At 72.0% G+C, this 48,800-nt stretch carries 30 protein-coding genes and 2 pseudogenes; 11 read left to right on the forward strand and 21 right to left on the reverse strand.

Features of this window, described 5'->3' with window-relative positions; genetic code table 11:
- The 5 genes and pseudogenes from IH09_RS30000 to IH09_RS30020 all read right to left on the reverse strand — a co-directional run.
- Window positions 1–1,619 (reverse strand): annotated as a pseudogene (locus IH09_RS30000) (hypothetical protein); the annotation flags it as partial.
- Window positions 1,620–1,794: 175 nt separating this feature from the next.
- Complete coding sequence (locus IH09_RS39385) at window positions 1,795–8,265, reverse strand: toxin glutamine deamidase domain-containing protein (protein ID WP_052860666.1); 6,471 nt, start codon at window positions 8,263–8,265, stop codon at window positions 1,795–1,797.
- A gap of 190 nt (window positions 8,266–8,455) precedes the next feature.
- The gene (locus IH09_RS30010) at window positions 8,456–8,842 is read right to left on the reverse strand and encodes a hypothetical protein (protein WP_052860667.1); all 387 of its coding nucleotides are present in this window, start codon (window positions 8,840–8,842) and stop codon (window positions 8,456–8,458) included.
- Between the two features lie 142 nt (window positions 8,843–8,984).
- Entirely contained in the window at window positions 8,985–9,383 is a 399-nt protein-coding gene (locus IH09_RS30015; protein ID WP_052860668.1) for a hypothetical protein, read from the reverse strand.
- Between the two features lie 300 nt (window positions 9,384–9,683).
- A complete protein-coding gene (locus tag IH09_RS30020; protein ID WP_052860669.1) occupies window positions 9,684–11,492 on the reverse strand; it encodes a PucR family transcriptional regulator in 1,809 nt (602 codons plus the stop codon).
- 243 nt (window positions 11,493–11,735) lie between these two features.
- On the opposite strand from IH09_RS30020, the gene IH09_RS30025 reads away from it, so the two are divergent.
- A complete protein-coding gene (locus IH09_RS30025) occupies window positions 11,736–13,274 on the forward strand; it encodes a sodium:solute symporter (protein ID WP_052860670.1) in 1,539 nt (512 codons plus the stop codon).
- 136 nt (window positions 13,275–13,410) lie between these two features.
- The gene (locus IH09_RS30030; RefSeq protein ID WP_052860671.1) at window positions 13,411–15,153 is read left to right on the forward strand and encodes a thiamine pyrophosphate-binding protein; all 1,743 of its coding nucleotides are present in this window, start codon (window positions 13,411–13,413) and stop codon (window positions 15,151–15,153) included.
- Window positions 15,154–15,168: 15 nt separating this feature from the next.
- On the opposite strand, the gene IH09_RS30035 is transcribed toward IH09_RS30030, so the two are convergent.
- From IH09_RS30035 to IH09_RS30045, 3 genes are read right to left on the reverse strand one after another with little or no spacing between them, the layout of a single operon-like run.
- Window positions 15,169–15,837, reverse strand: a complete 669-nt coding sequence (locus IH09_RS30035) for a TetR/AcrR family transcriptional regulator (RefSeq protein ID WP_052860672.1) — start codon at window positions 15,835–15,837, stop codon at window positions 15,169–15,171.
- The gene (locus tag IH09_RS30040) at window positions 15,834–18,161 is read right to left on the reverse strand and encodes a YhgE/Pip domain-containing protein (protein WP_052860673.1); all 2,328 of its coding nucleotides are present in this window, start codon (window positions 18,159–18,161) and stop codon (window positions 15,834–15,836) included. The genes IH09_RS30035 and IH09_RS30040 overlap by 4 nt, the downstream gene beginning before the upstream one ends.
- Window positions 18,133–19,050 (reverse strand): ATP-binding cassette domain-containing protein, encoded by a 918-nt coding sequence (locus IH09_RS30045; RefSeq protein WP_052860674.1) that lies wholly within the window; start codon window positions 19,048–19,050, stop codon window positions 18,133–18,135. The genes IH09_RS30040 and IH09_RS30045 overlap by 29 nt, the downstream gene beginning before the upstream one ends.
- 689 nt (window positions 19,051–19,739) lie before the next feature.
- Between IH09_RS30045 and IH09_RS30050 the strand changes: the two genes are divergently transcribed.
- Window positions 19,740–23,855: an ABC transporter transmembrane domain-containing protein gene (locus IH09_RS30050; RefSeq protein WP_052860675.1), complete on the forward strand. Its 4,116-nt coding sequence runs from the start codon at window positions 19,740–19,742 to the stop codon at window positions 23,853–23,855.
- Window positions 23,856–23,936: 81 nt separating this feature from the next.
- Here the strand turns inward: IH09_RS30050 and IH09_RS30055 are convergent, their stop codons facing one another.
- The 8 genes from IH09_RS30055 to IH09_RS30090 form a co-directional block, all read right to left on the reverse strand.
- A complete protein-coding gene (locus IH09_RS30055; protein ID WP_052860676.1) occupies window positions 23,937–25,106 on the reverse strand; it encodes a GNAT family N-acetyltransferase in 1,170 nt (389 codons plus the stop codon).
- 9 nt (window positions 25,107–25,115) lie between these two features.
- Entirely contained in the window at window positions 25,116–25,646 is a 531-nt protein-coding gene (locus tag IH09_RS30060; protein ID WP_052860677.1) for a MaoC family dehydratase, read from the reverse strand.
- Window positions 25,643–26,488 carry an HpcH/HpaI aldolase/citrate lyase family protein gene (locus IH09_RS30065; protein ID WP_052860678.1) on the reverse strand — a complete coding sequence of 282 codons (846 nt, stop codon included), beginning with the start codon at window positions 26,486–26,488 and terminating at the stop codon, window positions 25,643–25,645. The genes IH09_RS30060 and IH09_RS30065 overlap by 4 nt, the downstream gene beginning before the upstream one ends.
- An 8-nt stretch (window positions 26,489–26,496) precedes the next feature.
- Window positions 26,497–26,727 (reverse strand): acyl carrier protein, encoded by a 231-nt coding sequence (locus IH09_RS30070; protein ID WP_052860679.1) that lies wholly within the window; start codon window positions 26,725–26,727, stop codon window positions 26,497–26,499.
- Entirely contained in the window at window positions 26,717–27,724 is a 1,008-nt protein-coding gene (locus IH09_RS30075) for a beta-ketoacyl-ACP synthase 3 (protein ID WP_052860680.1), read from the reverse strand. Before IH09_RS30075 ends, IH09_RS30070 begins: the two co-directional genes overlap by 11 nt.
- Window positions 27,721–28,746, reverse strand: coding sequence for a 4-hydroxy-2-oxovalerate aldolase (gene dmpG, locus IH09_RS30080; protein WP_052860681.1), 1,026 nt, complete (start codon window positions 28,744–28,746; stop codon window positions 27,721–27,723). The genes IH09_RS30075 and dmpG overlap by 4 nt, the downstream gene beginning before the upstream one ends.
- A 14-nt stretch (window positions 28,747–28,760) precedes the next feature.
- Complete coding sequence (locus IH09_RS30085) at window positions 28,761–29,630, reverse strand: acetaldehyde dehydrogenase (protein WP_052860682.1); 870 nt, start codon at window positions 29,628–29,630, stop codon at window positions 28,761–28,763.
- A 73-nt stretch (window positions 29,631–29,703) separates the two neighbouring features.
- Complete coding sequence (locus IH09_RS30090) at window positions 29,704–30,495, reverse strand: 2-keto-4-pentenoate hydratase (RefSeq protein ID WP_052860683.1); 792 nt, start codon at window positions 30,493–30,495, stop codon at window positions 29,704–29,706.
- 189 nt (window positions 30,496–30,684) lie between these two features.
- Here IH09_RS30090 and IH09_RS30095 point away from each other — a divergent pair, with 189 nt between their 5' ends.
- Window positions 30,685–32,058, forward strand: a complete 1,374-nt coding sequence (locus tag IH09_RS30095; RefSeq protein WP_052860684.1) for a hypothetical protein — start codon at window positions 30,685–30,687, stop codon at window positions 32,056–32,058.
- Window positions 32,059–32,060: 2 nt separating this feature from the next.
- Here IH09_RS30095 and IH09_RS30100 read toward each other — a convergent pair whose 3' ends face one another.
- Entirely contained in the window at window positions 32,061–32,801 is a 741-nt protein-coding gene (locus IH09_RS30100) for an NUDIX hydrolase (RefSeq protein WP_318279592.1), read from the reverse strand.
- A 319-nt stretch (window positions 32,802–33,120) separates the two neighbouring features.
- Between IH09_RS30100 and IH09_RS30105 the strand changes: the two genes are divergently transcribed.
- Both IH09_RS30105 and IH09_RS30110 read left to right on the forward strand, forming a co-directional pair.
- Entirely contained in the window at window positions 33,121–34,086 is a 966-nt protein-coding gene (locus IH09_RS30105; protein ID WP_052860685.1) for a hypothetical protein, read from the forward strand.
- A gap of 108 nt (window positions 34,087–34,194) precedes the next feature.
- Entirely contained in the window at window positions 34,195–35,637 is a 1,443-nt protein-coding gene (locus tag IH09_RS30110) for a S28 family serine protease (RefSeq protein ID WP_052860686.1), read from the forward strand.
- 126 nt (window positions 35,638–35,763) lie between these two features.
- Here the strand turns inward: IH09_RS30110 and IH09_RS30115 are convergent, their stop codons facing one another.
- The 3 genes from IH09_RS30115 to IH09_RS30125 all read right to left on the reverse strand — a co-directional run bounded on the left by IH09_RS30115 (window position 35,764) and on the right by IH09_RS30125 (window position 40,415).
- Entirely contained in the window at window positions 35,764–37,611 is a 1,848-nt protein-coding gene (locus IH09_RS30115) for a glycoside hydrolase family 3 protein (RefSeq protein WP_052860687.1), read from the reverse strand.
- Between the two features lie 412 nt (window positions 37,612–38,023).
- Entirely contained in the window at window positions 38,024–38,875 is an 852-nt protein-coding gene (locus tag IH09_RS30120; protein WP_052860695.1) for a TIM barrel protein, read from the reverse strand.
- A 370-nt stretch (window positions 38,876–39,245) separates the two neighbouring features.
- Window positions 39,246–40,415 (reverse strand): LacI family DNA-binding transcriptional regulator, encoded by a 1,170-nt coding sequence (locus IH09_RS30125; RefSeq protein WP_052860688.1) that lies wholly within the window; start codon window positions 40,413–40,415, stop codon window positions 39,246–39,248.
- A gap of 363 nt (window positions 40,416–40,778) precedes the next feature.
- On the opposite strand from IH09_RS30125, the gene IH09_RS30130 reads away from it, so the two are divergent.
- From IH09_RS30130 to IH09_RS30150, 5 genes are all read left to right on the forward strand, one after another.
- Entirely contained in the window at window positions 40,779–41,930 is a 1,152-nt protein-coding gene (locus IH09_RS30130) for a Gfo/Idh/MocA family protein (protein ID WP_052860689.1), read from the forward strand.
- Window positions 41,927–43,066 (forward strand): DUF993 family protein, encoded by a 1,140-nt coding sequence (locus tag IH09_RS30135; RefSeq protein ID WP_052860690.1) that lies wholly within the window; start codon window positions 41,927–41,929, stop codon window positions 43,064–43,066. The genes IH09_RS30130 and IH09_RS30135 overlap by 4 nt, the downstream gene beginning before the upstream one ends.
- A complete protein-coding gene (locus IH09_RS30140; RefSeq protein ID WP_052860691.1) occupies window positions 43,063–44,025 on the forward strand; it encodes a sugar phosphate isomerase/epimerase family protein in 963 nt (320 codons plus the stop codon). The genes IH09_RS30135 and IH09_RS30140 overlap by 4 nt, the downstream gene beginning before the upstream one ends.
- Window positions 44,026–44,300: 275 nt before the next feature.
- The gene (recD2, locus tag IH09_RS30145) at window positions 44,301–46,511 is read left to right on the forward strand and encodes an SF1B family DNA helicase RecD2 (RefSeq protein WP_052860692.1); all 2,211 of its coding nucleotides are present in this window, start codon (window positions 44,301–44,303) and stop codon (window positions 46,509–46,511) included.
- A 174-nt stretch (window positions 46,512–46,685) separates the two neighbouring features.
- A complete protein-coding gene (locus IH09_RS30150; protein ID WP_052860693.1) occupies window positions 46,686–47,975 on the forward strand; it encodes a citrate synthase in 1,290 nt (429 codons plus the stop codon).
- A gap of 569 nt (window positions 47,976–48,544) precedes the next feature.
- On the opposite strand, the pseudogene IH09_RS30155 reads toward IH09_RS30150, so the two are convergent.
- Window positions 48,545–48,800 (reverse strand): annotated as a pseudogene (locus IH09_RS30155) (heavy metal translocating P-type ATPase); the annotation flags it as partial.

A 48,800-nucleotide genomic window follows, 5' to 3' on the forward strand; every position in this document is an offset into this window, starting at 1 on the left:
GTGATGCGTTGGGGCTGGGGCTGGGGCTGGGGCTGGGGCTGGGGCTGGGGCTGGGGCTGGGGCTGGGGCTGCTGGGACGGGGGCTGGTTCGGGTCGTGGTGGTCCGCCGGTTCGGCCGGTTGCGGCCAGGACAGACCGGTGCGGAGCTCCTCGGACAGGTCTTCCCGTTCCTGCCGGGTACCGGCCAGCGGCTCACCGGTCCGCGCGTCCCAGACGCCCACGGTCAGTTCCGGGGTACCGATGCCGGCCACGGCGGGGCGCCCCTGCCACCGGACCTCGACCAGCTCCCCGATCGCGCCGGGTTCGAGAAAGGCCGGGTGGTAGCCGCCCGGCGGCCGCCACCGCGTCCACCGCGCCCGCCACGGCATACGGATACCCGATGCCGGCAGACCGGACGCGAATACGGTGTCACCGCGCGCGGTGGCCATTAGATGGAGCCAGGCGGCCCATTCGCCCTGGGCGGGCGGTACGACCCCGTAATCCCAGAGATACATGGCGTCGGCCGCGGCATTGTTCTCCCCGACGACTCCGTTGTGCGCGCAGTGCGCGGCATCCATCAACGAGGTCTGCGGGATATGGGCGACCAGGGTGGCATCGGAAACCAGCTCGTCGAAGGTGGTCGCGGTCCATTTCTGATCGTGCTCGGCCCGGGTGGCGTGCATGGCCAACCCCATGGCGGCGTACGTCCCGAGAGGGCCGCCGGCGGCCCATCCCTCCGGGTGCCGGATTTCGTCGGACAGGGAGCGCAGCCACGTCGTCATATGGCGGTTCACCCGCGTCACGGTTTCCGCGGACGCCTCCTGGCGCAGGGTCTCGGCCAGCCCCTCATCCGCGAAAGCGACACCCCCGCTCGCCCTGTTCAGCCACTGGGGATGGTCGTCGACCAGCCGGTTGAGGGCGGCCTCCGTGACGGAATCCAGCCCCCATCCTTCGGCGAGCGCCGCCCAGACCCGCAAGGGCACCTGGCGGGGTTCCGCGAGGGCCAGGGCACGCAGTTCGTCGGGCCAGGGGACTTCGGACGGAGAGATTTCCGACGGAGAGATTTCGGGCCGCGAGATTTCGGAGTGGGAGGCCCGGTTCCGGGAATCGGTGGGCTCCGCGGGGCCATCGAGCCGGATTCCGGCATCCCGGGAGTCCAGGAGACCGGCCGCCGTATCGACGTGGGCTACGACGTGCAATCCCTTTCGGTTGCACAGTGCCTTGAGCGTGCCGCCCCACATGCGCCGCGCTTCGCACGAGCGCCGGGTCCGGCCCATGCGGTGCAGATGGCCGATCAGCACCAGACGCCTGGCGGGTTGTTTGCGCAGTTCGGAAATCCAGCGTGTACCGCCGTACCGCGAAGAGTCCACCGCCAGCGCGGCCAGGACATTCCGCAGAAGTTCCTCCGCGGTCAGCCCCGTCGCGTCCAGCAGGATGCTCGATTCGACGCGCTGATGCACCGCACGCAGGACCTGTCCGCCGTCAGTTGATACCCGTCCGCCGTCGGCCGATCGCTCGTCGACAAGGGACAGCCAGCCTTTCGGCGCCAGTGGATCCGTCCCGTCCTGCCACCACTGGACGACCCGGTCCGCCGCTTCTCCCGACGGCACCCGCTCCAACGCCGGTGTGTTACTGGCCATACCCGTACCCGTTCTCCCTCGCTGACCTCTGCGACAGCCTCATGACGACATCACGTGCAGAGTGGTTACAGCATGAGTCGTGTCGTTACGTCACGCGTCGCATGGCGGCAGCACCGCCGTGCGGCGACAGCACGCGCCGTACGACGACAGCACGCGCCGTATGACGACCACCCCATCACGACAGCATCTGCAGACGTGTCTTCGCCCAGATCTCGCCCATCGCGCTGAGGTGATCGTGCATCTCCTGGTCCATGATCTGCTCATTGGGCACCCGGTTCGCCTTGACCCTCTTGTCGATCAGCCCGTCGGTGAGCCCCGCTTTTCGAAGGCGCTCCTTCTGGGCCTTCTCGGGCAGATCCTTGACGGTGGCCAGCAGCTCTTCCTGTTCCTTACGGAGTTCGGCACGTACGGCGTCCCGACTGGGCTGGCCCTCGGGATCGGTGCGGTAGGTCGTGCTGTAGAAGACGGGGAAATGCGAGGTGCGCTTGCTGATTTCGGTGGAGCAGCGGGCATGGCCGGCACCCTCGCCGCACGGCTCGCGCTCCGTATACAGACCGGCGATGGAGTACGGCTGCTGACCGGCGGCCTCCTTGCTCTTGTTCAGCCTCTCCACCCATTCGAGCAGATGCTTCTCCGAGTGGCGCGGGGTATATCCTTCGCCGCCGGCCGGGATGGAGGAATCCACGACGTAGGTGCTCTCTCCGTGGCTGTTGACCACTTCGAGCACGGCGTAGTTCTTTCCGGAGAAATCGGGCTTGTTGACGCCGGCGGATTTGAGAAGTTTATTGACATCGGCCGGGGACACATCGCGGTCACTGTGCTTTCCCGTCGACTTCTCGCGAAGCTCCTTGAGGGCGTCATGCGTGTCACTTCCGGGCTCGCGGTGATCCGCGGGCCAGCCCGCCTTCGCCGCCTCGCGGGAGTCCGCGCCCGCGGAGATATCGAGTTCTCCGATCGGGTCCGGCAGATCGTCCTTCTTACGGGGCGGTGCGCCCTTGTACGGACTGTCCCCGTCAGGCGCCGGTTCGGGACTCCGCCCCACACCGTTGTCCTCGTGGAACGCCAGGCTCATACGTGCGAGCGTGGCGACGACCACGCCGCGCTCACCATCGTTCATGCGCGCGAAATCGTCACCGAGTACCTGCCGCAACTCCCTTTCGGTGAATGCCGTGGGCGGCATTTCCGCATGGTGGCCGGGATCGTCTTCCGCTGCCTTCCGCGCCTCGTCCGAGGCGAGCTTCCGCTCGGCCGCCGACTCCAGCAGCCGGCCCAGGCTCCCGTCCTCCGCCCAGCCCCGCATCCGGTCGTGGACGGGGTCGAGTTCGATCCGGTGCACCGGATGGTTGGGGTCCTGCCGCACGGCCTGCTGCACATCGTCCGGCGGCAGCGAGGCATGCTCCTGGGCGGCGGCTTCCGGGTGCGGAAGCGACTTGTTCCGCTCTTCGCGGGTGGCCTCGGCCGAGTCGGGGTCGTGGGGCGCCGGCTTATCGGGATCGGGGTGCGCGTGGTCGGCCCCGGAGGGGTTCTCGGGGGGAAGGTGACCGGTGCCGGACGGGTTCTCCGGCGGGCGGTGCTCGGCGGGGGTTGGAGAGGTGGTTGGGGAAGGGGATGGAGAGGTGGCTGGGGTGTGCTGGCCGGGGTGGGTGTCGGGAGCCGGGCCGCTGGGGCGTTGTTGTGGGTGCTGAGGGTGCTGCTGCGGGTGTTGGGGGTGCTGGGGGTACTGAGGGGCTTGCTGCTGGGGGTACTGCGGGTGTTGGGGGTTTTGCGAGTACTGCGGGTGAGGCTGGTTTTGGTGGGGCTGGAACTGAGGCCGGGGCGGCTGAGGGTGGTGTGGCTGTGAATGCTGTGGCTGAGGGTGCTGCTGCGGGATTGGCTGCTGCTGGTACGGGTTCTGCTGGTAGGGGTTCTGGTGGTACGGGCTTTGCTGGTATGGGTTCTGGTGGTTTTGAGGGTTCTGCTGTGGGTGGGGGGTTTGTGCGTACTGGGGTTGCTGCTGAACGTGGTGCTGGGGTTGTTGCTGGTTGTAGGGCTGATTGTGGGGTTGGTTCTGCTGTTGCTGTTGCTGTTGCTGTTGCTGTTGTTGCTGGGGGTGTTGTTGCTGCGGCTGCGGCTGCTGTTGGTTGTGCTGCGGGTTTGGCTGCTGGTTCTGGGGGTGGTTTTGGGTGGGCTGCTGGTTCTGGGCAGCCGTGGGGTCGTAGGGGGTGCGGTTTCCGTCGAGGGTGAGGTGCCAGACGCCGTCCGCGTTGGTGTGGATGGGCTGCTGGCTGATCTGGCCGGTTTGGCTGTCCACCCAGATGACGCGGCCGTTGTGGTTGACGGCGTTGAAGACGTGCGCGCCGCCGCCGGAGCCGTCGGGGTTCCTGGGCCAGGTGACGAGGACGGCGGAGGCGGACCCGTGCCCGGACCGGCGGAGTTCGTCGGCGATGCGGGAGTAGCTGTCCTGAGCGTTCTGACCGGACTGCCGGAAGTGCGTACCGGCCCAGTTCTGGATGTTGGCGGTGCCGTCGCGCTCGCCGCTGACGCGGTCGAGGCCGCCGTGGCCGTCGTTGTCGTAGGTGCGTACGGCGGACACCTGCGGGTTGCCGTACCAGGACTCGATGAACGAGCGGGTGCAGTCGGCACAGTTGTTGGAGCGGCCCGGAACGGTGGGGCCGCCGTCATTCTGGAAGCGGGCCCAGGGCTGGAACGGGTCCGCGTGGCGTTGCGGTGAGCCGTCCGGGTTGCGCGGGAAGTTGTTCACCAGCGCTTGCTGATCGTGCGGGAAGGGCGAATACAGGCCGCCCGGCTGGTGGTTGAGGCTGCCTCGTACGTCGTTGAGGCTCGCCCGGGGCGGGTGCTGCGGGGCCGGTGGCTGTTGCTGGGGTTGTTGGGGCTGTTGTTGGTGGTGGGGCTGGCCCTGCTGTTGGTTCTGGTTGTGGTGTTGGTTCGGGGGCTGGTGCTGGGACGGGGTGGGCTGCTGGTGCTGCGGCTGCTGGTTGGGGTGTTGCTGCTGTTGCTGGTGCTGGGGGTGCTGTTGGTTCGTCGGCTGGTGGCTCTGGAGGGTGGGCTGTTGTTGGCGGGGGTCCGGGCGGTGGGGCTGGGGCTGTTGCTGACGGGGGTCGGGGCGGTGAGGCTGCTGTGGCTGAGGCTGGGCGTGTTGTTGCTGCTGCTGGGGCTGGGGCTGTTGCCGGCGTGGGTCCGGACGGTTGGTCTGCGGTTGCTGTGACTGCTGGGGGTGCTGTTGCTGCGGATGGGGCTGCGGCGGCTGCTGCTGGGTGGGGGCGTGCGGATGCTGCTGCTGCGGGTGCTGGGCATCCGGGCGGGGAGTGTCCGGGCGGCGGGTGGCGTCGGGACGCGGCTGCGCCTGATCCGGACGCGTCCGCGCCTGGTCGGGACGCGTCCGTGCCTGGTCGGGACGCGTCCGTGCCTGATCGGGGTGGTGCTGACGGGTGTCGGGATCCCCGTTCCGGGGGTTCCTCGGGGAGTCCGGGTGGGAGGCATCCGGGCGCGGCCGTGGGTGGTCCGAGCGGTTCGCGTCGGGGTGTGTCCGGTTCGGATGGTTCGACGTGTCGGGACGGTTCGCGTCGGGGTGTGTCCGGTCCGGACGGTTCGGCGCGTCGGGACGGTTCGCGTCGGGGTGTGTCCGGTCCGGATGGTTCGACGTGTCGGGACGGTTCGCGTCGAGGTGTGTCCGGTCCGGATGGTTCGACGCGTCGGGACGGTTCGCATCTGGGTGTGTTCGCTCCGGACGGTTCGCCTCGGGGTGGCGGGCGTCCGGGCGTGTGGCATCCGGGCGAGGGGTGGTGTCGGGGTGCGGGTGCCGAGGCTGGTCCGGGTGCGGGTGGGTGTTCTCCGGGTGCCGGGCCTGTGGGCTCTGCCGGTCTTGCGGGGTGTGCTGGTCCGGTCGCGGGTGCTGCTGGTCCGGGCGTACGGGGTGTGACTGGTCCGGGCGGGTGGCGTCCTGCCGTACGGCGTCGGGTCGTACGGACGGGGCCTGGTCCGGTCGCTGGTGGTGTGGGGGCTGCTGGCCGAGCGGGGTGGGCTGGCTCTGGTGGTGCTGCGGGGCCTGGTGGTTCTGCGGGACTTGTGGGGTCTGCGGATGCTGCGGGACCTGTGCGGTCTGCGGATGCTGCGGGGTCTGCGGGTCCTGGTGGTTCTGCGGGGTCCGCGGAGTCTGGTGGTTCTGCGCGACCTCGGGGCTCTGCGCGTGCTGTGAGGTCGCCTGGTGTGGCTGGTGTGACTGGTGCGGCTGGGCCTGTTGGGGCTGGTGCGGGCCGTCGAGGCGGGGGTTGTGTGGGGGCGGCTCGGGGCGGCGCTGCTGCGTGGCGTCGTGGACAGGCTGGGTGCCGTCGGGGCGGCGGTTCGGGCCCGGGACGGTGGGGGTGTTGGGGCGCGGGGTGTCGAGGCGGGGGTTGTACGGGGGACGGGCCTGGCCGCGCTGCTGTGCGGTGTCGCGGATCGGCTGGGCACCGTCGGTCCGACGGCCGGGCGGGGAGGACGCGCTTCCGTTCGAGGGGGTGCCGCCGCGTGGCGGGGCGGCATTCGATGTCGCGGGGCCGCCCTGCGTCGGCATGGCGGTCGGCGCGCCCATCATCGGGCCCGCGGTCGGCGCGGAGTTCTGCGGGGACTGCTGGGCGGCGGTCGGGCCCTGCGGGGAACCGCCCTGGTCCGCGGTGTGCCGGGTGGGCGGAGGCGCGGTGAGGGTGTCCGCGGACTGGGTCCTGACCGTGGTGTCGTCGGCGGTCGGCATCGGATCGCCGGGTGCCGGGTCGCGATGCTGGACCGGTGTGCCGGTGGCGGACGAGTGCTGCACCGGGGCGCCCTGCGACGGCACGCTCATCTGCGGTGTGGCACCCCGGACACCGCCACCGCCACCGGTACCGGAACCGTCCCCGTTGCCGCCACCGCCGTAGCCGCCGCTGTTGCTGCCGTTGTTGTCGGTGCCGGAGCTGAAGTCGTGGCTGGGCGGGGTGCTGCTGACCGGGTCGGGGGTGGTGGACTGCCGCGGGGGCGGCGCCGCGTCCGGGTGTGAAGTCGCCTCGGCGGGCGGGGAGTTGTGCTGGCTGGGGGAGTGCGCTTCCGGGGCCGGGCCCGCGTCGGGCGCCGGGGCCGCGTACGGGGACGGGCCGGGGGCCGGCTGGGTCCGGACGGTCTCCGGGTCCGGGGAGTTGTGGTGCTCCGGGCGCACGGATTCCGGGGTGCTGTCGTGGGTGGGGCGGGTGCTGACGGTGTCCGGATTGGGGCGGGTGGAGTCGGCGGAGCCGTCGTGGGCGGGCTGGGTACTCACCTGGTCGTGGTGGGGGCGCGCCGCGTCGGGGGTGTTGTCGTGCGTGGGCTGGGTGCTCACATGGTCCGGGTTCGGGCGGGATGCGTCCGGGGCGGAGTCCGAGTGCGGGGTGGCGCCGGAATCCGGGTGCGGGGCGGCGTCGCGGGTCGCGTCCGCGTAGGGGCGGTGATCGCTGCCACCCTGGTAGCCGGAGTCGAACGGGGAGCGCTGGTCCGGGGGCGGCAGGGGCTGGGCCGGCGGCACGTTGCGCCGGGAGTCCGGGCCCGGAGCGGCGCTGTCGGAGGAGTGGGGGCCGGTGCCCGTGCCCGTACCGGAGCCTGCACCGGTTCCCGTTCCCGTATTCGGTCCCGAATCACCCGTGGAGCGCGGGGAGTTGGTGCCTTCGCCGCTACCTCCGTTACCTCCGCCGTCCGCGCCACGATGACCGCTGCCACCGCCCGCACCACTGCCGTCACCCGATCCACTCCCGGACCGGCCGCCGTCACCGCCACCGGAACCGCTCCCGCCACCGTCGCCGTGCCCGCTCCCCGAGCCGGTCCCGCCGCCGCTCCCGCTGCCGCCCCCGCCGTCCCCGGACCCGCTGCGCCCGCCGCTGTCCTCGCCGCCGCCGTGACCGCCGCCGTGGCTGCCGTGTCCGGCGGCGGAGTCCAGGCCGCCGCGGACGTGGTGGCCCGCCTTCGCGCCCACGCCGTCACGCAGCGACTCGGTGAAGGTCTGGCCGGAGTTCTTGGCGGTCTCGACGGCCTCCGAGGCGCCGGTCTTGATGCTGCGGTTGACGTCGAAGCCCTGCTGGGCCCCGAAGTTCATGTTCACGCCCTGCGCGATGGCGTCGGAGATCATGGCCTCCAGGGCGGAGACGGCGGGCTCCTTGAGCGTCTGCATGATCGCGTCGACCAGAGCCTTGCGCGCCTCCTTCAGGAGTCTGCGCACGATGATTCTGGTGGCCTGGGTGGCGCCCGCGGCGCCGATCTCGGACAGCCCCAGGGTGAACGGAGCCGCCGCCTGGGCCGCGATGATCTCGGCCGCGAGAATCGCCAACTGGGCGATCACCGCGATTTTCATCCCGATGATGATGGCGGCGCCCGCCTCCAGCGCGCAGGCGATCAGCTCGGCGGCGGTGCGGGCGTCGTCGAGGTGGCCCGAGCCGTTGCCGGAGAACTTCTCCCACGTCTTGGCGAAGCCGTCGATGCTGTCGCCGGCGTTCTGCGACAGGACGTCGCCCGCGGCGGTGACGCCCGCCAACTGCAACTGCTCGACCGCCGCCGCGAAGTCCCGCCACTGTGCGGCGGACTCCATCATCTTGTCCTCGTCACCCGTCGGCCAGTCGAAGCCGAGCATTTCGAGGACCCATTCCGCCCAGCCCGGCAGCATGAGTGACATGACAGCAATCCCCCGTAGGACAGCGAGATGACGAAAGAGATGACGAACGAGACGACAGGCGGAATGGCGAGTGGGACGGCGAGCGAGAGGGCGAGGTGCGGGCGGAGCGGGGCGGAAGGGAGCGGCCGGAGCCGGGCGGGAGGAAGGAGGGTGGGGCCGCCGGGGTCGGTGGGGCCGGCGGCCGGGGGCGTCAGGCGGTGTGGGGGGCCTTGACGTTGGAGATCAGTTGGCTCTCCGCCTCGGCGTTCGCGACGTGCTGCTGCATCAGCGAGTGGGTGAAGTCCTCGCCGGCCTCGTGGTTCTCGGCCATGGTGGTCAGGGCGCCGCCGACCTCCTGGAGTTTGGCGGCTAGGTGGCCCATCGACTCGTACATGCCGTCGCGCAGCCCCTCGTAGACGACGCCGAACTTCTCGCCGATGTCGTCATCGCCCCACGGCGGGGTGTCCTTGCCTTCCAGCCCGGTCAGCGCGGCCTTCAGCTTGTCCACCGCGGACTGGTAGCGCTCACCGATGCCCGTGAAGTCCTTGCCGCCGGACTTGAGTGACGGGATATCTGCTTTCAGGCCATCTCCGGCCATGGCTTCCCCCGCTTCGACATCTCTTTACGTACTGCACAGTATTGAGCCAAATTCTAGACGTGGGTGCCGGTGCGGCCTCAAGTCCACATTCGTCACAGAGCTGTCATGGCTGGGGATTCCGTGCCCGGCGAAGCGTCACCAATCAGGACGTACTCGGGCGATACCACTGGCGGTAGACCTCGACGGCCGACTCCGGCGGGAAGTTGGGGAGGGTTGTGACATCGCCGTTGAGCTTGGAGATGGCGATGTTGCTGCCACCGGGGTGCGAGGGGGGCGCGGTCGGGTCCTCGGGGGCCGGGTAGCCGGCGTGGATGAGGTAGCCGATGTCGAATTCGTGGACGAAGAGGGAGACCGGGCCGCCGGGTGAGCCGACCGGCGGGAAGTACGCGCGGCCGATCTCCAGCGCCTCTTCGGGCCCGGCCGGTACCACCTGAGCTGCGGAGCCGCCGCCGGGGACGGTGCTCGGCGGGTAGGGCGGGGGGAGTGGCGGGGTCGGCGGCAGGCCGTCCGCGGTGCCGCCGGTGCTGCCGGATTCCGTCATGGGAGGTCCCTTCCCTGTCGTGGCTGTCGTTGTCGCTGTCTCTGTCGCGTCGGCCGTCGGTGACCACCCGTCGGCCCGCCGATGTCGGACCGGCGGTACGCCGACGAGCCGTCAGCGGTCCGTCAGCGGTCCGTCACCGGCCGGTCGGCGGACCGGCGGCGGGCGTCTGGCGGCCCATGGCCGATCCTCGGCCGGCCGGAAGAAGCGCCGGCCAAACTTCGGTCAACAGGTGGTCAACCTAACCGACGCCACGGAGGCGTGTCCGGTTCGGGCGGTGGCGCAAAACCGAGGTGCGGAAGCTCACGCCGGAGGCGTCCCGCGGTCGAGGGTGCGCAGCGCGAACCACAGCTCCATACGGACATCCGGATCGTCCAGGTCCGTATCGAGGAGTGCGGAGATACGGGTGATGCGCTGGCGAACGGTGTTGCGGTGGATGCCCAGGGCGGTCGCGGTGCGGTCCCAACTCCCGTGCAGAGAGAGCCAGTTGTGGAGCGTGGTGAGGAGGGGTGGGGATGCGCTCAGGGGCGTGAGGAGGGCCTGGGCGTGCCGGCGGGCTTCACCGGGGGCGACGAGGGAGGTGATGCCGTGCGGGCCGGGGGCGCGGTGGCGTACGAGGGGGACGCGGCGGGCGAGCGCGCGGCGGAGGGCGGACGCGGCGTGCCGGTCGGCGGCGGGCAACTCCGCGACCGGAACGGGTTCGCTGACACCGAGCGTCCAGCCGGGCCGTGCGGTGACGTCGCGATCGGCGGGGAGCAGCGCGCGTAGCGTGCCCTGCCCGCTATCGGGGCCGGTACGGACATCGGGGGTGAGATCAGGGGCGATGTCAGGGGCGGTGTCGGGAACGGACGGCACCGGGTCCGGGTACGGGGCGACGAGGTGGGTGCCCAGGGCGGCGGCCAGCGCGGTGGCGGCCGGGGTGGCGGGGGATTCGGTGGAGTCGCGGCGGCGCCGGGCGTGGACGACGGTCCAGCGGGGGTGGCCGAGGAGCGGGGCGGTGTCGGCCGGGCGGGCGCCGAGGAGGAGCTGGACCAGGGCGGCGGAGTGGCCGGGGTCGGCCGGGGCGCTGCCGGTGGCGGGACCGGTGATCAGGGAGAGGAGTACGGCGGCGGCGCCCGCGATGGTGCGCGCGGGCGGATTGCCGGGGTCCGCGGCGACCACCAGGGCGAGCGCCTCGTGACCGGGGCCGCGGCCGGTGAGGGCGTATGCGGTCAGGTGCGTACCGGCGAGCGTATCGGTGGCTGACGAAGGGCCGCCGGCGCCGACGACACGGGCGAGACGGGCGGCCGCGGACCGGCAGGAGGGTGCGGGACGGGGGCCGGCGGAGCCGTGTTCGGTGCCGTCCGGCGCGAGGAGGGCGGCCCAGCCGTGTGCGTGGCGGGCCAGTGCGCGCAGCACGGAAGGGCCGGGGTCGGGGCGGGCGGCGGCCGCGGCCAGCGCCCGCTGGGCCTCGCTGAGCCGGGTCAGCTCGCGGTGCCTGGCCGCGGTCACGGCCTGCCAGACGGCGGTCTCCACGGCGGCGAACGGAGTGGCCGCCGGCACCTCGACGAGCGGCAGACCGTGCCGGTCGCAGGCCGCCACCAGGGCGGGCGGGACGGCGTCGTGCACCGGCGCGATCCCGAAGCCGAGGGCGGCGGCCCCGGCCGCGACGGTACGGGCGACGTAGCCGTCGAGGTACGCGTCGAGGGCGGGGGTGGAGACGGCGGCCGCGACACCAGGAGCGGAGGCATCGGGTGCGGAGACATCGGAGGCGGGGCCGGATCCGGAGCCGGGGCCGGCGGGGCTGCCGGTGTCCGCACCCTCCGCTTCCCCCGGACCCTCCGCTTCCTCCGCACCCGCCGGTCTCTCCGCACCCTTCAACCCCTCCAGCCCCTCCACCCCCGAACCCGCCGCCAGATGCACCCCCGCGGTCAGCAGCATCTCGCCGCCCAGGAGGTACGGCACCGGGTCGGCCATCTCGGAGGTGTGCACCCAGTGGATCGCGATGCCCTCGCGCGGCCCCGCGAGCTGCCGCAGGCCCAGGTCCGTACGGGCCAGCAGGCCGGCCAGCGGTACGGGCGGGGTGGGCGGGGGTGCGGCGGGTGCCGAGGGGCGCGGCGCGGGGTGCGACATGTGCGAACCCTCCACTTCGGGGGCGGCGAGTGGAGGAAACGTACACTTCAGCGCCGCCCGGCCGCCTCCTAGGGTCAACCCCCGAGACGGGATGACGCCGACGGCGCTTCCGACGCGTCCGTCACCCCCACGCCACCTGCCTCTCATCCCCCGTCTCGCCCTCCTCCCCCTCGTCCCTTTTGCTCTCTTCTCTTCGCTTCTCTCTCGTTCCCCTCCCCCCGGTGCAGCAGGAAGGGATGGCCCATGGCTGTCGACTATGCGGTGATCGTGCTCTATCTGGCCGGAATGCTCGCCATGGGCTGGTGGGGGATGCGCCGCGCCAAGTCCAAGAGCGACTTCCTGGTCGCCGGCCGCCGCCTCGGCCCCGCGATGTACTCGGGCACGATGGCCGCGATCGTGCTCGGCGGCGCGTCCACCATCGGCGGCGTCGGGCTCGGCTACCAGTACGGGCTGTCCGGTGCGTGGATGGTCTTCACCATCGGCCTGGGGCTGCTGGCGCTCAGCATCTTCTTCTCGGCCCGGATCGCCCGGCTGCGGGTCTACACCGTCTCCGAGATGCTCGATCTGCGGTACGGCGGCTCCGCGGGGATCATCTCCGGCATCGTCATGTGGGCGTACACCCTGATGCTCGCGGTGACCTCGACGATCGCCTACGCCACCATCTTCGACGTCCTCTTCGGCCTGGACCGCACGCTCTCGATCGTGCTCGGCGGGGTGATCGTCGTCGCGTACTCGACGCTCGGCGGCATGTGGTCGATCACGCTCACCGACATGGTGCAGTTCGTCGTCAAGACGATCGGCGTGCTGCTGCTCCTGCTGCCGATCGCGGTGATCAGGGCGGGCGGATTCGCCGAGATGCGGGCCCAGTTGCCGGACGACTACTTCGCACCGCTGGGCATCGGCGGCCAGACCGTCTTCACCTACGTCCTCATCTACTCCTTCGGCATGCTGATCGGGCAGGACATCTGGCAGCGGGTGTTCACCGCGCGCGGCGACAAGGTGGCACGGCTGGGCGGCACCGCGGCCGGTACGTACTGTCTGGTCTACGCGCTGGCCGGCGCGGTCATCGGCACCGCGGCGAAGGTGCTCTACCCGCATCTGGGCAGCCCGGACGACGCGTTCGCGACGATCGTCAGGGACGCCCTGCCGGTGGGCCTGCGCGGGCTGGTGCTGGCGGCGGCGCTGTCGGCGGTGATGTCCACGTCCTCCGGTGCGCTGATCGCCTGCGCGACGGTCGCCAACAACGACATCTGGGCGCGAGTGAAGCGCATCGCGGAGCTGCGGGGCCGCGGTCGTGACCAGGACCGGAACGAGGCTCAGGACCAAGACCAGGGCCAGGAGCACGACGAGGTGCGGGGCAACCGGGCCTTCATCCTGCTGATGGGCGTCGGGGTCATCGCCATCGCCATCGCGCTCAACGACGTGGTCGAGGCGCTCACCCTCGCCTACAACGTGCTCGTCGGCGGGCTGCTGGTGCCCATCCTCGGCGGGCTGCTGTGGAAGCGCGGGACCGGTGCGGGCGCGCTCGCCGCCATCGCGGTCGGCGGACTGACGGTCGTCGGTCTGATGACGGCGCTCGGAGTCCTGGCCAACGAGCCGATCTACTACGGGCTGCTGGCCTCGCTCCTGACGTATGTGCTGGTCAGCCTGGCCACCAAGCCCACGGACGCGGCGGTGCTCGCCGCCTGGCGCGAGCGGCTGGCGGGAACGCCGGAGCAGGAGGCGCCGACGCCCCCGCCCGTCGGTGCCGCCGCGGGCACCTCCGGCGACACCGGACGATGACTCCGCCCCGGGCCCGGGGCCTCGTCCCGCCTCGCCCCGTTCCGCCGCACCCAGCCCCGTAGCCCCGCCGCACCCGTCACTCCACCGCCCCGTCCGTGAGCCCTGGCCCGCGCCGCAAGAAAGGCAGCACGCATCCATGAGCACCACCAACCCCGCAGTTCCCGCGGTACCCGCCGTACCCACGGCTCCCGAAGCTTCCGAGGTGACGCGGGCGCGGCGCACCGGCGGTGATCTGGTCGTCGAGTCGCTGGCCGCACTCGGCGCGCGCACCGTCTTCGGGCTGCCGGGACAGCACGCGCTCGGGATCTTCGACGCGCTGCGCCGCTCCGCGCTGCGCTACGTCGGGCTGCGGGTGGAGAACAACGCGGGTTTCGCCGCCGACGCGTACGCCAGGACCACCCACGGGGTGGCGCCGCTGCTGGTCTCCACCGGGCCTGGCGCGCTGATGACGCTGGCCGCGCTGCAGGAGGCGGCGGCCGGGTCGGCGGCCGTGCTGGCGATCGGCAGCCAGGTGCCGCTGGCCGGGATCGGCGGCGGCCGCCACGGCTATCTGCACGAACTCACCGACCAGAGCGCGTCGTTCCGGGGCGTCGTCAAATCCGTCCACACGGCGCGGACGGCCTCGCAGATCCCGTCCGCGGTGGCCGCCGCCTGGGCGTCGGCACTGAGCGCCCCGCACGGGCCGGTGTGGCTGGAGATCCCGCAGGACGTGCTGCTGGCGCCGGTGGACGTACCGCCCGTGGCCGAACTCACCGTATCCGTACCGGAGTTGAGGCCGCGTGCGGAGCTGATCGCGGCGGCGGCGGACCGGCTGGCGGGGGCCCGTACGTCGGTGATCCTGGCGGGTGGTGGCGTCGTACGGGCCGGGGCCGAGGCGGAGCTGCTGGCGCTCGCCGAGCGGCTGCGGGCCCCGGTGGCGACGACGTTCGGCGGTAAGGGCGCCTTTCCGTGGGAGCATCCGCTCTCCCTCCGGTCATGGCTGGAGGACCGGCACACCACCCGGTTCCTGGAGGACGCGGACACGCTGCTGGTCGTCGGCTCCGGGCTCGGCGAACTCTCCTCGAACTACCACACGTTCCGGCCGCGCGGCCGGGTCATCCAGATCGAGGCGGACCTCGGCAAGCTGGAGTCCAACCACGCCGCCCTGGGCATCCACGCGGACGCCCGGCAGGCCCTCGGCGCGCTGGCGGCGGCGGTGGCCGAGCGCGTGGGGGAGGGGGAGCGGGGGAGCGCGGCCGCCGATGGAGGTGCCGATGGCCCCGACGCCCCCGAAGCCGCCGTCGCCGGTCTGCTGGCGCGGGTACGGGAACGGATCGACGGCCAGGGGCTCGACCTGGAGCAGCAGGTGCTGGCCGCCGTGCGCGACGCGCTGCCCGACGAGGGCGTCAGCTGCTGGGACATGACGATCCTGGCCTACTGGGCCTGGTCCGCCTTCGACGCGCGGCGCCCGAACGCCCTGCACTCCGCACAAGGCGCCGGCGGTCTGGGCTACGGCTTCCCGGCGGCGCTCGGCGCGGCCGTCGCCGAGCCCGGCCGCCCGGTGCTCGCCGTATCGGGCGACGGGGGTGCGATGTACTCGATCGCCGAACTGGCCACCGCCCGCCAGTACGACCTCCCGGTCACCTGGCTCATCGTGGACGACGGCGGCTACGGCATCCTGCGCGAGTACATGACCGACGCGTTCGGCCAGGCCACCGCCACCGAGCTGACCCGCCCCGACTTCGTGGCGCTGGCCGAGTCGTTCGGCGTACCGGCGCTCCGTACGAGCCTCGAACGGCTGCGGACGGACCTGGCGGCGGCGCTCGCCTCGCCCGGACCGTCCGTCGTCGTCCTGCCGGCCCTGCTGCGGATGTTCGCGCCGACCCACCTGGCGCCCTGACCGCGCCGCGCGCGGCTAACCGTGGGCGCTGACCCGGCCCTGGAGGAGGAGCGAGAGCGAGGCGTGGACGTCCTCGACGGAGCGGTGCGGCTGGTAGGACTGCCAGTCCAGGGCCGCCACCAGGACCATGCCGAAGAGGGCGGAGGCGGTGAGGGGGATGTCGAGTTCGTCGCTCAGCTCCCCCGCCCCGACCGCGTCGTGCAGGACGGACTCGATGATGGTGAGGACCCGTCCCCGTACGGAGGTCAGGGTGGACTGCCAGACCCGGTTCGTACGCCACAGTTCGGCAACGTAGAGCTGGGTGAGCGCCGGGTAGCGGGAGATGAAGTCCAGACCGGCCCGGATCATCGCGTCCAGGGCGTCGACGCGGGTGCCGCCCCGCGCCACCGTGCGGCCGGCGGCCTGGTGGAGCGAGTCGGCGAGCAGCTCGATGCCGTCCCGCAGCAACTCCTCGTACAGGACGTTCTTGCTGGGGAAGTTGTAGTAGACGGTGCCCTTGGCGACGCCCGCTCGGTCGGCGATCTCGTCCACCGTGGTGGAGGAGAAGCCCTGTTCGGCGATGAGCGTGACCGCGGCGTCGAAGAGCTTGCGGCGGGTGGCCCCACGGCGGGGCCGGGGCCCGGGGGCGGCGCCGTGACCGGCGCCACCCCCGGACTCGCGGACGTGCTCGGCCTGGAGGCTCACAGGCTGAGTTCCGGGTGCAGGTCCTTCATCCGGACGACCTGACGGCTCCGGGCGGCCAGCGCGGTGAGCGCCAGCGCCCCCAGGGTGAACGCCGCCAGGACGATGGAGCCCTGCCAGACGATGCCCAGGTCACCGCCGGTGATGAGCCTGCGCAGACCGTCCACGACATAACTCATCGGCAGGAACGGGTGCAGGGCACCGAAGAACCCGGGGCTGGTCTGCACCGGATAGGTACCGCCGGCCGAGGTCAGCTGGAGCATCAGCACGACCAGGGTCAGCACCCGGCCCGCCGGGCCGAACTGCGCGCCGAAGAACTGGATGATGGCGGTGAAGGCCGCCGTGGCCAGCAGCAGGAAGCCGATGGTGGCACCCGCGCGGGCCATCTCCAGCCCCAGTCCCCAGTGCAGTACGGCCATCAGGGCCAGCACCTGGACGACGCCGATGGCGAAGGCCGGCAGCCAGGAGCCCAGGGCGATCCGCCAGCCCGGCGCACCCGCGGCCAGCGCGCGCTTGCCGAGCGGCTGGAGCAGCATGTACGCGACCATCGCGCCGACCCAGAGGGAGAGCGGGATGAAGTACGGGGCCAGGCCGGTGCCGTAGTTGGGGGCCTTGTGCATGGACTTCGAGGCGAGTTCGACCGGGTTGGCCATGACCTCGGTGCGGGCGTCGCGGTCCTTCTTGTCGTAGTCCGGGATCTTGGCGACGCCGCTGTTCAGGCCGCCGGCCAGCTGGTTGGAGCCGTCCTTGAGCTTGAAGAGGCCGCCGTTGAGCTTGGCGACGCCGTCCTTGGCCGCGCCGACCCCGTTGTGCACCTGGCCGGCGCCGTCGGCGAGGGTCCCCGCGCCGTCGGTGAGCTGGGCGCTGCCGTCGGCGAGCCGGCCGGAACCGTTGGCGAGCTTGCCCGTTCCGTCGGCCAGCTTCGCGCTGCCGTCGGCCAGCTTGCCCGAACCGTCGGCGAGCGCACCGATGCCCGCGGCGAACTGGTTCGCGCCCTGGGACACCTTCTGGGCCCCCTGGTTGAGCGCGTTGATCTGGCCGATGGCGGCGTCCGCGTTGTCGGCGATCTCCGGCAGCTTCTCGGCGGTCAGCACGGCGCCCTGGTGCAGTTCCTTCAGCTTGGCGTGCAGCTGCTTCAGATCGGCCTGGGCGATGCCGTCGCTGACCCTCTGCACCTTGGTGGCGGTGGTCGCGGCGTGGTCCGCCAGCGACTTCAGCAGCGGGCAGTTGGCGGCCGCGGCGGACCCGCCGCAGCTCTCGTTGTACAGCGCCTTGGCGTCGTCGGCGAACTTCCGCGCGTCGGCGGCGGCACCGGCCGCGTCACCCGGCAGCCGGTCGAGGACGCCGTCGATGTCCTCGATCAGACCGGCGACGTCCCGGGCCTTCTCGCCGATCTCCTTGCCGTGCGCCTTGATGTAGGGCAGGTCCTTACCGGCGATGCCGTGGACCTTGTCGGCGAGCTGCTGCGTACCGGCCGCCACCTGGCCCGCGCCCTGGCTGAGCTGCTGGGCCTTCGCGCTGGCGTCGGTCGCGCCCTTGTTGAGGTCGCCGGCGCCCTTGCTGAGCTCGCCGGCGCCCTTGTTCGCGTCCCCGACGCCCTTGTTGAGGTCGCCCGCGCCCTTGCTCAGCTCGCCTGCCTTCTCGTGCAGCGTCCCGGCGCCCTTGCTGACGTCGCCCGAGCCCTTGTCGAGCTTGCCCAGGCCGTCCGTGAGTTCGCCGGTGCCCTTCGCGGCGTCGCCGATGCCCTTGTCGATCTTCCCCGCGCCGTCGGCGGCCTTGGCCGTCTGGTCGTGCAGGTCGGAGAAGGAGACGAAGATCTTGTCGAGGAAGGTGCGCGACGACTTCGCCGAGGTCTTGGCGCGGATCTCGGAGAAGACGGTCTTGGAGATCGAGCCCACGATGTAGTTGTTGGCGTCGTTCGTCCGGACCTGGAGGGCGCCGGTCTGCGGGGAGTCGCCGGAGCTGGAGGCGATCCGCTCGCTGAAGTTCTTCGGGACGGTCAGGGAGAGGTAGTACGTACCGTTCTCGACGCCCTTGGCGGCGTCGGTGGCACTGACCTCCTCCCAGTCGAAGGTCTTGCTGTCCTGGAGGTTGCCGACCAGATCGTCGCCCACGGTGAGCTTCTTGCCGTCGGCGGTGGCGCCCCGGTCCTCGTTGACGAGGGCCACCGGGATCTTGTCCAGGCGGCTGTAGGGGTCCCAGAAGGAGAAGAGGTACAGGGCTCCGTAGAGCAGGGGGATCAGCATCAGGGCGACGAGCCCCAGCCGGGGGAGCTTTCCCCTGCCGAAACGCCTGAGCTCAAGCGCGGCCAGTTTTGGCGAACGCATGCGCCGCTTCCTCCTTGCGGGTGTCGGCCTGGCCGTGCGGGGCCTGCCGGTCCTGTGAGCTGTGCCGGTCCTGCTGCTCCTGCGAGCCCTGCGGGGGGTGCTGGGCCTGGAGGGTGGGCTGGACGTGCGGGCCGTGCTGGTCGGGAATGGTGACGGGGGCGGGCTCCGGTGCCGGAGCCGCGGCGGTGTCGGCCGGTGCGGTGCTGACGAGCAGCGCGTCCGCCGGTGCGTCGGTGCAGGCGGCGACGACGGTGATGCCCGTCAGCGCGAGATCGCGCAGCAGCTGCCAGGCCAGCTCGCGTTCGTCGGCGGACAGCTTGAGGTCGATGTCGTCGACGGCGAGCAGCTGCGGGTCGTGCATCACCGCGAGCGCGATCGACAGCCGCAGCGCTTCGAGCCGCTCCAGGTCGCGGACGGTGGTGCGCAGACCCTTGGGGAGCGTGTCGGGGTCCAGCCCGGCGGCGGCCAGGGCGGCGTTGATCCGGGCGCGGGTGGCGTCCTTGTAGCGGCGGCCCCAGGGGAGCGCGCCGAAGACGGAGCCCTTCAGGCGGCGGCCCAGCAGGGCCTGCTCCTGGAGGTGCTCGCCGACGGTGAGGGCCGGTTCGAGGTCGGCGATACCGGGCACATGGGCGATGGCGGTACGGCCGCGCACCGTCCCCATCCGCTTGGGCAGCGGGAAGCCGGCGACCGTGGCGTGGCCCTCGGTGATCCGCATCCGGCCGGCGAGCGCGAGCAGGAGGCAGGTACGGCCGGAGCCCGAGGGGCCCTGGACGGCGATCAGTGCGCCCGGTTCCGCGGAGACGTCGACACCTCTGAAGGCCCATCCCCGCGGGCCCTCGACTCCGATTCCCCTGGCGTTGACCGCCGCCCCCTGACGGGTGGTGTCCACAACCCCTCCTTTGATCTGACTGGTCAGTCTAAAAGTGTGCCGCATGAGCGGCTCGTTGACCAATCGAAGGGGCGTCGTTTTGCGCACAATACGGCGATTTAACAGGAGACCTGACGAAGGATTGACGAGTTCTTGCCCAGTCGGGTCCGGTCGGGCGGGTGGATCTGGTGGGTCCGGCCGGTCCGGTCGGGCGGGTGGATCCGGGTCCGGTCCCCGGGCCGATCCCGGTGGGGAAGGCGGGACGCCGAGGGCGTCACCGGGCCCGGCGCATACGGCAACGGCGTCGGCGGCGTCGACGGCGGTGTCCTCACCGACGCCGGCGCCGCCACCGTGCCGCGCCACCCGTGCCGCCGCTCTCCGCGGCGAGCGGGCCCCGGCCTCCCGGAAGACCATCGCCGACGGGTTCCGCGTCCCCTACGGCCACGACGCGGAGCACAGGGTCTTCCAGCGGTACGCCGGTTATCGGGGCGCCACCGTCGAGCAGGTGGACACCGTTCTGCTGGTGTACCCGCTGGAGAGGCGGCTGACGCGGCGGGCGGGACGGGGGCCCCGTCCGGGACGGCGGCCGGGGCGGGCGCCGACCGGGTCCGGCCGCCCCGCCGCGAGCCGCCGATTTGTTGCGGAGGGATGAAATCCGCACGCCACGGTGTTGGCGCCTCCGGTAAGGGACGAGATGCAGGAGGCATCGGGTGACGGGGACGGACACGGCACGGCAGGGCTGGGCACGACGGCTGACGCGCGACACCTGGCAGTACAAGAAGGACGTGCTGCTCGCGCTCGGGGCCTCGCTCGCCGGGATGGCCGTGATGGCGCTCGTCCCGCTCGTGCCGAAGCTGATCATCGACGATGTCATCGTCCGGCAGGACCGCCCGCTCGCCCCCTGGGCCACCCTGCTGGTGGTCGCCGCGGTCGTCGTCTACGGCCTCACCTACATCCGCCGCTTCTACGGCGGCCGGCTCGCCCTCGACGTCCAGCACGATCTGCGGACCCGGATGTTCGGCGCCATCGCCCGGCTGGACGGCCGGCGGCAGGACGAGCTGAGCACCGGCCAGGTCGTCGGCCGCGCCACCAGCGACCTCCAGCTGATCCAGGGCCTGCTCTTCATGCTCCCGATGATGATCGGGAACATCCTGCTCTTCGCGATCTCCCTGGTCGTGATGGTGACCCTCTCCCCGCTGCTCACGGTCGTCGCGCTGGCCGTCGCCCCGGCCCTGTGGTTCATCGCCAAGCGCAGCCGCGACCGGCTCTTCCCGGCCACCTGGTACGCCCAGGGCCAGGCCGCGGCGGTGGCCGGCGTCGTGGACGGCGCGGTCTCCGGCGTCCGGGTCGTCAAGGGGTTCGGGCAGGAGGAGCAGGAGACCGGCAAGCTGCGCGAGGTCAGCCACCGGCTGTTCGCCGGGCGGCTGCGGACGGTCCGCCTGAACGCCCGCTACACGCCCGCCCTCCAGGCCGTACCGGCGCTCGGCCAGGTCGCGATGCTGGCCCTCGGCGGCTGGATGGCCACCCAGGGCCAGGTCACGCTCGGCACCTTCGTCGCCTTCTCCACGTATCTGGCGCAGCTCGTCGGGCCGGTCCGGATGCTGGCGATGATGCTCACCGTCGGCCAGCAGGCGCGGGCCGGTGTGGAGCGGGTCTACGAGCTGATCGACACCGAGCCGGCGCTCACCGAACGGCCGGACGCCCGCCCGCTGCCCGCCGACGCCCCGGCGACGGTCGAATTCGACGCGGTGACGTTCGGGTACGCGTCGCGACGGGAGGCGGAAGAGGGGGAGACGGACGGCCGGGCGGCTGACGGCCGGGCCGAGGGCGCCGGTGGCCCGACGGGCTCCGCGGCCTCGGCAGCCTCGGCAGCCTCGGCAGCCTCGGCAGGCGCGGCGGACTCCGGGGGCGCCGCGCCCGCCCTCCGCCCCGTCATCGACGGCTTCTCACTGCGCATCGAACCCGGTGAGACGGTCGCCGTCGTCGGCACCTCCGGCAGCGGCAAGTCCACCGTCTCGCTGCTGCTGCCCCGGTTCTACGACGTCTCCGCGGGCCGGGTGCTGGTCGGCGGCCACGACGTACGCGAGCTGACCCTCGAATCGCTGCGGGCCGCCATCGGGCTGGTCCCCGAGAGCAGCTTCCTCTTCTCCGACTCCATCCGCGACAACATCGCCTACGGCCATCCGGACGCCACCGACGAGCAGATACGCACGGCGGCGCGAGCCGCCCAGGCCGACGGCTTCATATCCGAGCTGCCCGAGGGGTACGACACCGAGGTCGGCGAGCAGGGGCTGACCCTCTCCGGCGGCCAGCGGCAGCGCGTCGCACTGGCCCGCGCCATCCTCACCGACCCCCGGCTGCTGGTCCTGGACGACGCCACCTCGGCGGTCGACGCGCGCGTGGAGCACGAGATACACGAGGCGCTGCGCGGTGTCATGGCCGGCCGGACCACCCTGCTCATCGCGCACCGCGCCTCCACCCTGGCACTCGCCGACCGGGTCGCCGTCCTCGACGGCGGGCGGCTGGTCGACATCGGCACCCAGGAGGAACTGGCGGACCGCTGTCCGCTCTACCGCAGGCTGCTGACCGACCCGGAGGAGCTGGGCGGCGTCGAACGGGACCCGGCGGGCGAGCTGGCCGGTGCCTTCAGCGGCGACTACGCGGCGAGCGGGCTGCTCGACGCGGATATCGAGGAGTGTCTGGACTGTCCGGACACCGATGACGCGGAGCGGGGGGAAGTGGACGGGGCGGCCGCGGGCACGTCCACCACCGCCCGCACACGCGCCGCTACCGGGGGCGCTGCGGGCACCAAGGGTGCCGACAGCGCCGACGCCGTCCCCGGCGTCACCCCCGAGCTGTGGGTCCGCCGCCGGGACGGCGCGGCGGGCACGGACGGCGCGGCCGCCGGTGCGGGCGGTGCGGCCGGACCGGGCATGGCCGCCGCGATGGCCGGTATGCCGGCCACGCCCGAGCTGCTGGCCAAGGTCGCCGCGCTGCCCCCGGCCACCGACGCACCGGACATCGACGAGGACCGCGCCACCCGCCCCGAGAGCTCCTACGGACTGCGCCGCCTGCTGCGCGGCTTCGGCGGGCCGCTGGCGCTCGCGCTCGCCCTGGTCGCGGTGGACGCCGTCGGCGGCCTGCTGGTACCGGTCCTGATCCGGCAGGGCATCGACGAGGGCGTCCGCGTCGGCGCGCTGGCCGGGGTGTGGACGGCGGCCGCGTTCGCGCTGGTCGTGGTGGTCGCCCAGTGGGGTGCGCAGATCGGCTCCAACCGGGTGACCGGACGCACCGGCGAGCGGGTCCTCTACTCCCTGCGCGTCAAGATCTTCGCGCAGCTCCAGCGGCTCGGACTCGACTACTACGAGCGCGAGCTGACCGGCAAGATCATGACCCGGATGACGACGGATGTGGACGCGCTGTCCTCCTTCCTCCAGACCGGCCTGGTCACCGCCGTCGTCTCGGTCCTGACCTTCTTCGGCATACTCGTCGCGCTGCTCGCCATCGACGTCCAGCTGGCCCTGGTCGTCTTCGCCACCCTGCCGCCGCTGATCATCGGCACGTACTTCTTCCGCAAGCAGAGCGTGAAGGCGTACGAACTCGCCCGCGAGCGGATCAGCGTGGTCAACGGCGACCTTCAGGAGAGCGTGGCCGGGCTCCGTATCGTCCAGGCGTTCCGGCGCGAGGCGAGCGGCGCCGAGCGGTTCGCCGCCCGCAGCGACGCCTACCGTGCGGCGCGCATCCGCGGCCAGTTCCTGATATCCGTCTACTTCCCGTTCGTGCAGCTGCTGTCCTCCGTCGCGGCGGCGCTGGTGCTGATCGTCGGCGCCCACCGGATCGGCGCGGGCACCCTCACCGCCGGTGCGCTGGTCGCCTACCTGCTCTACATCGATCTGTTCTTCGCCCCCGTCCAGCAGCTCTCCCAGGTCTTCGACGGCTACCAGCAGGCGTCCGTCTCGCTCGGCCGCATCCAGGAGCTGCTGCGCGAGCCGACCACCACCCCGGCCGCCGAACGGCCGCGCCGGGTGACCGCGCTGCGCGGTGACATCACCTTCGACGAGGTGCACTTCCACTACGGCGAGAACGACGAGCAGGCGCTGGCCGGTATCGACCTGACCATCCCCGCGGGCCAGACCGTGGCCTTCGTCGGCCAGACCGGCGCGGGCAAGTCCACCCTCGTCAAGCTGGTCGCCCGGTTCTACGACCCGTCCTCGGGCGCCGTCCGCGTCGACGGCACCGACCTGCGCGAGCTGGACCTGACCGACTACCGCCACCGCCTCGGCGTCGTCCCCCAGGAGTCGTACCTCTTCGCGGGCACCGTCCGCGACGCCATCGCCTACGGCCGGCCGGCCGCCACCGACGCCGAGGTCGAGGCCGCGGCACGGGCGGTCGGCGCCCACGACATGATCGCCACCCTTGAGGACGGCTATCTGCACGAGGTCGCCGAACGCGGCCGGAACCTCTCGGCGGGCCAGCGCCAGCTGCTCGCCCTGGCCCGCGCCGAACTCGTCGACCCGGACGTGCTGCTGCTGGACGAGGCCACCGCCGCCCTGGACCTCGCCACCGAGGCCGTCGTCAACCAGGCCACCGACCGCCTCGCCGGCCGCCGCACCACCCTTGTCGTCGCCCACCGGCTGACCACCGCGGCCCGCGCCGACCGCGTCGTGGTGATGGACCACGGCCGGGTCGTCGAGGACGGCACCCACGCCCAGCTGCTCGCCCGCGACGGCCACTACGCCCAGCTGTGGCGCGCCTTCACCGGCGAGGCGGAGGCCGTCCCGCCGCATCCGGGCGACGGGCGGGGAGCGCCGGTACCGGTCCGCTGAGGACCGGGCGGCCGAGGGCCGCCGGGGCGTGGGCCGGTACACGTACCGGCCGGGTGAGCGCGGTCCCGGTGCGGGCGGCCGCTAGAAGTGGTCGGGCAGCCAGGGCTCGAACTCTGCCGTGCTGCGGACGAGGGTCGCCAGAGCTTTCTCCGATACGGCGTGGACGCCGGCCATGCGGGCCGAGGTGGTGGACCGGTAGCCGCCGGCGTACCAGACCGCGAGCTGGCGCCGCGTGAAGGTCACCTGCCCCTCGACGTGGGTGGGGACGAAATCGGCCGTTCCGTCCTTGATCTGAAGCATCCACCGGCCCCAGTCGCCGGTCTCGTTCTTGATCTCCATCGGTACGGCCGTGGTGAGGTCGTTGGGCCACCCGCGGAGCCGGATGGCCTCGGGGATGTCGAGCATGCGGAGCATCCAGGGGTGCCAGGCTTCAGCGGTTGCGCGGTAGTGGCGGAGTCCGTGGAGGAGGGTGGGGTAGGGCGGGAGGGCACCGCGCCGGAACTCGATCGTGTGGGCGCGGGTGTTGTGGCGGCCGAGGAAGGCGAGCATCGCGGCGGCGGTGGGCTGGCTGGCGGCCCAGAAGTCGTGGACGACCAGGCTCATGCCGTGGCGTTCGTGCCGTTTGGTGGTGTAACTGAGCAAGCCAGTGGTGGGGTGGCCGGGCCGGGCGAAGCGGTAGGTGGCGAGGTTGCTCTTGTCCTGCTTCCACCGGCTCCACCAGGTGGGCCGGTGGACGGGGCCGTTCCACTGGCGGGCGAGGTCGCGTTGGAGGGCTTCGGCTTCGCCGGTCAGTCCGTGCTCGGCCTCGAAGTCCTCACTGGCAAAGGAGCGTTTGAGGGCGTCGGTGGCCACCGCCCAGGCGAGGACGCCGGTGGGGGCCTCCCATCCGAGGCGGCGAGCGTAGCCGGTAGAGGAGGTCACGAGCGCGGAGATCACCGCTCCGCGCTCGATCAAGGGGCGCAGTCGTTCGGTGACCATGTCGGTGGCCAGGTGCTCGCCGCGTTCCTCGGGAGCCACGCAGCCGTCGCCGAGGCAGGCGCTGGGGACGGGAGCGCCGCCGAAGAACTGGTCGACGAGGAGGCCGAGGCCGCCCGCGACGACCCGGCCGCCGCGGACGGCGACTTGGAGGTCGGCGTGCTCGCGCAGGTGGGTGATGTCGCCGACCGGGTGACCGTAGGCGCGGGTGGCGAGCTGCTCGTATTGCTCCCACAGGCAGTCATCGGCTGGGGCGAAGGTCAGTTGCTCATTCATGGTCCACCTTCAGTAGTGGGTGGCGTCGCGGGCGGCGTCGGCGTCCAAGGGGACGAGGAAGGTGCGAGCGAAGGTCAGGACGCTGATACCCGCCTGGTTGTGGGCGGTGGTGCGACAGGTGATGACCCCGGTGTCGGGACGGCTCTCAGAGGCCCGGCGGGTGAGGATCTTCGTCTCGGCGTACAGGGTGTCGCCGATGTGGACGGGCGCGGTGAAGCGCACGTGGTCGACGGCGAGGTTGGCGGTGGTCAGGCCGCTGACGCTGCGGACGGTCATACCGGCGACAAGGTTGAGGGTGACGCCGGAGCAGACCAGGATGCGGCCCCACGGGGTCTGGCTGCTGTAGTGGGCGTCGGTGTGGATGGGGGCGACGTTGCCGCTCAGGGCGGCGCCGAGGAGGTTGTCGAGTTCGGTGACGGTCCGGCCGGGCCGGTGCTCGATGACCAGGCCGGGGGCGAGTTCGGGGTAGGAGAGGCCGACGCTCTCTCGGATCCGGTCCTCGCCGGTCCGGCGATAGCCGTGGGGCAGGCCGGTGCTCATGACGTACGGTCCGCTTCGGCGACGAGCGCGCGGGCGGCATTGAAGAAGGGGGTGCCGCGCATCTGTCCGTCCACGGTGGTCACTGTTCCGCCGCTGGCGTCGGCGGCTGCGGCGATGGCGCGGGCCTGGGCGATCTCCTCGGTGGTGGGCGTGAAGACGTCGTTGATCACCTTCACGTGGCGGGGGTGGACGCAGCCCTTGCCGTGGAAGCCGAGTTCCTTGGCCCGTTCGGCGTCGCGGCGCAGGATGCCAAGGTCGTCGAGTTCCCAGGTGGGGGCGTCGATCGCGGGGATGTTCGCGGCGGTGGCGGCGTTGATGAGGGCTGAGCGGGCGTAGTGGAGGGTGTCCCAGCCCAGGCCGCAGCGGACGGAGGCGGCGTAGTCGGCGGAGCCGAAGAGGACGCCTCCGAGCCGGGGCGCGCGCATGATCGCGGGGAGGGTGTCGAAGGCCCGGGGGCTTTCGATCAGCGCCCAGATGTCGGGGGTGTAGCCGTCGGCGTCGAGCGCGGCGGCGACGAGTTCGATGTCGCGGGGGGATTCCGTCTTGGGGACCACGATGAGGTCGGGCCGGGCGGTGTAGGCGGCGAGGGCGACGAGGTCCTTGATGCCGTCGATCGTCGTGAGGCTGTTCATCCGGATGCCGAGGGTGCACGGCGGGTCGAGGAGGGCGAAGAACGCCTCCGAGGCGGTGCGGACGGTCTGCTTGTCGGGGAGGGCAACGGAGTCCTCGATGTCGACGACGGCGACTGCGGCGCCGGACTTCTGTGCGTTGACGAAGCGGTCCCTGTGCAGGCCAGGGGTGATGATCCAGGCCCGTCCGGGCCGACGGCTGGTGCTGGTCATAGGGGTGGTCACCTTCCGCTGCGCTTGCTGGTGATGAGGAGATCGAGCTGGCCGAGGGTGGCGGCGTCCTTGATGTCGCTGTCGCTGATGTCGATGCCGTAGCGGTCGGCCAGGAGGACGGACAGTTCGACGACGACCAGGGAGTCGAATCCGGCGTGGTCAAGGCTGGCGTCGTCGGTGAGCCGGTCGGCAGGCAGCTTGAGGTCGTCGGTCAGGATGCGGACGAGATCACCGGTCATGCCCGGCTCCTTCCGGGAGGCAGGTGGGGGAGAGGCCGGGCCAGGTGAGGGTGGTGGCACCCCAGGTCAGTCCGGCGCCGAACGCGGTGAGCAGGGTGCGGTGTCCGGGCTCCAAGCGGCCGTCGGCGGCAGAGCGGGCCAGGAGCAGGGGGAGGGACGCGGCGCCGGTGTTTCCGACATCACCCACGTTGCCGAGCCGACGGTCGTCGGGGATACCGAGTTGTCGGGCGACGAACGAGGTGATGCGGCTGTTGGCCTGGTGCGGGATCAGACGGTCGATGTCCGTGACGTTCCACCCGGCGGCGCCGGCAGCTTGGCGGGAGGCGGTGGACATGCGGTCGACCGCATGCCGGAAGACCTCGGCTCCGTCCATGTACAGGGCGCCGGGGCGGGGGGCCCGGATCAGGTCGGCGCCGGTGCCGTCGCTGCCCAGCACCACCGGCCCGAGCGCCCCGGCCTCGTCCGCGCCGCCGCGGCGCAGCACCACGGCTCCGGCGCCGTCACCGAACAGCGGGACGGTCGTGCGGTCCTCGGGGTCGGGAAGGGTAGCGAGGCGGTCGGCGCCGACGACCAGGACGGCCTGTGCGGTGTCGGCGGCGATGAGCCCGGCCGCAGTGGCGAGGGCGTAGAGGAATCCGGTGCAGCCGGCCGCGAGGTCGTGGGCGGGGACGCCGGTCAGCCCGAGCCGGGTGGCCACGGCGGGGGCGGTGGCCGGGCAGCAGCGGTCCGGGGTGGTCGTCGCCACCACCACGGCCTCCACCGTGACCGGTTCACCGTCGGCGAGGGCCTGGGCCGCCGCATGGACGGCGAGGTCGGTCGTGGACAGGTCCACCCCGGCGACGTGCCGTTGGGTGATGCCGGTCCGCGAGCGGATCCACTCGTCCGTAGTGTCCAGACGTGCGGTCAGGTCGGCGTTGGTCACGATGTGCGGGGGCAACGCCGCGCCGACTCCACAGACCACAGCCGCCCTCCCGGCAACTTCGGATGCGGCGGTCATCGGATGGCCGCCTTCAGCTCCCGGGCGACGTCACCGATCAGGTCTTCCTGCCCGGCGACGACCTGCCGCTCGCCAAGGGCGAGCAACAGGTCGACGGGGTCGACGCCTTCGGCACGGGCGATCTGCTGGACAGGCCGCTTGAAGCCGGAGAACACCCCGGCGAGCCCGCTGGCCACGGCGATCGAGTCGATGGACGGCGGGGCCTTCATCAGGCGGTCGGTGGCGATGTCGGCGGCGGCCAGGACCTCGCGCAGGCCGATACCGGTCTCGATGCCACGGCGTTCGAGAACGGCCACGAGGACTTCGACCTGGGTGTTGCCCGCCCCGGCGCCGAACCCGCGGGCGGTCGCGTCGATGACGGACGCCCCGGCGTCCACGGCGGCAAGGCTGTTCGCCACAGCCAGGCCCAGGTTGTTGTGGCCGTGGAAGATGACCGGCACGTCGACGGCGTCGGCGATGGCGCGCACCCGTTCAGTGACGTCGGCCGGGAGGAAGTGGCCCGCGGAGTCCATGATGCCGACGGCCTGGGCGCCGAACGCCGCCATCAGGGCGCACTGTTCTGCGAGATGGCCGGGGCCGGTCATGTGGCTCATGAGCAGGACGCCCTGGGCTTCGGCACCGAGGTCGCGGACAACGCCGAGGTGGCGTTCGGTGACGTCGGCCTCGGTGCAGTGCGCGGCGATCCGTACGACGTCGGCGCCGTGGTGGACGGCGGCCACCAGGTCGTGGGAGGTGCCCCAGCCGGGGGCCATGAAGACGCCCATCCTTGATGAGGTGAGGGCCTCGCGGACGGTGGTGAGCATCGTGGCGTCGTCGAGCCGGGCACGGCCGATCTGAAGGCTGGAGGCGCCCAGTCCGTTGCCGTGGCCTACCTCCACCACGGGCACTTTGGCGGCGTTCGCGGCGGTGGCGTAGGCGCGGAGCTGGCCGACGTCGAGTTGGTGGCCGACCGCGTGGTGTCCGTCGCGCAGGGTCGGGTCGTGCAGGAGGATCCGAGGCCGCTTGCACGGGTGTGTGTCCATGGACGGGGTTCCCTTCATCGTGAGGTGACGGCCGACTGCTCGGCAAGCAGGACTGCGGCGGCGTTGATGATGTGGACGCTTCCGGTGTGGCGGGGCAGGCGACCGCCCAAGGCGGTTACCTCCACCACGACCGAGATCCGACCCGGGGTCACGGCGAGCGAGGTCACCGCGTACCCGGGCGCGTAGGCGCGCACGGCCTGGGCGGCAGCCGCGATGCTCGTGCGGACCGGTGCGGGGCGGATGCCGTCCGCGAGGACGGTCATGGCCACCCGGAATGGCGGGGCGGGGCGGGCGGGGCTGAGGTTGACCATCACCTTCGCGTCCGGGGCGGCGGTGAAGGTCCGGATCGCGGCGGAGGTGGTGGCGATGTACTGGTCAAGGTTCAGACGGGTGGCCCGGCCGGCGCTCGCGCTCGCCCCGGTGGAGACCACCTCGATGTAGGTGGGGGTACAGCGCTGGGCGATGGCGTGCAGGACCGGAATGGCCGCCTGCCCGCCGCAGCTGACGAGGTTCAGGTGCCGGTGGGCCGTCGACCGGTAGCTGTTGACGCCTGGGACGATGACCGTGCCGAGTCCCGTGGGGGTCAGGTCGATCAGCGTGGTACCGGTAGGTTGCAGCGCTGCCCAGTGCTCGGCGTGGCTGTCGGCGTTGGTGGCGTCGAAGACCGCGTCGAAGGGGCCGCCCTCCACCACGGCGCGAATCCCGCCGTGGGAGGTCGGGTGGCCCATGTCGGCCGACCGGCGCAGCCCCAGGCTGTCGCGGTCGCGGCCTGCCACCAGGGCCAGTTCCAGCTTCGCCGACCGGCGGATCTTGTCGGCGAGGTCGATCCCGATCAGGCCCGCGCCGAGTACGGCGACACGCAGACGCTGTTCATCAGCAGCCATCGGCCGCTCCTTCGTTCAAGGGGAGGGGTGGTGCACGAGGGTGCGGCGCCGGGCCGGCCTCGGGCTCCGTGGATCAGCGCACGTGCAGCTCGACCGGCGGCAGATGCGGCGAGCGGGCGCGTACTGTGCTCCGGGCTTCCAGAGGGAGGCTGGCGTGCACGGCCCCGGCCAGGACCAGCTGCCCGGCACGCAGGCCGTCGCCGCAGCGGTGGAGCCGTCCGGCGAGCCAGACCAGGGCACGGAGCGGGTCCCCGAGGACGGCACGGCCCGCTCCGGTGACCACCGCGGTTCCGTCGACGCTGACGACCAGCGGCTCGGCGGCCAGGTCCATCTCAGCGCTCAGCGGTACCATGGACCCGGTGACGACCCGAGCGCACGAGGCGTTGTCGGCGATGCTGTCCGCGACCGTGATCTGCCAACTGGTGAACCGAGTGTCGATCACCTCCAGAGCGAGGAACACTTCCTTCACCGCCGCCCGTGCCTCGTCCTCGCTCACGTTCGGGCCTGCCAGATCACAGCCGAGCCGGAAAGCGATCTCGGCTTCTACCCGCGGCTGCATCAGCACCGACCGGGCCACGGCACTGCCGGTAGGCAGCACCCTGTCGTCCAGCAGAACGCCCCAGTCCGGCTCGCCGACGCCCATCTGCTCCTGCATGGCCTTGGAGGTCACCCCGGCCTTGTGGCCGACGACGCGGGCGCCTCCCGCGATCCGCCGGGCGACCGTCGCCTTCTGCACCCGGTACGCCGTCGCCAGGGGCAGGCCCGGCCGCCGGGCGGTCAGCGCCTCGATCGGCACCTGCTCGTACTCCGCCGCCAGCAGAGCCGACGCCGAAGCGGCGATCCAGCGATCCTCCTGGTCGTCCATGGCGATCCCTCCTCAGGGCATGGGGCATCACATGCGGTTCGCGGATGTGGGCACAGAAGCGGATCCGGGGGTGTCACCGGTACCGGCCGCCGGGATCTGGCCTGATGAAGAGTCAACCGGCGCTCGCCGCACAGCGGTACGGTGTCGGGCAGGCCAAGCGGTATATCGCGTATATCCGGACAGGTGCTCATGACCACCCGCATGCCGAACATCCAGCTCAGCGCCCTTGTCGCCGAGTCCGGCCTCACCTACGAGGCACTGGCCAAGGCGGTCTGCGCGGTCGCCGCCGAATGCGGCGACCGCTTACGCACGAACAAGTCCGACGTCGAGCACTGGCTCAGCGGATCCGTTCCCCGAGGCGACACACCCCGCTACCTCGCCCTCGCGCTCTCTCGGCGCCTCGGCCGCCTCCTGGCCCCCGCAGACCTCGGCCTGCCCTCCCCGGCAGAGTTCGACGATGACACCATCGGACTGTCCCTCGGGAGAGACCCGCTGGACACCCTGCTGCCGATGTGGAGGTACGAGTTGGACCGCCGCCGCTTCCTGACGGCCTCCGCCTACTCCGTGGCAGCCGCTGCCCTGCCCCTCAGCCACCTCCAGGACATCGCCTCCCGCACCCAGGCCGCCCGCACCGGCCACCTTGTCGGCATGGCCGAGGTCACCGCCGTCCGTGACCTGATCCACGCGTTTTCCGAGATGGACGAACGCCATGGCGGACAACACGGCCGCAGCGCCCTGGTCACCTACCTCCGCGATGACGTCGCCCCGCTGTGCCGGGCCCGGTTCCGCACCGACGAAGCCCGTCGGCAGATGCTTTCCGCCGCCGGCCGAGGCGTCCACCTGCTGGGCTGGAAGAGCTACGACGCAGGTCAGCAGGGACTCGCCCAGCGCTACTACCTCCAGTCCTACGCCCTGGCCGCCGAATCCGGCCTGCGCGGGCACGACGGATTCGTGATGCGCACGATGGCCATGCAGGGCCTCAAGCTCCACCGTCCCGAGCACTGCCTGGGCCTGGCCGAGACCGGCCTGAACCGCGCCAAGGGGCGGGTCGATGCCCAGACCGAAGCCCTCTTCCGTGTCGTCCATGCCCACACCCTGGCCAAGAGCGGCAAGCACCGCGCGGCCCTCGCCGAGGCCGAGCACGCCCGCACCCTGCTGACCGCTGCTCCCGGCGACGAGGTGCCGTTCTGGGCGCTGGCCTGGGGCCCGCCGGCCGCGTCGGTGTACTCCCGCACAGCCAAGGTCCACGAGACTCTGGGAGATCACCGGGCCGCTGCCGAGCAGTACGCGCTGGCTGCCACGGCCCGCCCGGCGGACACCTTCGCGCGGATCGTCGCCCTGGACCTGGTCGCGGGCGCCGAGATGCACCTCAAGCGCGGCAGCATCGAGCAGGCGTGCGCCACCTGGCACCGGGCCATCGACCACATGGGAGGTGTCCGCTCCGTCCGTACCCGCAACGCAGTCTCCCGCATGCGCGGCGACCTCACACGCTTCCGGGCCCGTGGCCTGCGGTGCGTGGCCGAACTCGACGAACGGGGACGCGACTTCCTCTCCGGCGTCTGACCTCAGCGGCACCCGGAGAAGCAGCGGACGATCGGCTCCAGGTAATCCGCGTGCGGACCGGCCAGAGCGGCCAGTTCGTCCGGTGAGTGCACCAGGGCGATGCCGTCGAGTTCAGGTTCGCGGCCCTGGGCGCGCTCGGCTGCCGCGGCAGCGGTGAAGTCCGCGCGGAGCGCTGCCTCGGGAAGGGCCGGGGCGAGGTAGGTCAGGCCGACACTGCCGTTCTCGCCGCGGGTGACCACCCACAGCTTCAGGCCCTCGGGGGCCACGCCGGTACCCAACTCCTCGGCCAGCTCCCGCGCGGCTTGGCCGGCCAGTGCCGACTCGTCCAGCACCGCCCCGCTCTGGGGAGGTTCCAGGGACCCCCCTGGCAGCTGCCAGCGACCCGGGGCGGCCGTAGCGGGCGACATCCTCGCCACCAGCACACGGCCGTCGTCGGTCGGCTGGACGACGTTCACGAACAACGAGGGCAGTGCGGTGGCGCCGGGAACGCGACGCAAGGCGTAGTGCCGGTAGGTCACACGCACCCACGACAGACGCAGGACGCGCGGGCCAGTCCACTCCACACCCCCACACGCCACCACAGGCCCGTCGAAGAGGGTGGGGTTGGCCCGCACCGCCATGTCCCACACCCGGTCCCGGGCCTCAGCATCCCGGGGCGGCAGCGGCGGCTCCGCAGCTTCGTCCAGCAGGAGCCGTTCAACCTCGAAGAGGTCAATGCCCACCGGGGGCAGCGTCTCGGTCACTGGCCCATCTTAGAACCCGCTCCAGGCTTGACCGCCAACTTCGCATCCATGGCCGTGCAGGTGAGTTCATGGACGCCCGGCTGGCTGCTGTTCGTCGGTGTCCGCTGGTGTTCGGGGGCCCGGCACGGTGACCGCAGCCAGGTTCAGGCGGGTATCCATGTCGAGGTTCACCTTCCCGTACGGTCGGACGTGGGACCAGAACAGCGGGGTCAGGCCGCGCCGGTCGGCGGGGCGAGATGGCCCTCGGCCTGCGGGCCATCGCGCGCGGCCTGGAGTCCACCACCTGACGCGGGAGCGTCGCCCCCACCGAAAGGAAGCGATGGAACAGCACCTGCCCGCATCCGGCCGCACCACGGAGCCGGAGGCCGCACCCGGCGGCCCGGCCGGGGCCGGGGCGTCCACGGCCCCGGACGTCCCCGGCGTCGACTCCGCACCGCCTCCCGCGTCGCGACGGCGGGACTGGGACGACCTCCCCGCCGGGGTCCGGGCGGCGGTCCGCGAGCACACCGGCCCCATCCGGGCCGCCAGGTCCGCCGGCGCCGGGTTCAGCAGCCAGCTCGCCGTCACCCTGGACACCGCGCGCGGCCGCGTCTTCGTCAAGGGCATGCGCCAGGATCACGCGGAGGCGTGGACCCAGCGGCGTGAGGCGGACGTCGGTCCGCATATCGTCCCCCTCGGCCCGAGGCTGCTGTGGCACGTCACCGCGGGCGGCTGGGACCTGCTGGGCTTCGAGCACCTGACGGGCCGCAGCGCCGACTACGGTCCGGCGTCCGCGGACCTGCCCCTCGTCGTCGAGGCCATGACGGCGCTCGGCCGGATCGCCTGCCCCGAGGTGGAGCTGGCGGACGCCGGACAGCGCTGGGCCGCGTACCTGGACGACCCCGCCGACGCCCGGCTCTTCACCGGCACCGCGCTCCTGCACACCGACTGGCACCACACCAATGTGCTCATCACCGGCCCGGACACCGCGCCGCCGGCGAACACCCCGCGCCCCACGGACACCGCGCGGCTCATCGACTGGCCCTGGGCCACCCGCGGCGCCGCCTGGATCGACCCGGCGTGCTGGATCGTCTGGCTCGGATTCGCCGGGCACGACCCCCAGCAGGCCGAACGGTGGGCCGCCAAGGTCCCCGCCTGGTCCACCGCGCCCGCCGGCGCCCTCGACCTCTTCGCCACCGCCCAGGCCCGTTTCTGGCAGGAGACCGAAGCGACGTACCCCAACGCGTGGACGCACGGCCTCCGGAGTGCGGCCGACCGGTGGGCCGCCCATCGGGCGGACGGCTGACCGGCCGTCAGCCATCCGGCCGCTCCGCTGATCGCCGCATAGGGGCTGGTGGCCGCCCCGTCGCGCCGATAGGTTCACCCCGACTTTGCTATTCCATGGGGAGGACGCATGCGCAAGGCCATCAGATGGCTGCTGTCGCTCGTCGTGCTCGTCGGCACAGTGGGTGCCGGCGGGGCCACGGCAGGGGCGGCCACCGCCGCCGAGTCGAACCGTACGGATACCACGCGCACCACCGATATCAAGGACCGGATCCTCGCCATACCGGGGATGAGCCTCGTAGAGGAGAAACCGGTCGAGGGCTACCGCTACTTCGTCCTGAACTACACCCAGCCGATCGACCACCGGCACCCGGCCCGGGGCACCTTCCAGCAGCGGCTGACCCTGCTGCACAAGTCGGTGGACCGCCCGACGGTCTTCTTCACCTCCGGTTACAACGTCAGCACCAGCCCGTCCCGCAGCGAGCCGACGCAGATCATCGACGGCAACCAGGTCTCCCTGGAATACCGCTACTTCACCCCGTCGCGGCCCCGGCCCACCGACTGGACGAAGCTGGACATCCGCCAGGGCGCGAACGACCAGCACCGCATCTTCCAGGCGCTGCACCGCATCTATGCCAAGAACTGGATCGCCACCGGCGGCAGCAAGGGCGGTATGACGGCGACCTACTACCGCCGCTTCTTCCCCCATGACATGAACGGCACCGTCGCCTACGTCGCGCCCAACGACGTCAACAACGACGAGGACTCGGCGTACGACCGGTTCTTCCGGACCGTCGGGACCGCGCAGTGCCGCGCCGACCTCGCCGCCGTCGAGCGCGAGGCGCTGGTGCGCCGCGGTGAGATGGTCGACCGCTTCCAGAAGTGGGCCGACAAGGAAGGCCGTACCTTCAAGACCGTCGGCAACGCCGACCGCTCCTACGAAGTCATGGTCACGGACCTGGTGTTCGGCTTCTGGCAGTACCAGCCGGCCGCGACCGCCTGCGCCGAGGTGCCCAAGCCGACCGCCTCCACGGACGCCCTGTGGGCGTGGATGGACAAGATCGGCGGCTTCGCCAGCTACACCGACCAGGGCCTGGAGTCCTACCTTCCGTACTACTACCAGGCGGGCACCCAGCTCGGTGAGCCCGGCTACCACTACCCGCAGCTCAAGGGCCTGCTGAAGTACCCCGGCATCAACAACTCCCGGTCGTTCGTGCCGCGGGAGATCCCGATGCACTTCGACAAGCGCGCGATGCCCGACATCGACCGCTGGGTGCGCCAGCACGCCAACCGGATGATGTTCGTCAACGGCGAGTACGACCCGTGGAGTTCGGAGCACTTCGAGCTCGGCAAGGGCTCCCGGAACTCGTACGTCTTCACCGTCCCCGGCGGCAACCACGGCTCCAACATCGCCAAGCTGAAGGACGCCGACCGCACCAAGGCCACCGCCGAACTCCTCGGCTGGGCCGGCCTCAAGGCGCCCGTGAACGGCAAGGCCACCCCGCAGGCCCCGTACAACAAGAAGCTGGACAAGCAGGAGCTGCGGCGGACGGCGACGCCGCTGCTGCCGTGACCTGGACTGCTGCCGTGACCGTGTAACGGCCGGCGCTCCGCTCCCGTACGCCCCTGGGGCGCGCTCTCCCGTTGGGGGAGCGCGCCGTCCGGGGGCGTATGTGTGTGCCCGGCCCCGTGCGGGGCCTCAGTACGTCAGGCCGTGGCCGATCGGGTAGAGCACCGTGGCCGGGGTGCCGGCGCGCAGCACCGGGACCGGGAGCCGGCCGGCCGGCTCCCGGTGGCCGGCGATCACCCGCGCGGCGGCCCGCAGCTCCACATCCGTCCACGAGTAGCTCGCCAGGCCCGCCTTGACACCGTCCAGCTGGGCGATGTCGTACGGATTGCGCACCGCCAGCTGCACCACCGGCTTCCCGCTCGCCAGGAGGGCGGCGACCAGCTGCCGCTGCGGTGAGCCGGCGGTGACGTTGTACGTCGCCACCACCACTGCGTCCCGGTCGGCGAGCGCCGCCACGGCCCGGTCGATCAGCGCCTGCGACGGCGCCGTGCCCGTGGCGAGGGCGGTGGCCGCGAACCCGAGCCCGCGCAGGGCGGTGGCCAGGACGGCGGTGGGCGGACCGCCGGTGCCGGACGGCGCATCGGCGTCGGCGCCCACCACCAGCACCCGGTGTTCGCGGCGGCGGGAGAGCGGCAGCAGCCCGTCGTCGTTGCGCAGCAAGGTGGTGGTGCGGTCCGCGATCCGGTCCGCGGCGGCGAGGTGCGCGCCGGTGCCGACCACCCGGTCCACCGCCCGCCGGGTGGTGTACGGGTCCGCGAAGAGACCGCGCCGCTCCTTCAGCAGCAGGATGCGCAGCAGCTTCGCGTCGATGTCGGGGCCGGACAGCTCGCCCTCCCGGAGCGCCTTGAGGACGGCGGCGTACGCGACGGCCAGATCCGGCGGGTTGAGCAGCTGGTCGACGCCCGCCTTCAGGGCCAGTACCGGCACCCGGGCGTCGCCGTACTTCACCCGGACGCCCTCCATGCCGAGCGAATCGGTCACCACCACACCGTCGTAGCCGAGCCGTTCGCGCAGGATGCCGGTGAGGATCGGGCGGGAGAGCGTGGCCGGGTCCCCGCTCGGGTCGAAGGCGGGGACGACGATATGCGCCGTCATGATCGAATCGATACCGGCGGCGATGGCGGCCTTGAAGGGCGGCGCGTCCAGCCGCTCCCACTCCACGGCGGTGTGGGAGATGCGGGGCAGCCCGATGTGGCTGTCGGTGTCGGTGTCGCCGTGCCCGGGGAAGTGCTTGGCGCAGGCCGCGACCCCGGAGCTCTGGTAGCCGCGCACCGCGGCGGCGGCCAGCCGGGACACGGCCTGCGGATCGGCGCCGAAGGAGCGGACACCGATGACCGGGTTGGCCGGGTTGACGTTGACGTCCGCGTCCGGCGCGTAGTTCTGCCGCAGGCCCATCGCGCGCAGCTCCGCACCGGCGATCCGGGCCGCCGTACGGGCGTCGTCGCGGGAGCCGGCCGCGCCGAGCGCCATCGCCCCGGGGAAGAGCGTGGCGGGCGCGCCGATCCGGGCCACGGCGCCGTGCTCCTGATCGGTGGAGATCAGCACCGGAACGGGGATCCGCTGGGCGGCGGCGGCCCGCTGGATGCCGTTGGAAAGGCCGGCGATCTGATGGGGTTCACGGGTGTTGTGCGCCCAGCCGAAGTAGATGATGCCGCCGACGTGGTATCTGGCGATCAGCTCGGCGGCGTCGGAGACCCCGATCTCCTTCCGGTTCGCCGCCACATCGGCCGGGTCGGGGTCGGTCGCGGAGTGCCCGTAGACCCGCATCACGAAGAGCTGGCCGACCTTCTCCTCGGGCGTCATACGGGAGATGAGACGGCGCAGCCGGGCCCGGGTCGCGGCGCCGGGGGTCGCGGGGGCCGGGACGGCGGGCCGGCCGGCGGTGGCCTGCGCGGTGGCCTGTGCTGGGGCGGTGCCGGTGGCGCAGGCGGCCGCGGCGGCCGCGGCGGTGGTCAGGACGGTACGTCGGGAGTGCATGTGCGCTCCTTCCGGAGGGGGCTCCCTCAGGGGGTCCTCGTGGCGTGCTCGGGGCTGTCTCGGGGCTGGCTCAGGGCTGTACCGGGGTCGGCTCAGGGCTTGCCCGGCGAGCCGGCGGGAATCTCTTTCGAGGTGACACGGATAGCCGGAAAACGCTTGCCGGTCAACGACTGAGAGCGAGGTGGCGCCCAGGGCTTGCGGGGCGGGCGGGGGTGTGGGATAGGCACGGCCCACCAGCACGGCATCGGCCGGGGCCTCCGCTGCCCACTCGGCCGTCGGCGTGTCCGCGTCGGGAGCCGGGAGCCGGGAGCCGGCACGCGGCCGTCGATCGTCGGTGCGCGGCCGTCGACCGTCGGTGCGGTCACGCCGGATGCCGGTGGGGCCGTGGCGCCGGGCGCACTAGCCGGGCGTACTAGGCGGTCGTTGACGCGATGGTGTCGAGGAGGTGTTGGAGACGGTCGCGGCCCGCGGCCAGCAGGGCGGGGAGTTCGGCCGCCCCCGGGTACCAGCGCTTTTCGTACTCCCAGCACAGCCAGTCGTCGGACGCCCGGCCGTCCGTCCGGCCGCCGCAGTACCTCCCCGCCCGGCCGAGGGCGGCGAGGGCGGCGGCGAGCGGCAGGGCGCCGGTGCCGAGCGGGAGCGGGGTGGTGTCCTCGGCCGAGGCGACGTCCTTGACCTGGACATATCCCAGATACGGGGCGAGCGCGGTCTGTGTGTCGGCGGGCCGTTCGCCGCCGAGCCAGCTGTGCAGTACGTCCCAGAGCGCGCCGATGCCGTGGTGGCCCACCGCGCCCAGGACGCGGGCGGCGGCGGCCCCCGTACGGTGCGAGTCGTGGGTCTCCAGCAGGACGCGGACACCCCGTTCGGCGGCGAGCGGCGCCAGCGCGGCGAGGCGGCGGACGGCATCCGCCTCCGCCGCCTCCGCCGGGCGGTCACCACCGCCGGGGAACACCCGTACGAAGGGTGCCCCCAGGTCGGCGGCGAGCAGCACCAGCCCGTTCAGCTCGTGTGCCAGCGCCGCCTCACCCGCCGCGTCCAGGGCGGCGGCGACCTTGGCGTATCCGGCCACCGCCAGGATGTCGATACCGGCGTCCGCGAACTGCCCGCGCACCGCGGCCCGTTCACGCGTACCGGTCCCGAGGTGCACCGGCTCCTCCGGATGGGCGCGCAGCTCCACCCCCTGATATCCGGTATCGGTGGCGAGCCGCAGCACCTCGGGCACCGGCATCCCGGGCACTCCGAGGGTCGAGAACGCGAACCGCACCGCCGCGCTTCTGGTGCCGCCCGCCGCGTCCCCGGCGGTTTCGTTCGCGGCGTCTCCGATCACGGGCCTTCTCCTTGGTTCTCTCGTCGGTTCACCTATCGGGCTGCTTGCCGGTTCTCTCCGGGCTTTCGCCACGGCGGTGTCGCCACCGACCGTACGGCCCCCGCCGTCACAGGATCAGCCGTCGGCCCCGGCCGATGAGGTCCTGGCCGAAGCTGTGGCGCGGCGCCTGCCGACCTGCTCGAATCCGGCGTGCTGACGGCTGCTCCCGGCCGCGCCCGGCACGGAACCGGTCCACAGTGCCGGCCCGGGAAATCCGGCAGAGTTGGCGAATTCCGCGGCGGTGAGTTGGCGCCCCACGCCGTGCCGGTCAAGGGCAGGGAACGGACGTGGACGCGCGCACGATCAACTCGGCGCGCAGCGTGGCCAGTCCGCCCGGCGGCCGTTCCTCGCGCCCCATCGCCAGCCGGCCGGCCCGCGCACCGGTCTCCTGGAGCGGCAGCCGGACGGTCGTCAGCGCGGGCGTGGCGTCCACACTGAACGGCAGATCGTCGAAGCCCGCGACGGACACGTCCTCGGGGATGCGCAGTCCGCGGTCGCGCACCGCCGCGCAGACGCCCAGCGCGGCGGTGTCGTTGGCCGCCACGATCGCGGTCAGACCTGCTTCCCTGCGCAGGAGTTCCGCGGCGGCGTCGTAGCCGGAGGCGCGGTCGTAGGCGCCGTGCACGGTACGCCGCGGGGTGTCCTCGATGCCGTACGCGGCGAGGGCGGCGCGATGGCCCGCCAGGCGCTCGCCGGTGGTGGTGCGGCCGGCCGGCCCCGCGACACAGCCGATACGGCGGTGGCCGAGACCGATGAGGTGGGCGGTCAACTGCCGTGCGCCGCCCCGGTTGTCGAACGCGAGCGTGGTGAGCGCGGTGAGCGGGACCCGGGGCGGGGCCTCGTCCGCCTCCGGGGTCTTTCCCGCCCCTCGGGCCTTCCCCGGCTCCCGGGTCTCTTCCGCCCCCTGGCTCTCGCCCGGTACCGCTCCCGTCGCCTCCGCCGCGGCCGCCACTCCCGTCGGCCGCCCGCACAGCACCACCCGGGTGCCCGCCTCCGCCAGCCGCGCCAGGGTGGCGGTCAGTGCCCGTGCATGGGCGGCGTCCTCCGAGGCGCTGCCGGTCAGGATGACCGCGGCCGCCCGCTGCCGCTGCAACAGGGTGAGATAGGTCAGTTCGCGCTCGGGGGAGCCGCCCGTGTTGCACACCACGGCGAGCTTCTCGCCTCCTTGTGCCGCGCCGCTCAGCTCCGTCTGCACGGCACCGGCGATGATCCCGAAGAACGGGTCGGCGATGTCGTTGACCAGGATGCCGACCAGGTCGGAGCTGGCGGCGGCGAGCGCGCTGGCCGGGCCGTTGACGACGTAGGCCAACTCCTCGACGGCGCGCAGCACCCGGCCGCGGGTGCCCGCGGCCACCGGGTAGTTGCCGCTGAGCACCCGTGAGACCGTCGCCGCCGAGACGCGCGCCCGCGCCGCCACATCCGCCAGCGTCACCGCCATCGCGGCCTCCCCGTGCTCCTCGTGCTTCTGGTGTTCCTCATGCTCCCCGAACTCCCCATAGGGCCCATCCTCCCCGTATGTTCCGCGCGTTCCGTGCGCACTGCGTCTGCTGTGTGATCCGTTGGGCCGGTGTGGTTCATGCGGTGCACGCGGTCCGGGTTTCCCGCACTTTTATCCCCCGGGCACCGGGCTTTCCACGCCCCGCCTCTTGTCCGTGTCCCGCACCGCAGGTTAGCTTCTCTCGCGATAGAAAGCGCTTACTGAATCTGCCTTCGCATGCCCCCTGCGGGCACCCGCACCGCCATCCGCACCCGCATCGAACGGACTGACCTGCCGTCAGTGCCGAGTGAGAGAGGCCGGGCCGTGACACGCACGACCGTACGCATCGCCATGAACGGCGTGACCGGACGCATGGGATACCGCCAGCATCTGGTCCGCTCCCTGCTCGCCCTGCGGGAACAGGGCGGCCTCGACCTGGGCGACGGGACGGTGATCTGGCCGGAACCGGTCCTCGTCGGCCGCTCCGCGCACAAGCTCCGGACGCTGGCCGAACGGCACGGTCTGGAGCACTGGAGCACCGACCTCGACACCGTGCTCGGCGACGACGGCATCGACATCTACTTCGACGCACAGGTCACCGCCGCCCGCGAGGAGGCCGTGCAGAAAGCGATTGCCGCCGGGAAGCATCTGTACGTCGAGAAGCCGACCGCCACCGGGCTGGCCGGTGCGCTGGAGCTGGCCCGGTCGGCCAGGGACGCCGGCATCAAACACGGCGTCGTCCAGGACAAGCTCTTCCTGCCCGGTCTGCGCAAGCTCCGCCGCCTGGTGGAGGGCGGGTTCTTCGGCCGCATCCTGTCCGTACGGAGCGAGTTCGGCTACTGGGTCTTCGAGGGCGACTGGCAGGAGGCGCAGCGCCCCTCGTGGAACTACCGCGCCGAGGACGGCGGCGGTATCGCGGCCGATATGTTCCCGCACTGGGAGTATGTGCTGCACGAGCTGTTCGGACCGGTCAAGACCGTCCAGGCGCAGGTCACCACGCATATCCCGCGCCGCTGGGACGAGTCGGGCACACCGTACGACGCCACCGCCGACGACGCCGCGTACGGCATCTTCGAGCTGGCGGGCGGTATCGTCGCGCAGCTCAACTCCTCCTGGGCGGTGCGGGTGCACCGCGACGAACTGGTGGAGTTCCAGGTGGACGGCACCGAGGGATCGGCCGTCGCCGGACTGCGCGGCTGCCGGGTCCAGCACCGCTCCAGCACCCCCAAACCCGTCTGGAACCCGGATATTCCGGCGAGTGAGCGGTTCCGCGAGCAGTGGCAGGAAGTCCCCGACAACGCCGAGTTCGACAACGGCTTCAAGGCGCAGTGGGAGCTGTTCCTGCGGCATGTCGTCCGCGACGAACCCTGGCGCTGGGACCTGATGGCGGGCGCCCGCGGTGTCCAACTGGCCGAACTGGGGCTGCGGTCGTCGGCCGAGGGACGCCGCCTGGACGTGCCGGAGCTGACGCTGTGACCGCCGCCGGACCCCGGGCGGGCCACCGTTCGCCGGCGGCCGCCCGTACCGTCTTCGCCGCCGCCCATGTGGTGGCCGATCCGCGCGCCGACACCCCGGTGGACGGCCCGGCCGCCATCGACTGGGACGCCACCCTCGCCTTCCGCCACCACCTGTGGTCGCACGGCCTGGGCGTGGCCGAGGCGATGGACACCGCGCAGCGCGGGATGGGCCTGGACTGGCCGGCCGCCGCCGAGCTGATCCGCCGCTCCGCCGCCGAGGCACGGACCGTCGGCGGCCTGCTGGCCTGCGGCGCCGGCACCGACCAGCTCCCGGCGCACGGCGCGTCGTTGGCGGCGGTCCGGGGCGCGTACGAGGAGCAGCTGGGGCTCGTCGAGGACGCCGGTGCCCGGCCGGTCCTGATGGCGTCCCGGCAGCTCGCCGCGGCCGCCACCGGACCGGCGGACTATCTGGAGCTGTACGGCCAGCTGCTGCGCCAGGCCACCGGACCGGTCGTCCTGCACTGGCTCGGCCCGATGTTCGACCCGGCGCTGGAGGGCTACTGGGGCAGCCCCGATCTCGACGCCGCCACCGAGACCTTCCTGCGGATCATCGCCGACCATCCCGGCAAGGTGGACGGCGTCAAGGTCTCCCTGCTGGACGCCGGCCGGGAGGTGCGGCTGCGCCGCCGGCTGCCGGCCGGCGTCCGCTGCTACACCGGCGACGATTTCCACTACCCCGAGCTGATCGCGGGTGACGACCACGGTTTCAGCCATGCGCTGCTGGGCGTCTTCGACCCGCTGGCACCACTGGCGGCCGAGGCCGTGCGCCTCCTGGACCCCGCGGTTCCCGGGGACCCGGCGGACCGCGGGGACCCGGCCGCCTTCCGGGCCGCCCTGGACCCGACCGTCGCGCTCGCCCGGCACCTCTTCCAGGCGCCGACCCGCTACTACAAGACCGGTGTCGTGCTGCTGGCCTGGCTCGCCGGGCACCAGTCGCACTTCACCATGGTCGGCGGGCTCCAGTCGGCCCGCTCGCTGCCGCATCTGCGGCGCGCGTACCAACTGGCCGACGGGCTCGGCCTCTTCCCGGACCCGGAGCTCGCCGCCGCCCGGATGCGCCAACTGCTCGCCGTGTACGGAGAGGCGGACGTATGACGGACTCCGGCCGGCCGGCCGCCGCGGCCGATCTGCTCGCCCGCCTGAGCCTCAACCAGGAGACCGTCAAACAGTGGTCGCTGCCGGAGCTCGCCGACGGGTGCGCGCGGGCGGGCGTGCGCGGGGTGGGCCTGTGGCGCGCGCCGGTGCAGGAGTACGGACCGGCCGCCGCCGCCCGGCTCGTACGGGATGCCGGGCTGACCGTCACCAGCCTGTGCCGCGGCGGTTTCCTCACCGCCCAGGACCCGGCCGGGCAGGCGGCCGCCCTGGAGGACAACCGGGCCGCCATCGAGGAGGCCGCCGTCCTCGGTACGGACACCCTGGTCCTGGTAGCGGGCGGACTGCCGCCCGGCAGCCGCGATCTGCACGGCGCCCGGGAGCGGATCGCGGACGCGCTGGGCGAGTTGGGACCGTACGCCGCGGCGCGGGGCGTACGGCTGGCGATCGAACCGCTGCACCCGATGTACGCGGCGGACCGGTGTGTGGTCTCCACCCTCACCCAGGCGCTCGATCTCGCCGAACGGTTCCCCGCCGACCAGGTGGGGGTGGTCGTGGACACGTACCACCTGTGGTGGGACGACACGGCCGGTGCCCAGATCGCCCGCGCGGGCGGGACGGACGCGGGGCCGGCGGGGACGGACACGGCGGCCGGGCCGGACGCGGTGGCCGGGGCCGGTGGTACGGGCGGCGCCGGGGGACCGGCGGGCGGTGGTGCCGGCTCGCGGATCGCCGCCTTCCAGCTGGCCGACTGGGTCACCCCGTTGCCCGAGGGCGTCCTCCTGGGGCGTGGGCAGCTCGGCGACGGGTCGGTGGACTTCCGGTGGTTCCGGGAGCGGGTCGACGCGGCCGGCTACCGGGGGCCCATCGAGGTGGAGATCTTCAACCCGGCGCTGTGGGCACGGGACGGCGCGCAGGTCCTGGCCGAGATCGTCAACCGCTTCGCGGCGCACGTCGGCTGACGGCGCCGGTGCGTACCGGGCCGCCACCTCCGGCGACCGGGCAACAGCTCGGCGGAACGGCACAACCGTTCCGCGGCCACGAAGGTCATATCCGGCGGCGGTCTCGTGTGGGGAGGGATCCGGGGGGATCCGGGGCCGGCCCGGAGGGGGAACCGAGGGGTCCGGCCCGGTGCCGGACCCCTCGATGGCGGTCCGGGCGCGCGCCCGCCGGGCGGGCGGTGGCCCGGGGACACCGGCCGGGACGTGTTGTCGGACCCGGGCGGTACGGTCGGGTCATGGTCAACGCAGCCGTGGTGGAAGGGGTCCTGGAGCGGATCACCTACGCCAACGAGGAGAGCGGCTATACGGTCGCGCGGGTCGACACCGGCCGGGGCGCCGGCGATCTCCTCACCGTCGTCGGCGCGTTGCTCGGCGCGCAGCCGGGGGAGTCGCTGCGCATGGAGGGGCGCTGGGGCTCCCATCCGCAGTACGGCAAGCAGTTCACGGTCGAGAACTACACCACCGTGCTGCCCGCCACGATCCAGGGCATCCGGCGCTATCTCGGCTCGGGGCTGATCAAGGGCATCGGCCCGCGGATCGCCGACCGCATCGTGGAGCACTTCGGCACGGACACCCTCGACGTCATCGAGGAGCGGCCCGAGCGGCTGATCGAGGTGCCCGGCCTCGGCCCGAAGCGGACGAAGCTGATCGGCGCGGCGTGGGAGGAGCAGAAGGCCATCAAGGAGGTGATGGTCTTCCTCCAGGGCGTCGGCGTCTCGACCTCCATCGCGGTGCGCATCTACAAGAAGTACGGCGACGCCTCCATCTCCGTCGTCCGCAACCAGCCCTACCGCCTGGCCGCGGATGTGTGGGGCATCGGCTTTCTGACCGCCGACCGCATCGCCCAGGCCGTCGGCATCCCGCACGACAGCCCCGACCGGGTCAAAGCGGGCCTCCAGTACGCCCTGTCGCAGTCCACCGACCAGGGGCACTGCTTCCTCCCCGAGGAGCGGCTGATCGCGGACGCGGTGAAGCTGCTCCAGGTGGACACCGGACTGGTCATCGACTGCCTGGGCGAGCTGGCCGCGGACCCCGAGGGGGTGGTCCGCGAGCAGGTGCCCGGCGACGCGGACGGCGAGCGGGTCACCGCCGTCTACCTGGTGCCGTTCCACCGCGCGGAGATCTCCCTGGCCGGCCGGCTGACCCGGCTGCTGCGGACGGACGAGGACCGGATGCCGGCGTTCCGGGACGTGGCGTGGGACAAGGCGCTGGCATGGCTCGCGAAGCGGACGGGCGCCGAGCTGGCGCCGGAGCAGCAGGCTGCGGTGCGGCTGGCGCTGACGCGGAAGGTCGCGGTGCTCACCGGCGGGCCGGGCTGCGGCAAGTCCTTCACGGTCCGTTCGGTGGTGGAGCTGGCCCGTGCGAAGAAGGCCAAGGTGGTGCTGGCGGCGCCGACCGGCCGGGCGGCCAAGCGGCTCGCGGAGCTGACCGGGGCGGACGCCTCCACGGTGCACCGCCTCCTGGAGCTCAAGCCCGGCGGCGACGCCGCGTACGACGCGGACCGCCCGCTCGACGCCGATCTGGTGGTGGTGGACGAGGCGTCGATGCTCGATCTGCTGCTCGCGAACAAGCTGGTCAAGGCGGTGCCGCCCGGTGCCCATCTGCTGCTGGTGGGGGATGTCGACCAGCTGCCGTCGGTCGGTGCGGGCGAGGTGCTGCGCGATCTGCTCGCCGAGTCGGGTCCGGTGCCGGCCGTCCGGCTGACCAGGATCTTCCGGCAGGCCCAGCAGTCCGGGGTGGTCACCAACGCCCACCGCATCAATTCCGGTGTCCCGCCGCTGACGACCGGCCTGCCGGATTTCTTCCTGTTCGCCGAGGAGGACACGGAGGAGACCGGGCGGCTGACGGTCGATGTGGTGGCCCACCGGATCCCGGCGAAGTTCGGACTCGACCCGCGCCGGGATGTCCAGGTGCTGGCGCCGATGCACCGCGGTCCGGCCGGGGCGGGCGCCCTGAACGCCCTGCTCCAGCAGGCCGTCACCCCGGCGCGCCCCGATCTGCCCGAGCGGCGCTTCGGCGGCCGGGTCTTCCGGGTCGGCGACAAAGTCACCCAGATCCGTAACAACTATGAAAAAGGCCGTAACGGCGTCTTCAACGGCACGGTCGGTGTGGTCACCGCGCTGAGCGTCGACGACCAGCGGCTGACGGTGCTCACCGACGAGGACGAGGAGGTCCCCTACGACTTCGACGAACTCGACGAGCTCTCGCACGCCTACGCGGTGACGATCCATCGCTCACAGGGCAGCGAATACCCCGCCGTGGTGATTCCGGTCACCACGAGCGCCTGGATGATGTTGCAGCGCAATCTGTTGTATACCGCCGTGACCCGGGCAAAACGATTGGTGGTGCTGGTCGGCTCACGGAGGGCATTGGGGCAGGCCGTGCGCACCGTATCCGCCGGTCGGCGGTGTACGGCTCTCGATCACCGGCTTGGCGGTGCGATGTGATGTCACCCCTTTCCCAATCGGGGCGAAAGGGAGCAGGATGGGCGCTCGGACGGCACTGAGTGCCGCGATGAGGCTCTATGGCCGACCCCGAGTGCACAGCCAAGGTCCAAATGGGGGAAGGTATAGGCAGTCAGGGCACCTCGAAGAAGAGGCACAACGTCGGTGAGGGATGACGTGAGCGACAACTCTGTAGTACTGCGTTACGGGGACGGCGAATACAGCTACCCGATTGTCGACAGCAGCGTCGGCGACAAGGGCTTCGACATCTCGAAGCTGCGCGCCCAGACCGGTCTGGTGACCCTGGATTCCGGTTACGGCAACACTGCCGCGTATAAATCCGCGATCACCTATCTGGATGGTGAGAACGGGATTCTTCGCTACCGCGGCTACCCGATCGAGCAGCTCGCAGAGCGCAGCACGTTCGTCGAGACCGCGTACCTGCTGATCAACGGTGAGCTGCCCACCGTTGACGAGCTGGCGAACTTCAAGCAGGACATCACCTACCACACCCTGCTGCACGAGGACGTCAAGCGCTTCTACGACGGCTTCCCCCGGGACGCCCACCCGATGGCGATGCTGTCGTCGGTCGTCAGCGCGCTGTCGACGTTCTACCAGGACAGCCACAACCCGTTCGACGAGCGGCAGCGGCACATCTCCACGATCCGGCTGCTGGCCAAGCTGCCCACGATCGCGGCGTACGCGTACAAGAAGTCCGTCGGCCACCCGGTCGTCTACCCGAGCAACGAGCTCGGCTACGTCGAGAACTTCCTGCGGATGACGTTCTCGGTGCCGGCCGCCGAGTTCGACCTCGACCCGGTCGTCGTGGGCGCCCTGGACAAGCTGCTGATCCTGCACGCGGACCACGAGCAGAACTGCTCCACCTCCACCGTGCGCCTGGTCGGCTCCTCGCAGGCGAACCTCTTCGCCTCGATCTCGGCCGGTATCAACGCGCTGTGGGGCCCGCTGCACGGCGGCGCCAACCAGTCGGTGCTGGAGATGCTGGAAGGCATCCAGCGCGATGGCGGCGATGTCGACGCCTTCATCCGCAAGGTGAAGAACAAGGAAGACGGCGTGAAGCTCATGGGCTTCGGGCACCGCGTCTACAAGAACTTCGACCCCCGGGCGAAGATCATCAAGGCGGCGGCGCACGACGTCCTGTCGGCCCTTGGCAAGTCCGACGAGCTGCTGGACATCGCCCTCAAGCTGGAGGAGCACGCGCTCTCCGACGACTACTTCGTCTCGCGCAAGCTCTACCCGAACGTCGACTTCTACACCGGCCTGATCTACCGGGCGATGGGCTTCCCGACCGAGATGTTCACCGTGCTCTTCGCGCTCGGCCGGCTGCCCGGCTGGATCGCCCAGTGGCACGAGATGATCAAGGAGCCCGGCTCCCGCATCGGCCGCCCGCGCCAGATCTACACCGGCGTCGTCGAGCGCGACTTCGTCCCGGTCGAGCAGCGCTGACGGCCACACGCCGAGCGCAGTGAACCCGGACCGGCCCCCGCCCCTCGAAGGGACGGGGGCCGGCCGCGTTCGGGGCCGTCGAGGGCCGCCGCCGTCGCGCCCGGCCACGGCCTCGTAAGGGCCACCGGGAGCGCCGTCCACGGCCTCGTACGGGCCGCCGGAAAGGTTGCGCAAACGAGAAGCGCCCCGCCTCCAGATCCCCCCACGGGTCCGGAGTGCGGGGCGCCTCCCTTGTCCCGGTTCGGATTCCCCCCACGGGATCCGTCCGGGCGTTCTGGGTTGCACCGCGCTCTGCCGGGACGCGCACATTCGGGAGGGCCGCTCAAAGCTCCCCGGGCGCGTCGTCCCGGCCACGCGTTGCCGAGCACGATCCCCCAAGATCGGCACGGCTTTGCAGTGCAAGCCCCGCCGGGGTGCCTGCACTGCCCGGTTAGACTCACGACCCCCCTCAATGGTTACGTTCGGATCTCTGTGATCTGGGTCTCCTGCCATAAGGGGGCGAATATGGTCAAGGGTTGCGATTTGAAGATCAAGGCTTTCCCGTATGGGTGTTGTGTCAGTTGTGAGAGCTATGTGAAAGCGCGCAGCCGCAGGCTGTTGGCAACCACGAAGACCGACGAGAAGGCCATCGCGGCGCCCGCGATCATCGGGTTGAGCAGTCCGGCGGCGGCCAGCGGGAGCGCCGCGACGTTGTAACCGAACGCCCAGCAGAGATTTCCCTTGATCGTGCCGAGGGTGGCGCGGGCGAGGCGGATGGCGTCGGCGGCGGTGCGGAGGTCGCCGCGGACGAGGGTGAGGTCGCCGGCTTCGATGGCGGCGTCGGTG

Source organism: Streptomyces celluloflavus, assembly GCA_000720995.1.
GTDB lineage: Bacteria > Actinomycetota > Actinomycetes > Streptomycetales > Streptomycetaceae > Streptomyces > Streptomyces celluloflavus.

Bases quoted from the DNA above. Each gene is read 5' to 3' on its own strand.
- IH09_RS39385 (WP_052860666.1), bottom strand. From the start codon at position 8,265: ATGTCACTCATGCTGCCGGGCTGGGCGGAATGGGTCCTCGAAATGCTC.
- IH09_RS30010 (WP_052860667.1), bottom strand. From the start codon at position 8,842: ATGGCCGGAGATGGCCTGAAAGCAGATATCCCGTCACTCAAGTCCGGC.
- IH09_RS30015 (WP_052860668.1), bottom strand. From the start codon at position 9,383: ATGACGGAATCCGGCAGCACCGGCGGCACCGCGGACGGCCTGCCGCCG.
- IH09_RS30020 (WP_052860669.1), bottom strand. From the start codon at position 11,492: ATGTCGCACCCCGCGCCGCGCCCCTCGGCACCCGCCGCACCCCCGCCC.
- IH09_RS30025 (WP_052860670.1), top strand. From the start codon at position 11,736: ATGGCTGTCGACTATGCGGTGATCGTGCTCTATCTGGCCGGAATGCTC.
- IH09_RS30030 (WP_052860671.1), top strand. From the start codon at position 13,411: ATGAGCACCACCAACCCCGCAGTTCCCGCGGTACCCGCCGTACCCACG.
- IH09_RS30040 (WP_052860673.1), bottom strand. From the start codon at position 18,161: ATGCGTTCGCCAAAACTGGCCGCGCTTGAGCTCAGGCGTTTCGGCAGG.
- IH09_RS30055 (WP_052860676.1), bottom strand. From the start codon at position 25,106: ATGAATGAGCAACTGACCTTCGCCCCAGCCGATGACTGCCTGTGGGAG.
- IH09_RS30060 (WP_052860677.1), bottom strand. From the start codon at position 25,646: ATGAGCACCGGCCTGCCCCACGGCTATCGCCGGACCGGCGAGGACCGG.
- IH09_RS30065 (WP_052860678.1), bottom strand. From the start codon at position 26,488: ATGACCAGCACCAGCCGTCGGCCCGGACGGGCCTGGATCATCACCCCT.
- IH09_RS30070 (WP_052860679.1), bottom strand. From the start codon at position 26,727: ATGACCGGTGATCTCGTCCGCATCCTGACCGACGACCTCAAGCTGCCT.
- IH09_RS30075 (WP_052860680.1), bottom strand. From the start codon at position 27,724: ATGACCGCCGCATCCGAAGTTGCCGGGAGGGCGGCTGTGGTCTGTGGA.
- dmpG (WP_052860681.1), bottom strand. From the start codon at position 28,746: ATGGACACACACCCGTGCAAGCGGCCTCGGATCCTCCTGCACGACCCG.
- IH09_RS30085 (WP_052860682.1), bottom strand. From the start codon at position 29,630: ATGGCTGCTGATGAACAGCGTCTGCGTGTCGCCGTACTCGGCGCGGGC.
- IH09_RS30090 (WP_052860683.1), bottom strand. From the start codon at position 30,495: ATGGACGACCAGGAGGATCGCTGGATCGCCGCTTCGGCGTCGGCTCTG.
- IH09_RS30095 (WP_052860684.1), top strand. From the start codon at position 30,685: ATGACCACCCGCATGCCGAACATCCAGCTCAGCGCCCTTGTCGCCGAG.
- IH09_RS30105 (WP_052860685.1), top strand. From the start codon at position 33,121: ATGGAACAGCACCTGCCCGCATCCGGCCGCACCACGGAGCCGGAGGCC.
- IH09_RS30110 (WP_052860686.1), top strand. From the start codon at position 34,195: ATGCGCAAGGCCATCAGATGGCTGCTGTCGCTCGTCGTGCTCGTCGGC.
- IH09_RS30115 (WP_052860687.1), bottom strand. From the start codon at position 37,611: ATGCACTCCCGACGTACCGTCCTGACCACCGCCGCGGCCGCCGCGGCC.
- IH09_RS30125 (WP_052860688.1), bottom strand. From the start codon at position 40,415: ATGGCGGTGACGCTGGCGGATGTGGCGGCGCGGGCGCGCGTCTCGGCG.
- IH09_RS30140 (WP_052860691.1), top strand. From the start codon at position 43,063: ATGACGGACTCCGGCCGGCCGGCCGCCGCGGCCGATCTGCTCGCCCGC.
- recD2 (WP_052860692.1), top strand. From the start codon at position 44,301: ATGGTCAACGCAGCCGTGGTGGAAGGGGTCCTGGAGCGGATCACCTAC.